Here is a 57,671-nt window from a genome sequence, read left to right on the forward strand (position 1 = left end):
AGTCCGTAAACGAGGCAGTCCAGGAAAAGAAGCAAAACACAGAGGTTGTATATATCCGTAAATATGCCCTTTACATTCTTTTTGATGATATAGCCTGCATTCAGAACTACAAAATAAACTGCGCAGATGGGAAGAAGCAGGAACTTGTGCACATCCTCCACGTGCATCATGCCGTTTACAAAGACATCAGCTATCTGTCCCATGATATCCCCTGCACCGAGATAGGTCTGAACCATGGTATCCCTTATGGTGACTGTATCGGAAAAGAGCATCATCATAAAAAGCCTGTACTCAAACACAAAACTGCCCAGGGATAACAGTATCAGAGAAATAAAAAGCCCTGCCGGGAACTTCCTGTCCCTAATCCAGAAAATGATCACTGCCACAAAGAGATAGCCGATGATAAAAAAGCCTATATAGGAAAAATACGAAACGAAGGGATATAAAAACACCAAAACATACCATATAAGGCTTGGTGTATAATACACTTTTCTCAAAAGATATATGATCAACGGAATGGCGGCAAAAGGAATTCCAAAGGCCGGGAAGAGATTGAGGACGCCGTATAAGAGGCCTGTCAGTGTAGCCAGATTCTCAGTATGCTCGTTCTTTTCTTTGACCATATCAAGAAAAAGAAGTCTGCAGGAAATGATGGCGATAACCACCTTCAGCACATATCCCGTGATATAAGCGGCAAAGCTCGGAAGAACCGCATAGAGCAGGCTGTAAAGTGACAGCTCGCTGGGAAGCACATCCCTGGATACCCCCTTAAGGAAAGGGGCTGCCACGTTGTGACTGAAGAATGTACCTGTGTTCTTCAGCATGGCGAACTGGGCCACAAACAGGTCCATATTATCCTGCACGGCAATATAGCTGTTCTCACCTATTACTGCGTAAAAGATGATAACAGCCAGTACAAACAAAACCGCAAATGCAATTCCAAGATGCCTACCGCAACGCTTCATCACTTAATCTTATCATCCTCGTTGTTCTGATTGCCGATCTTCATACGCTCGTGACCGCCCAGTCTGTTGGCAGCCTCCTGATCTCCGCGAAGAATGGCATTTACAATCTGCATACGGAAGCCTGCATCAATGAAATCACAGTGCTTGCAGAACGGATAATTCTGTCTTCCCTCTGCGATGGCGCGTCTTACATTCTGGAACTTCTCGCTGCCCCAGGCCTCCTTAAGACTTACCTTGGTCAGGTCGCCGAAGTCTGTGGTCTCGAAGTTATCGCAGCAGCAAAGTCCCATTTTGCCGTTGGGCATGATCCACATATCTGTGAAAGGAAGAAGACAGGTCTCCTTGATAACCTTCTCTGTGGCCTTCTTGTTGGGAGCACTTCCCGCTCTGTTGGTAAGAACCTCCTGAAGGTATCTCATCTGGATCTGGATATCAAGATCCTTGAACTCATCGGGATGAGCCTTGACATAATCATAGACTTCCTGAATATTCTTGTGAAGTTTCATCTCCATGGAGTAGTTGTTGATAATGAGCTGATCGATATAAGGTGCCACCTCTTTTACCTTGTCAATTGTAAGGATAAGGCCGTTGGTGGACATAAAGATAAAGCTGTCGGGCAGCTTTTCTCTGGCGTATTTGTGCCTCTCCACGATCTTGGTATCAAGAAGAGGCTCGTTGTTGCCGTAAAGAGTAAGATGTCCCTTGTAGCCCCAGTCTGCCAGCTGATCGATGATATTTTTGTAAAGATCGTCGTCGATCTTGGCAAGAGGTCTGCACTCAGCGTGAACATTGGCTGTGCAGAAGGCGCAGGTGGAGTTACATCTGTTGATGGTCTCGATATTTACAACGTTTGGCATGGGAACTTCCTTGGAATTCAGGAAGTAGTCGCAATAAGCCTTCTGTGACTTGCTTCTGGTAAAAAACTGAAGCTTAAGATATGCGTTGCTGGCAAGCATAGGAAAATGCTTTCTCGCAAACCATCCGAATTTTCCCATAAAACTGTTAACTCTTATTGGCATTTCTATTCTCCTAACGATTAATCTTTTTTAGTATACTGTTCATTCCATAGGCGGCATAGGGCAGCCAGTATATGTAGTATCTCATGACATATCTGGAGGAGCCTTCCCAGAATTCATGGAAAACCATGCCTCCAAGTATCAGTATCAGTAAAAGCATCTCCGGAAGCCGTCCGTTCCTCTGCACCAGTCTCATAACAAGAAAGACTGCCACGCACAGATAGCACACCGTCATAAATACGTTCATGACCTGGGAAAGAAATACCATTCCGTCCCCGAAGACAATGAACTGTGCCATGGCGGGCTGGTCCTCCACATGTCTGCTGACCAGGTCCAGGTTGTGAGTGGAGATACATACAGGGTCCGCCCACTGGGAAATAAATTTCCTTCCGAAAAACTTCACTGCATACTTGGGATTTGACACAAATCTCTGCAGTGACTCTTTAATATTTTCTACTGATTCTGCTTTGGCAGCTTCGGAGTCATATCCGTTACTTCCAAAAACCTTATAATTATATCCGTTATACCACCCATCTTCAAGTTCACTTTCCTGAAGACCCATGGCAATATGCGAAGCTGCAGGGCTTCCCGCAGGTATTTCCTGAAGTCCCGTAAGTTTGAGGTAGTAATTGTTTACCCCGTATTTCGCCCCAAAGACCATGGCGATCATGGCGGCGGACAATAAAAGCACTCTCAGGACGCCCTTTTTGTCGTTAATATCGAGGCACATTACCATAATGAGGGCTATAAGCGCTATCTCACAGTTGGTCTTGATGACCACCGCACAGGCTATAGCCGCTCCGCTTCCCAGTGCATAGATGCTCCTTTTTCTCTTAAGGTAAAGAATCATCAGGTAAAGAGCAATCGTCTGGGGCGCCATGCTAAGGATGTCCCCGTAAATATAAGTCACATAGTTGTAAAAGAAAAGTATTCCAAAGGACAGGATCGCCATAATTCCGCAGACCTCTCTGTCCTCGAAAAGCTCATAGGTGATGCAGTACAAAAGAAATACCGTGATAAGTATCGATGCCAGCTGCACCAGATCCCAGGCCAGGTAATTGGAGGGCCCGAAGAGCCTGTACATGATCTGTCCAAAGAGTACGTATCCCAGCTGAAAAGGCCATATATAAAGGTATCCGTCCTTTTCCGTAAGGGAGGAATAATCCCCGGTCATAAATTCGTTAATGGCATTGTCCAGAAGGAGGGAGTCATTGACTGCCCTGGGCTTGATCAGAAATATAAGCATCAGGCAGTAAAACAGCGAAAACAACAGTGCCGCCATAAGGAGCCGCCTCTTGGTATCAAGAAGGTATCCCATCCTCCGCAGCACGAAAAATACGATAAATACCGCCACCGTCAGAAGTAAAAGAAGCGGTATGTTCTCCTTGCCGAATACAGGCCTGTCCACATCACTTCCCATGTCGTAGTAGACGGTGGTTGCCACACTGGCTACAAGTACAGTCACAGCCCCTATCAAAAGGAAAAAGATCACTATGCTGTTAAAGGCTCTTTTTAGCTTCAAATCCTGTGTCTCCTCCCACAAGAAGTCTGACTATATCAACCGTAGTCATAAGATAAGCGATGGTATAGGCCACCGAAATCACAGGCATCCCAATCTCCCCGGCCTTGAAAAGCACAATGGCGTAAACCGCCAGGGAACAAAGATTGGCTATCAGCATGGGCCACACTATCCTTTTGCGAACCAGAAGTGCAAAGGGAGTCAGCATGATCAGCATCGCGTAATCATAGCGCTCATGCATTCCGGGAAGAAGCATAAGGCAGGTCCAGCCGGTCCAGATATAAAGATAGATAAAAGTGCTGTCATCAATGTTATCTTTATATTTCACGCAAAGACAAAGTATGGCAACCAGCACCGCGAAAACAAGAAGCAACGCAGCACCTGTCAGCACCTTGTCATAATTGTCGAAACCAAGATTGTAGAGGTTTGGGAAAAATGATACCATCCCATAGCCCTCTGAGGATATCTCCCCTGTCTGATTAAAGTAGGCCAGATATGTGGCCCTGAGGCCGTGTCCCGCCAGGACCTCCGGCAAACCGGCCAGCAGATAAACCGCCGGTATCCATAAAAATTCAAGGATGCTGAATTCCTTTTTCTCAGAGCCCTTAAAGCCTCCGATGAAATAGAGGATAACAAAAAGCGGCAGGAATATCACAGCCTGTAGCTTGAAGGCAAAGGAAACACTGTACCAGATAAGAGAGACTCTGTATTTCCCCCTTATAAGCTCATGCAGGGATATCACCAGAAAACAGGTATAAACCGAATCTACCTGCTTCCAAAGACTTCCATTGAAGACCACAAAGGGAAGGAACAGGGTCAGAAGCCCTGCCACCGCCGAGAAAAACCTGACCTTGGTGAGATGATAAAAGATTCTGTAGATGAAAAACGCAGTGATCATCTCACATATGGTTGGAATGATGCTAAGCATCACCCAGGGTTCAAAGGGAACATAGGAGCAGAGGGCATACAGCACATTAAAGGGTACGTAATAGTCCCCCGGAGCTGATTCAAGGCCCTTAAGGCCCCCTGCGGACCTGTAAAAATCTACCCAGGCCTTATAGTAGGTATTGTAATCCGGTGACAGCTCGGTGTTGGGAGCAAGGCTCGCTCTTATAAGAACCGCCGCAAGAAGCACCACAAACAGACCTATCACATACAGGTATTTATTTATCAGCGTTTTGATTATTCTGTCTATTGCCGGTTCTTCTTTCATCCCCCACCTCTGATCACTTAAAGCTGTTAACGACTTCTATTACTCTCTCCTGCTCTTCCTTGTACATTCCGGTGTAGATAGGAAGAGATATAACTTCACCAGCAAACTGCTCGGTGATAGGGAAGCTTCCCTCTTTAAATCCAAGATATTCATAAGCCTGTGCAAGATGAGGAGGAATAGGATAGTGAATGATGGTTCCTACACCGTTGTCCTCAAGATACTGCTTAAATTCGTCACGTCTTCCGGGAACTCTGAGAACATACTGATGCCATACACAGGTTGAGCCCTCAGCCACTTCAGGCTTGATAACAAGAGGATTATTGATGCCCTCTGTGTAGCGAGCTGCCAGATCTTCTCTTTCCTTAGTGATCTCATCCATGTGGGTGAGCTTAACCCTAAGGAGCCCTGCCTGGAGCTCATCAAGTCTTGAGTTGGCACCTACAACCATGTTGTAGTAACGCTTCTCACTGCCGTAGTTTCTGTAGATCTTCATAAGACGGGCAAGCTCAGGATCATTGGTGGTCATGGCACCTGCATCTCCGAAGGCACCCATGTTCTTTGAAGGATAGAAGGAGAAGCATCCGATATCTCCGAAGCTTCCTGTCATCTGTCCCTTGTGATATGCTCCGTGGGACTGGGCACAGTCCTCCACGAGACGAAGGTTATGTCTCTTGCAGATGTCGCAGATCTTGGTCATGTTGGCAGCCTGTCCGTACAGGTGAACAACAAGAACAGCCTTGGTCTTGTCTGTGATCTTTTCCTCGATCTTGTCAGCATCTATCTGATAATATTTGTCAGGCTCAACAATAACGGGTGTAGCGCCGTTGATGGTGATTCCCATTACGCTGGCGATATAGGTGTTGCCCTGAACAATGACCTCATCGCCCTCTCCGATTCCCAGAACCTTGAAAGCAAGAATAAGAGCATCCAGTCCGTTGGCTACGCCTACGGCATACTTGGTTCCGATGTACTCTGCGTACTCCTTCTCGAAGGCCTCATCCTCTTTTCCAAGGATGTACCATCCGCTTCTAAGGACCTCAAGAGCCTTCTCCTCGTACTCCTTCTGATATCTCTCAAAGCCTCTGTCCATACGACCCTGCATTATTTTATCCATATCGTTATCACTCCTTATCCGAATCTGTCTGATTATCGTCCTGTCTCTTAACCTCATCAATTATAAAAGGCGGCCTGTTTCTGGCTTCCTCAAGAGCTCTCCAAATGTACTCACCAAGAATAGAGAGCATGATAAAGATTATTCCAAAGCCAAAGAGCACTACGCTCATGATTGAAGCATAACCAAGGATAGGTGTGCCTTCCATGAGCTTCTCTCTGATTACCATAACTATTCCAACCAGGGATAAAAGAGAAAAGATAAATCCCATGGTTGCCATGAATCTGATGGGGAAATAGGTAAAGCTCATCATGGAATCCACCACCAGCTTGACCTTCTTACCCAGAGTCCATCTGGATTTGCCCACCTCTCTGTCCTTTCTGTGGAAATAGATCTTCTCTGTCTTAAAGCCTACCCACATAACCTGAAGGGTCAGTGAAGAGTTCTTTTCATCCATCATCTGAAGGACCTTGATAACCTGTCTGTCCACCAGGTAGCAGTCACAGCCGCCCTGGGGCATGTCCTTGTTGATGGTCTTGCGAACCAGCCAGTAATAGCAGCCTGCAAAAAACTTCTTGACCGCACTCTCGTCTCTGGACTCTCTGATGGCAAGAACCACCTTGTTTCCACGCTTCCAGCTCTCGTACATATCAAGGATCAGTGTGGAATCCTCCTGGAGGTCCGCCTGCTTGGTCACGGCGCAGTCACCGGTACATACGGAAAGTCCCGCAAGAAGAGCCGCATGCTCACCGAAGTTTCTGGAAAGCTTGGTGCATACAACATTTTTGTCCATGGCTGCGATCTTCTGGATTATCTCCCAGGAATTGTCCCCGGAGCCGTCATCCACGAAGACGATCTCATAATCTCCGATCTTTCCAAGGATCTTTTCCTTCATGTCCGCATACAGCATCTCCAGTGTATCGGAGTTGTAGTAAACGGGAATTACTATTGAAAGCTTACTCATTGTTCTTTTATCTCCTTAATGAAGGCATCATAATCACGGATGTACTCGCTGTCGATGTAGTGCTCGCTGGCGAGAACCAAAAGCACGGAGTCGGGAGAAAAATCATACATCTCCTTCCACACCATGGGGCCAAGGTAAAGACCCATTCTGGGCTTATCCAGTACTATGATCTCCTTCTTCTCACCATCGTCAACCAGCACCTTGCTGCTGCCGCTGACATTGATAAGAACAAATTTGGTATATCTGTTGGCATGATTTCCCCTGATGATGTCGGGGTCTGAACCGTACATATAGAAAACTCTTCTGATGTCAAAGGGAATGTCAAAGCCTGAGCCCTCAGCAACCACAAGATTGCCTCTCTCATCGCCGAATTCCTTGAACTCAATGACGCTGTATTTACAGTTATCAAAATTCTTCATAAAACTCCCACCTCTATTTAACAAGCCTTACGCTTGATTTCTCGTAATAATCCGCCACTGCCTTATTTACCCAGTCCTCGGTATCCTCAGTTACGTCGGAAAAGTAAAGAAGGGAGGGCTTGACGCTGTACTCCTTGAGCTCTGCATCCGAAACGCTGTCATCCTTAAGGATCTGCAGCCTGTCTCTGTTTTCTTTTGCATAAATTCCGGCATTTCCCGCTGCAAGATCTGAGATCGCAGATGCAGAGGTGATATAGCCAGGATCAACATAAAGAGAAAGCAGAAGTCCCGCCGCAAGAAGCCCCAGCATTGAAAGAAAGCCGCTGCCTGCAGCGCTTCCCAAAAGCTCACCGCTTTCAGTCACATTTTTATCATTAAGCAGCTGTGAAAGCCACATACTGTCGTACATAACAAGAAGGACCAGCATAAGTACAAACTGCATCCATATTATAGCAACCATTCTGCCTGCCTCAAAATTGCCCATGGCATAAAGGGGCGGAACGATGTTCACAGCCACCATAAGAAAGCAGAATGTTGAAAACAAAACCGGGTGGCGAAGCCTGATGGAAAGGCTGCGACCTGCCTTAAAGCAGATGATTGCCACCAGTGCCAGCATCACCGGCACTTCCCAGGTAAGCCATTCATTGATGCACATGTCAAAGACATGATAAATGGATCTGAATACGGCCACCACAGGGTTCATATAGTTAAGGGCCTCGCCTCTTACACTGTTGCCGGGGGCTGTCATGGAAATGATAAGCCCGATGATGTTGCACAGCGCCGGTATAAATATAAGAGTTTTTTTGCGCCCATAGATATCAAAGATCACAAAGGCTGCGGACATAACAGCCAGGGACAGTGCCGTCATATAGTTGGCTCCTCCCAGCAAAAAGCCGAGAACGGAGGTGGCTGCAATAAGGGCTGTGCTCTTTTTCTCAGAGAGCCGTATCATAAGTCCCAGCCAAAAAAGTCCCAGTCCGAACATAAAACAGTAATTGATACTGCCGCTGTACCAGTAAAAAGCCTCATTTCTTGCCCCTTCCCGCGGCATGCTCTGGATCATGGGAAGAAGTGCCAAAACAGAAATGATCCTTGCATAATACTTGGAAATACCAAGCTTTTTGACCACTACTGCGTCAAAGAAAAAGAAGACGCCCAGTGTCAGGCTTCCCAGCATAATAATTGTGGTAAGGGGGTATAGCCCCTCCGAAAAAACCCCGGGACACAGAGCTGTCAGGGCCGCTGAGAAGAAATAGCCCGTCCAGTTCATGTAGTACCAGTAGCCCATGTAAAGGCCATAGCCAAGGCTCGAAAGCACACTGCCGGTCTCCCTGAAATGTCTGTGGGTTTCCAGGGCCATGGAAAAATCATCCGCTGATGGGAAATTGTAAAATCCCAGGATGATCATGGGTATTATGCTCAGAACATAAAATACTATAAGCGCTGTACTTAAGTGCTTTACATTTAGCTTAACCATAATACTCCTTGTACCAGCGGGCGAATCGGCCAAGTCCGGTTCTAAGGTCAGTTGCGGGTTTAAATCCGAAGTCCTGTTCAAGAGCTGTCACATCAGCATAGGTCACCTCAACGTCACCGGGCTGCATGGGAACCAGCTCCTTGTGAGCCTCAAAATCGTAATCTGAAGGAAGCACTCCCGCAGCAATGAGTTCCTGCTGAAGGATGTCCACGAAATCCAGAAGGTTCACAGGACTGTTGTTACCGATATTGTAAACGTTATATCTGACGCCGTTTTCATTTTTGTCAGGAGACTTCTGCATCACATTGATAATGCCCTCTACGATGTCGTCAACGTAGGTAAAGTCTCTTTTGCAGTTGCCAAAGTTAAAGATCTTGATCTTGTCTCCTCTGACAAGCTTGTCTGTAAATCCGAAATATGCCATGTCCGGTCTTCCTGCGGGGCCGTATACGGTAAAGAACCTGAGGCCCGTGGAAGGAATATCATAGAGCTTGGAGTAGGCGTGGGCAAAAAGCTCATTGGATTTCTTGGTGGCAGCGTAAAGAGAAACAGGATTGTCCACCTTGTCCTCTACGCTGTAAGGAATCTTTTTGTTGCTGCCGTACACACTGGAGCTGGATGCATATACCAGATGAAGGACGCCCATATAGCCGTCCTTTCTGTGCTTTTCATCATAGGAATGTCTGCAGGCCTCCAAAATATTGTAAAAGCCCAGCATATTGGATTCGATGTAGGCATCGGGATTATCGATGGAATAACGAACTCCCGCCTGAGCTGCCAGATTCACCACAACCTCGGGTCTGAAGCTGTCAAAAACCCTGTCGATCACATCGCGGTCTGCGATGCTGCCCCTGATAAGCTCGAACCTGCCCCGGGATACCTCATCAATTCTCTTAAGTCTGTCTTCCTTGATACCGACATCATAATAGTCGCTCATGTTGTCGATACCGATGATGTTTATGCTCTTGTAGCTCCTAAGGAGCTCTGTTACCAGATTGGAACCGATAAAGCCCGCAGCTCCGGTAACAAGAACTCTCTTATTTTCCAAATCAATATTCTTAGTCAGCATGGTTTTACCCGGTTATTTTGCACCCTTTCCGAAAAGTACAACGCCCACAGTCTGAAGAAGGATCTTGAAATCCTCTGTGAGGCTCCAGTTGTCTATATATTTAAGGTCAAGTTTTACTACTTCGTCAAAGTCCTCGATGTCGCTTCGGCCGCTGATCTGCCAAAGTCCTGTAAGACCGGGGGTCATTGAAAGTCTTCTTCTGTAATGCTCATTGTACTGCTGGAACTCTGCCTCTGTCGGGGGTCTTGTTCCAACAAGGCTCATGTCGCCCTTAAGAACATTGAGGAACTGAGGGAACTCATCCAGTGATGTCTTTCTGATGAAGTTACCCACCTTGGTTACACGGGGGTCATTCTCCATCTTGAACATAAGGCCCTTCATCTCGTTCTGAGCCTCAAGCTCCTTCTTGCGCTCCTCAGCATCTGTGTACATGGATCTGAACTTGTAGATCTTGAATCTTCTACCGTTCTTACCGATTCTCACCTGTGAGAAGAAAATAGGTCCGGGGGAATCAAGCTTGATGGCAGGTCCCAGGAACAGAGTGATGATTCCTGTAAGAATAAGGCCGACAAGTCCTCCCAGAATATCAATGGCTCTCTTGATAAAGAGTCTCTTATAGCTGCTTCTGAACATAGAGTAGCTGATAACGGTGTAATCAAGGAAGTCTCCTACCTGAGTGACAGCCTTGCTTACATCGGGAAGTTCAATGTTGTAATGAGTTGTGATACCCATCTCCTCAAATCCGATGATGATGTCCTGGATCTGGCTCTGAGGAATGCTTGGGGTATTGATAAATACCTCGTCAAAAGGATCTGTGATAAGTCTTCCTGTGAGGTTCTCGATTCCCTTGTGGATGTGAACGCCCTCTACATACCAGTCCTTATCTGCCTCTTCGGAGTCATTGTCATCAACGTAATAAGCTCTTACCACCTTGTATCCAAGGCCCTTGCACTTGGCAACAAGATCCTTGATGGTGCTCTCCATAAGGTTCTTCTCAGCAACAACCACTACCCTTGTAACTCTGGAATCCTTGGAAATGTGGTTACGAAGGAAGATTTTGAAAAGAATCCTTGCCACATAGTTAAGAACAATGTTCATCCAGATAAAGTGGATCATAACAAATCTGGAAAGAATACTGATCCAGTTAAGGAAGTATACCGCTGCCATACAAACAAAGATCATAATGGCCATAAATCTGACAACGGAAATGAATTCCAGTATATAGCCTCTGGTGATGAAATCCCTGTTCCAGTCCGCAAGGAATGTATACACTACGCAAAACAGGAGGAATACGAGACATACCATATAATGAAGTGTCTTATTTCCCCAGTCATTGTTGTTATTGTATCTGAGCCATGTTGCAAAACAATAAGTAATGACTATGCAGGCCATATCTATAATCCAAAGCCCGTAAGTCTGCAACACTTTGTTCTTTTGGTTCATTTGTTACTCCTTCTACAAAATTTTTCCCAAATAGTATAGCACATACCATATAATGCCGCTACTAAGACCCCAATCCATACTGCGGCACTTAAGTTTCGCTTACTATACTCCATCCTGGCGATATCTGAGCTGTATTTATACATTGGAGTTTCGCCGTTTACATACCCTACTATGATCTCCCCCTGAGATCTGAGCTCTGTGACTTCGTCCGAGGTCAGGTACACCTCCTCCATATCGAAGGTCTTACCGGTCTCATCCTGCTGCCTGTCCCCGTAAAGGGCCTTGGGCGCAGAAGTCAGTAGCATTACTCCAAAGAAAATCGCAATCCCCGCAGTGATTCCCACTGCCACAGACTTAAGCGCGGTGCGGATAAAAAGCACGGTTCTTACGTCTGCCTCATCCTCTTTGGCCTCATCCTCTTTGGCCTCATCCTCTACCTTATCCCCCAGAAGCTCGTATAAAAGGGCTCCCATAAATACATAGGTAAAATTCTTGAAGCCGAGGTTATATAAAAGAGGTTCCCAGATTCCGAGACACAGCATTCCCATCAGTACTGCAAGTTCCTGCATGCGTCCCTTCTTCAGGCTCTCGTGAATAAAGAAAAGAGTGATAGCACTCATTACCAAAAAGGCCAGCAGCCCCAGCTGTAAAAACAGATAAAGCTGTGCCATATCTATACCGTAAGTCTGATATCTGGGATTCGGGTTATTGAGCCTTATTCCCAGAAGGGAGATATGGTTGTTCTCCCAGAAGTATCTGGCTATGGAAAATCTGGTGGTAAAGACCTTGCGGTCAATGGTGTCAAAAACACTCTCCGGCAGGATAAAAGGTCCCGCAATAGCTATAAAGCACACCCCAGGGTATGAAATATAGCAAATTGCCTTTTCCAAAATTCGTGGAAAATTTTTCATGCCGAACAACAAATTTACCACAAGATATACCAAACATGCAAGTACTCCTGTACGACTTCCCGAATAATTGAAGACGTAAAAATTGAAACCCAGTACCAGAGCGGAAAAGACCAGCAAAATTTTTATATTTTTTTTGGCAACATATTTGGAGATAAAAAACATCACCAGCATGCTGAGCATCAAAACGTTCATGTGAAGGGTATTGGGATGGGCGTAACCCAGAGCGTGCCTGAACATCAGGCCCACACCTTCCCTCTCCTGGGGATAGTAGATCTCAGGAGCGATGCCGGTAACTCCAAGGAGAATCTTGCCCAGAATAAAAAATCCTGACACTATGATTCCCACGGAGATAACCTTTTTCACCGAAACCTTCTTCATTCCAAGGAGCATGGAAAAGCAGACGATAAGTCCCTTCTCCCCGGTGGACATATAGACAAGTCCCGAAACAAGCATAAGTCCCGCTGCGATCAGGTACTCCTTAAGGCTTCCCGCTGTGACAACGAACTTGCAGGCAAAGAGCATAAGCCCCAGCACCAGCGATATGTTGTACAAAGTCATGCCCTCATAGAGCCCCGCAGCTCTGGCACCTATCATAACAGCAAAATAGAGAAGGTATAAGCCTTCTCCAATCGCTTCTCTTTTTTCTTGGTACTCCTGTGAAAAAAACTTCATAATGCTCCCCGGATCATCCCCTGCCAAAAAGCCTGTCTAAAAATACATACCAGATAAACTTTATATTAGTAACAAAATATCTGCCGATAAGTCTTCTGGGATCCTGGAACAATCTGTAAAGCCATTCCAGTCCCACCTTCTGTACAAACACCGGCGCCCTCTTAATGGTGCCTGCATGGAAGTCAAAGCCTGCTCCCACTCCCATCATAACGCCCTTGATCCTGCCGGAATGGGCTCTCATCCACTTCTCCTGCTTGGGAGCCCCAAGGCCGATCCATACAATGTCTGCACCGGCGTCATTGATCATCTTTACATCCGCCTCATCCTCCTCGGGAGTCAGGGGCTTAAAGGGCGGTGAATAAAGCCCTTTTATCACGATTCCGGGATATCTCTGCCTGAGGTTCTTCTCAAGCTTCTCTATGGTCTCCGGAGTTGAACCGTAGAAGTAATGGCTCACGCTGCCGTCCATGGTATCCTTGAACATGTGCTCCATAAAGTCGGGGCCTGCCACACGCTCGGCGCCCACATAGCCCTTCTTTTGCTGGAGTCTGGCCACGGGAGCTCCGTCCGGAAATACGAAGGCCGCATCATTGAGAACTTCTCTGTACTCCTTGTCATCCCTTCCCATTACAGAGGTATGAACATTGGAAAAACAGATATATCTGCCGGAGAGGTCTTTTACATGTCTGATGACATGGAGCACCGCCTCCTCACATCTGGCGATGGAATAATTAATGCCGAAAAGGGGAAATCTCTCGCTTCTTACACCTACCGGAACAGCGGTATAGTCATCGATATCGGTGGCTATGCCGGGCCTTACGCTGTAGCCCAGGGTCTTCATATTCACATAGGTCCTGATGCTGGCCTCCTCAGCGGCGTTCAAAAGAGTACTGATCTCTTCGTCTGCCTCTGAGAGCGCATCATGGATCAGAAGCTCATCGTAGGTATCCCCTGAAAAAATCTTTTTAAGCTCCTCTGCAGAGGGGTACGGTCTGTACACATGATATGTTCTGCAGCTGTCAAAGCTTTTGATCTTGGAAAAATAATTCTTCTTCAGGATGCTGCGAAGGAAGCAGTCATAGATAATATCAATGACCGGAATGGCCGCCACCACAAATCTTGAAGAGTCCGTTCCTCTCTGAATGGAATAGAGGTACAAAAGCCCAAGGGCGATCAAAAGGATCCTGCCCTTTACCACCGTGAAGAAGTTCTCCACCGGGTCCATGAGATACATGGGCTTTCTCCTGTTGTCATACAAAAGGAAAATGATTATCTGCAACAGGAAGAGCACCACCAGAAACGAAACATAAAGTCCGTCGTAGTACTGCTTCCAGTTGTGGACATCATCCCTGTACCTGATAATAAGTGCAGAGAAGAAAGCCAGTACCAGAGCCAGCTCATCTATTATAAAAACTCTTTTCTTGGGAAAAACTATCTTACTGCCTTTATTCATGTCCCATCTGTTCCGATCACTTTTTTAATCCGTCATTGGCAACTGCGCACATATCGCAGGTGCTGCATTTATCAAGCTCTTCCTTGGTCACCTTGCCGTCACGAAGGTCCCTGACCGCCTTGATCTCATACATGGAGTAAGGCTTCTTCATAAACAGGGACTTGAATTTGTGGCGGATAACCCACCAGGCAGGAACCCAGATATACTTGTGCATTGCGGGAGAAACAGAACCGATCATCCAGCAGTTTCTGTCGCAGTGTCTTACTTTCTTTCTCACTACCTCAGCCTGGTCGGAATTCCACAGCTCATCCCAGGACTGCTCGTTGAGGTTACCCATAACCTCCTTATCCTTGGTTCCGTTGCAGGGCATTACGTCCCCGTAAGGATCGATAAAGAAGGTGTCAAAACTCATATCACAGGGAAGAAGTCTCTTCTGTCCGTAGATATAGTTGATAAGTCCATGGTTAAAATACGCTCTGAACCACTTTTTAGGGCTGTTGGACTTGATAAGCTTATTTACCAGCTCTTCGAAGTGCTCAGCCACCATAGGCCTGTCATGAATGATATTCTTGGCCTCTACGAAGTAAAAGCTGTTATGAAGGGAGGCTGTGGCAAATTCCATGCCCAGCTCATCAGACAGCTTGTAGAGCTCGCAGAGATCCGGAGCATTTCTGTCCTGAACCGTCATTCCAAAGCCCACATCCTTCATTCCCATCTCACGGAGCTTCTTAAGAGTTGTATATCCTCTGTTGAAGCCGTCGGGAAGGCCTCTGATCTCGTTGTTGGTCTGCTCAAGGCCCTCGATGGAGATTCTGATTCCGATATCCGGGAATTCCTTGCACAGCTCAATGATCTTGTCTGTGAAAAAGCCGTTGGTGGAAATAACTATACGATCACTCTTTTTCCTAAGTTCTCTTACTATGTCCCTGATGTCATCACGGATAAAGGGCTCACCGCCGGTGATGTTGGTAAAGTACATGGGCGGAAGCTTCTTAATAGTCTCCAGTGAAATCTCATCCTTGGGATCTGAAGGTGCCTTGTATCTGTTGCACATTGTGCAGCGGGCATTACACCTGTATGTTACGATAACTGTTCCGTTTAATTTCTTAGGCATTGTATCTCTCCTGAAAATTCTTAACTGTCAGATGACCATTCTCTGACAATTTAACATTATACCCCACAGGGCCTGGACTGACAATCAAAAAGACCTATGTCCCCGAAGGAACATAGGTCCTGAAGTCTGATATCAATATTAGAAGATACGTCTTACTGCAAGGATTGATCTGTAGCTTGCATCTGAAACCTTGATACCTGTCTTGGCTGTGGATGCGTGTACGATCTGGCCGTTACCGATGTAGATAGCAACGTGACCTGAGTAGCAGACGATATCACCGGGCTGTGCATTGGCAAGTCCGTCTACCGCTGCTCCCACGCTTCTGTCAGCACCTGATGAGTGAGGAAGGCTTACACCGAAGTTGTTGTATACACTCATAACAAATCCTGAACAGTCAGCACCGTTGGTAAGACTGGTTCCGCCGTAAACATAAGGATTACCTACAAACTGAAGCGCAAACTGAGCAACTGCAGATCCGATGGAGCTGGACTGTGTTGTGTAGGTCTGAGCTGAATTGTAACTGGAGCTGGAGGATGACTTGGAGGTTCCGGCCTTGGCAGCCTTCTGAGCAGCCTCTCTTGCAGCTCTCTCCTTGGCAAGTCTTGCTTCCTCTTCTTCCTTGGACTCAGCCTCTACAAACTCTGTGGAAAGTGTAACGTAATCAGTTGAAACATATCCGTCACCTTCCTCGATGTTAACCTTAACCCAACCGTCAAGCTCTTCTACAACTACCAGTTCGTCCTCGATGGGTACGAGACCGAGAACAGTCTCATCAAGGCCGGGGCCGCTTCTAACCTTAAGGGTTGTGGTTGTAACTGTTGCGATTCTGGTTCCCACTTCCTTGGCAAGTTCAACGGCGTCGTCACCTGTTACACAGTACTCGCCCTTGACATAACCCTCTACGGAACCTGACTTGATCTTGTACCAGCCGTCTGTCTCCTCGATAAAGGTTCCCACAGACTTATCGTAAAGCTTACCAATGATCTGTCCGTCCTGCTCGCTGGGAAGATCTCTTACGTTAACATAATCATGAACCTTGGCAATAACCAAAGATCTGAAACGCTCTTCCTCTGACTCTGAAGCCTCCCCGGAAGCTGCCTCTGCGTTCTTGGCAGTGTTCTTGATGATGGCTCCTGTTGCGTTCTGGATATCTGATAAAACATTATCTGTAACAGATGAAGCGTTGGGTGTTACATCCTTAATAGCATCCGAAGAATTGATAGCATCGGATGAAGACTTGTTAGCGCCTGTGTCTGTATTATTCTCATTGTCACCGTCTACTGACTGCTGAAGGTTGGAAACAGATACCTGATTGTTACCCATTGCATAAGTGATACCTGCCTGAGGCATAACACTTGTGACCTTCTTATTTGATGCAGCAATAGCGTCTACACTGTAGCCTGAAAAAGTTACCGCAGCTGTAATTGCCATAGCGATCAGCTGCATTCTCGCTTTTCTCAAAACATACCTCCTAAAATTGTTACGTTTTTTGTTACATCTTAAAAAAATATAAACTACTAATAAAATTTTGTCAACCCTGTAAAAAATTGAGAAGTGACGAAATCACGTTGTTTTCATCACTTCTCTAATAATTTTTGAACACTATTCAGTTACTTTTTCTAAGACACTGAAACTTTATTTCTCTTTTCCAACCAGGAAGTCCTGCACCGAAGTTACTGCATTTGCGCCATCTGCCACAGCTGTGACGATCTGTCTTAATCTCTTTTTTCTGGAATCTCCTGAAACAAAAATTCCGGGAGTTGAAGTTGCTCCATCTTCATTCGCAATTACGTATCCATTTTCATCACATTTTACGATGTCTGCAAAAAGATCTGTAGAAGGATGGATTCCGATGGCAACAAAGATTCCGTCTACGTTCAGATCGGATTCTTCCTTGGACTTAACATTCTCTATCTTAAGGGTTGTAACCTTATCCTCACCCTGTATTTCCTTGACAACGCTGTCCCAGATAACCTCGATGTTCTCTATGCCGAAGAGCTCATCCTGAAGGATCTTCGTGGCGCGAAGCTCATCTCTTCTGTGAATGAGATAAACCTTGCTGCAGAATCTTGAAAGGAAAATAGCATCCTCAACAGCCACATCTCCGCCGCCGTTGACAGCTGTAACCTTGCCTCTGTAGAAAGCTCCGTCACAGGTAGCGCAGTAGGAAACGCCCTTGCCGATGTACTCTTCCTCTCCGGGGATACCAAGCTTTGAATGGTGAGCGCCGGTGGCAAGAATAACCGTGTGGGTCTCATAATCGCCGTTGTCTGTCTTAACCTTGTAAATAGGAGCCTGAGTATCTGTAGCCTCTCTTACGCACTCAATGCCTGATACTGTGGCATCCACGAACTCTGTTCCCAGCTTGTCAGCGTGCTCTCTGAACTTCATGGCAAGGTCGAAGCCGTTGACACCGGGGATTCCCAGATAGTTGTCCACCTCGTAGGTGTCGATGATCTGACCTCCGCTGACGGGATTCTTCTCTATGATTATCATATTAAGTCCGGCTCTCTTGGCATATACAGCAGCTGAAAGACCGGCAGGGCCTGAGCCGATTATTATAAGATCGTACATAATTACCTCCTTGTGAAAAAGTGTTTTAGATTGTACACAATTTAATTATATTCATTATTTATATTTTGTAAAGTCCTTTTAATTTTCCATGACTTTGAATCCCTATATCATCAAATCCAACCACCATCTATGGTGATGATCTGGCCTGTCATGTAGGTCGGAGCCTCTGCCACCTTAAGGACCAGATCCGCAACCTCCTCCGGCTCTCCCAGTCTGTCTGCGGGAATCTCTCCCTTCAGGTCCTGAAGATCCCCCTCTGTCAGGTGTTTCCTGTTCATGTCCGTGTCTATAACGCCGCAGGAAATGGCGTTGACAGCGATACCGCTGGGGGCCAGCTCCTTGGCAAAGGCTCTGGTGAAGGCATTGACGCCGCCCTTGGATGCGGAATAGGCAACCTCACAGGAGGCTCCCACAGCTCCCCATACGGAGGAAATATTGATGATCCTGCCGGATTTCTTTTTTATCATAAGAGGAACTGCGAACTTGGAGGTGTAAAAAAGTGAGTTAAGGTTCGTGTCCATGAGGCGCTTCCACTCCTCCGCAGTCATGTCCGTAAGAAGTCCCAGCCAGGCGATGCCGGCGTTATTCACCACGATATCCAGGTCGTGGATCTCCTCGAACATCCCCGCCACATCATCGAAATCTCCCATATCACAGGAGATGGCATGGCAGGTGATATTGTATTTTTCTTCAAGCTCAGCCTTTAATTCGCAGAGCATTTCTATGTTGCTTTTACAGGTTAAAAAAAGTTCGTCCCCGGCAGCTGCGAAGGCCTCGGCGATGGCTCTTCCGATTCCTCTGGATGCTCCCGTTATCAGTACCTTTCTGTTCATAACTAATTCCCCCGGGATAATAATATTGATAACATCTCTATTATAATAGAAACAGCCGGCCTTCTGACAAATAAATCAGAAAACCGGCCGAATTTTTTCTTCCGAGATCAGCAGTGCTTCAGTGCTTCCAGCACCGTCTCCTCCATAAAGGGCTTGGATACGAACTCCACGGCTCCCAACTTCACCGCCTCCATCATCTTCTCCTTCTGCCCCGCTGCGGTTACCATAACCACCTTGGCGTTGGGGTCGTTCCTTCTGATGAGCTTGAGACAGTCGATGCCGTCCATTACAGGCATTGTGATGTCCAGGGTTACAATGTCGGGTTTGAGCTTTACATACTCATCAAAGCCCTCCTTGCCGTTTACCGCCTCTCCGGCGATCTTGTAACCTGCTTTTTCCAATATATCCTTAAGTATTCTTCTGGAAGTTCTTGAATCGTCAACTATCAGTACGCTTTTCATTATGTCACCTCCACAATCAACTGATTCTCATATTTTCCGAGATCGCAATGAGGTATCTGACCTCTCCCTGACAGATGTAGACCGGCATAACCCAGATCTCATCGCAGTTCGCTTCGCTAAAGGAGACCTTGAACTCCGGAGGCTCCAGCTCTATCTTCCTGTCGTTGTGGCTCTGCGCCGTGGCATAAAGTCCGTTGATACAGTTGATGAGCTCGCAGATGGCATCCAGGGCGTCCTCTCTGGTCTCGATGAACTCCTCCTTGGTATAGGCCACCGCCATCTTCTGAACGTCCTCATATTTTCCGGAAATGGCCACTGTGGCCTTCTGGTCCCCGTGGAATTTCTGATAGCCCATAACCTCGTCCTTAAGGCTTCTTACCTTATAGGCCTTGCCTATATAGACATGGGAATCCACCAGCCTGTACATATTTTTTATGCCCATGGCAAACATATTTCTGTAAATGGGATTATCGCTGTCCACAAAAAGAGGAACTATCCTCTCCACATCCCCGGATTTAAGGGCTGCCATATCCGTCTCCGTAAAGCCGTGGAGCCTCTGATACTCAGCCTCCGCACTGTGGACCTGCTCCAGGGTCAGCACGTTTGTATCCACCAGAGCCTGCACAAAGGCCAGGTACTCATTGCCCTGCAGCTCCAAAAGACGGTTCACCTGGGTCTCCGATAGATAACCCTTCTCGATGGCAATATCTCCGAAGCGCTTATCCATGGAGGCCTGAAGCGCATTGACCTGCTCAGCCTGGGCTATGGTCATCAGCTTCTCTGAAACTGCGATAACTCCAAGCTTGGCCCTGTTGGTTTCCTGTAAATGATAAATCTGGGAAAGCTGTACTTTATTTAGAAGATTCTGCTCCAGCAGATATTTACCGATCAGTCTGTCAAACATACTTTGTTACTCCCGGAAAAAGGAAAACGGATATTAGTCTACATCTTATATTGTAGACTAATATCCGTTAACAAACAAGTTCAATATTGTATTACTCTTCGTCGTTCTTCTTTTCGTTGAGTCTTGTAATGGCCTGATCAAGGGCTCTCTGAACCGCTGCATCCTCTGACTGGTTAACAGCTGAAACAGGCTTTGCACCGCCCTTTTTCCTGTTGACCATATCTGCCTGCTGTCCTGCAACCTCAAGAAGCACCATTCTGTCCTTGGGGATCAGGATCTGCTGTCCGTGAGGATTGATGCGGATTCCGTCCTTGTCCTGAGCGAACTTGATGATATCCTGATAGGAGAATACCGCTGCGTTCCAAACCTGGTCCTGAGGCTTCTTGGCAAACTCGATCATATCTGTGAAGATAGGAAGGAACTGCTTTCCGTCGGGAGTCTTCATAACAAGGAATCTCACCTTGGTGTCCTTGTTGAACTTCATCTTGCCGTCATCCATTACTTCAACGGGGCCCTCATGCTGCATGGGCACGATGAACTGAGCGTTTCTGATAAGAGAGAGCATTCTCATCTCCTTGGCCTTCAGAACCTCAGATCTCTTCTCATAGTTAACCGGCCATCTGAGTTCTCCCAGGAAATCCAGCATCGCAAAGCTAAGTCCCGGATTAACGGGAGCATTGTCATTGTTTGCTGCTGCGTTCCAGTCTCCGGGAGCTGCAACGATCTCATTTCTCTTGAATCTTGCTCTGTAAGCGCCGTTATCAACGAACAGATTCTCTATGCCGATGTAGTAGAGATAATCAAAGAATCCTCTCTTCTGGGATGAGGACTCGGTCTCATTCTCAACCTTGATCTCTCTGACCATAAGTCTTCTGAACTGCTTGGCAAAAAGCTGTGCAGCTCTCTCAGCCAGTTCTTTTTCAAAATAAACATTACCAAAGCCGTGGTCGATGAAAGGATATCCTGTTGCCGCATCATAGAGCACGTACAGGATCTGTGAATCACGGACTCTGCCAAGGAGCTCGTTGTAAACCCTTCTGTGGTTCTTCTCAAACTCAGGAAGAGGTGATGCCTTGTGATAAACCTCCTGGGCTGTGAGAAGGAATAAAAGCTCCTGATTGGATAAAAACTTAAGTGTATCAGGTGAAAGGTCCTCCTCGTAGATCATGGGACCTATCTCGTCCTTGCGCTCTGCGGATACTGTATCCTCAAACTCTGTGGCTCCCGCTTCCTTAACATTTACAGGATTGAGCCTTGGAGCTGTGGGCCATGTCAGCTCGGCATGGGCATCGATGACCTCCTGCCTTGCCTTTTCCTTTTTCTCAAGTTCTGCCTGTTCGTTGGCTGCTTCCTGCTCTGCAGCCTTGTTCTTTCCCCCAAATAAATCAAAAATACCCATGTAACCTTGTTCCTCTTTCTACATTAACTTAATGCCATGGTGGCAGTTGAAAACCTATTATATAGATTCAAACGACTTTTTTCAACTCTCAAAAACAACCTGTGAAACCTTAGCCAGATACTCAGGGTCCTTGCTTCCCGCTGTCTCGTAGGGTGAGTGCATTGCAAGCTGTGCAAGGCCGATATCCACTGTGCTTACGGCCACCTGCTGGGTTGAAATATTGCCCAGTGTGGAGCCGCCGGCCATATCGGACCTGTTGGTGAAGGTCTGGAAAGGAACTCCCGCCTTGTTGCAGAAATTCTTGAATCTGGCTGCAGAAACAGCGTCGGTGGTGTACTTCTGGTTGGCGTTAAATTTGATAACAATACCGCCGTTCATAACAGGACGGTTCACAGGATCTGCCTTCTCCGCGTAGTTGGGATGAACTGCGTGAGCGTTGTCTGCGGAAACCATAAAGCTGTTTGCCACTGCGGTGTGATACTGCTCAAGGTCTCTTCCGAGGCTGTAATTTATTCTCTCAAGAGTGTCCTTGAGGAATGTGGAAGCAGCGCCCTGCTTGGTGGTGCTTCCCACCTCTTCGTTGTCGAATACGCAGTGAACACTGCAGTTATCCTTGGGCTCTGCCGCAAGGAAGCCCTCGAAGGTGGTGTATACGCACTCCTGATCGTCCAGTCTTGCGCTGGCGATGAACTCGCTGTTTGCGCCCCAGACTGTGGGCTTTACTCTGTTGCACAAAAACAGGTCGTGGCCCAGGATGTCCTCTTTTTTAACCCCTGCTGCCTTTGCAACTATTTCAAAAAACTTGTCCTTGGAAGAAGCATCTCCCAGAACGGGAAGCATATCAACCTGTGCATTGTATTTGTAGCCGTCGTTGGCCTCTCTGTTCATATGGATCGCAAGAGCGGGCAGCATCAGAAGGTCTCTGTCTACGTAAACAAGCTTGGTGGCGATGCCGTTTTTCTTGTCGGAAACTATAACTCTTCCGGCCACGGACAGAGGTCTGTCAAACCACTCTGCGCAGAGCATTCCGCCGTATTTCTCAACGTTGAGCTTCACATAAGCGCCTGCTGCGGCCATCTCGGGATTTTCCTTGATCTTGAAGGAAGGAGAATCGCTGTGGCTGGCAATCATGTTAAAGCCGGCGAAATCCTTCTTTGGAATCTTGAAAGAAATAATTGATGAATCGTTTCTTGTAACAAAATATTTTCCTGCTGAAAGCTTCCAGGCCTGGGTTTCCTTAAGCTCCTTAAAGCCTTCCTTTAAAAGTCTCTTCTTAAGATTATCGATAACGTGGAAGCAGCTGGGACTCTCATCGATGAAATCCAACATTCTTCCGGTTACGCCTTCATAAGTATTAGTAGTCTTCTTAGCCATATCTTTCCTCATCTGAATTCATTAAAAAAACGAATGTTTTTCTTCCGAAATTCTACAACATTTGCGGGGCTTTGTCATCCAAATAAAAAACTGTTAAGGATATTACAAAAAACTGTTGGTAAAACCTTTTTGATATGTTATTATGAAAGCACTTACATTTCGATTCTTACAGTATTCTATAGAAATTTTTTGTTAATCCTAAATTATCAGAAAGGTTGTTTTTATGACAAGAGAAGAAACCTACAAAATGCTCAGCGAATATGTGGATTATCTGCTGGCAAACTCCGATGCGGAGCATCCCATGTGGAATATTGAGCACGTGCTCGGTGGCAAACCCAACAAGTGGAACTATATTGACGGTTGCATGATCACCAGCGTACTGTCCCTCTATGACATGACAGGGGACAAGAAATATCTGGATTTTGCTGATAAGTTTGTAGGCTGGTTCGTTCAGGAAGACGGCTCTATCAAAACATACAGCACTGAGGAGTACAATCTCGACAATATCAATCCATCCAAGAATCTTTTCAAGCTTTACGAGCTCACAGGAAAAGAGAAGTACAGAAAGGCCATGGACACAGTAAGGGCACAGCTTGACACCATGCCCCGCACCAAGGCCGGCAACTTCTGGCACAAGAACATCTACCCCTATCAGGTGTGGCTTGACGGCATGTACATGGCTCAGCCCTTCTATATGGAGTATGAGACCCGCTTCAACAAGATGCAGGGCTGCCTTGATTCTTTCAAGCAGTTCAAGAACGTTGAGGCGCTTATGAAGGATCCTAAGACAGGTCTTTACTTCCACGGCTATGATGAGAGCCGCGAGATGTACTGGGCTGACAAGGAGACAGGCCTTAGCCCCAACTTCTGGCTCAGAGCCCTGGGCTGGTTCACCGTAGCCCTGGTTGATACAGCAGAGGCCATGGACGAGTCCATGTACTACGAGTACAGATATCTTCAGACAATGCTTAAGAACCTGGCTGATGCCCTCGTTCCTTTCCAGGATGAGAGCGGCATGTTCTATCAGGTTGTGGATAAAAAAGATGATGAGAGAAACTACCTTGAGACCTCCGGAACAGCCCTTATCGCTTACGGTATTCTTAAGGGCGTGCGCCTGGGATATCTCCCCAAGAGATATGAAGAGATGGCTGTGAAGGCCTTCGACGGCATCACAGAGAAGTATCTTTCAAGAAACGAAGACGGATCACCGAAGCTGGGCGGCATCTGCCTGGTGGCTGGTCTTGGCGGTCCTCAGCACAGAGATGGCTCTTTGGAGTACTATTTCTCAGAGCCTGTGGTTGAGAATGAAGCTAAGGGTGTTGCTCCGCTGATTCTGTTGTATACGGAGATGCTTAGAAGAGGATAAAAATTTAGGTGGGCTAATTAGCCCACCTTTTTTCACGGGTAAAATCTTATCTGCAGATTGTCTGCTTCTTCGCAGGCCTCATCACAGAGGCGCATAAGTGTGTCGTAATATTTCCCCAAAAGCCTCGCAGCTCTTCTCGTATTATAGAAAATCAAATTCCAACCCTCAGCTCCATCTGTCAAAACATCATGCAATGCATCCAGGTTCTTTCCATAATACTCAGGCACCGGAAGCTCTTTAGCCAAAAGCTCCTGCAGCTCTTCTTTTGTGGTAACTTCTGTTAGGTCTAAATAAAAGACTTTTTCTTCCATAGTCAATCCTTTCCAATTCGGATTAATTCACAGAACATTAAGGTTCATATAGAAGTTCAAAGGATTCGTAGTGATCCCCGGTGTAGTAGATATAGCCGTCGTCGGAGTATATTATTCGCTTGGCTCCTCTGCTGCTCTTTCCCAGGGTATCTATGTCACATTCGTGGTAGGATTTGTCCTCCGGAAGAAGCCCCTCGTAGTTGCCGAAGTAGTCTCCGCCGATGGATTTCCCGGGAGCGTAGTCCTCAACATTTCCTCCCGTCCAGCCCAGCTTCTTGGCTTCCTTCTTGGTGATGAAATTGGAAGGAAGCTTTCCATAGGTGTGAATATATAGCGCCACCTCATCCTTGCTGTTGTAGGTGCCATCCTCCGGGATGGACGCCGTCTCAGGTTCCGGTGGCGAGGTGGAATCAACCGATGGAGCAGTTTCTGTGGTCTGCTCCGAGGCTGCGCTCTCCGCGGCCGCTTCGCCTCCGCTGTCCTCCGACACAAGCGCTACCGCGCTGTCGAAGGAAACCAGCTCCGCTGCCGTTTCCGTCGCGCTTGCAGCGGCATTCCCAGGCGGTACCTGGGCCGGCGCCGGCGCCTTGGTCCTCTGGCATCCCACCAGGCATAGCATCAGCACAAGGGCGATCCATAGACCGCCCTTCCTGAAAAATCTCTTAACTGCGGAATTCATCTGCTATTTCCTCCGCCTTCTTATTTATTTCACCGGCCAGTGCCTCATCAATATCCTTAACCCAGGGATTCTTCCCGGAAAGGTCTATCGCATTTCCCTTTTCATCCACAGTTCCGTACTCTCCGTAGAAAGTCAGGGGCTCGTCCTTGTCAACGCCTCCCCAGCCGGAAAAGCGCTTCTTTGAAACAGTCTCATCCATGGTGCAGTTAAGGAACACCGCCTTGGCCTCTTCTCTCCAGGGTCTTCCCAGAAATACCGATTCAGGCTCGCACCCCTCTGCCCCTTTTATAAGGCAGTTCCTGAAGACCATTCCAAGATTATCGCTCCTGGTGCAGGGAGCAGTGATATAGCCGTTTATGGCTTCGTTTCTGTTGTTGCAGATAACTGTGCAGTCATCAAAGACCGCATCCGCGCCACCAAAGATAAAGTCCACATCCCCGGTGATCACGCAGTTTTTGTAATACTGCTTCGTGAGCTTTCTTCCGGTCATGACCCTGGGCCCCATGAAGCCCTTCTTCTGCCTCTCCGTATCCGGAAGGGGCGACATGAACAGCGTATCCTGGGCTCCCTCCAGCCTCACGTTCTCAAAATAGCAGCGGTCCGCATCCGCATACACAGCCAGAGCCTGGCCTGCGGTTCGTCCGTCTCCCGCGGTATTTCTGATGGTCATGTTTTTTACAACGCATTTTTCTCCGGCAAAAAAAGCTGTGTAGGATCTGAAGGTCCCACGCTTGGAGCCGTCGGGCATTTCATCAAAGGCCCCGTCGCCGTATTCAAGGGTTGTCTTGTCAGGGCCTTCACCGATGAAGGTAATATTCTTTTTCTCAGAAAAAATCTTCTCGGTAAAGACGCCCTCACCTATGCGGATAACCGCCTCGGTATCATAAGGCACAGCCTGAACCGCCTCTGTGATAGAAGAAAAATCACCGTCAGATTGAGAAACACATATTTCTAACATAATTATACCTCATATAGATGTCAGGCTCCGGAATGCAGTTTGCCTCCCGGAGCCGTCACTTTTATTTGTAATTAACCTCTGTAAAGCTGGTATTTTCCACGTTCTTAAGCTCCGGCTCCTTGTCAGCGGCACCGGCAATTGTCATGTTCTTGAGCACCAGGTTCTTCACATTCTGAGCATAGATGCTGCGTCCGCTCATCTCATCGAAGTTATCCATCATAACGGGACGCTCCGGAATTCTCTCGCTCTCGGGAAGGAAGGAAACATCCACGTTCTCGAAGGTAAGCTTGCCGATAGGCATCTCAGGAAGGCCCACAGCACACAGTACGCAGGCACTTACCCCCTTACAGTTCATGTTTCTTCCTGTGATGGAGCCGATGCTTGGTGTCATCTCGTCCACAGGAGCGGGAGCCTGATTCTGAACATAGTCGCTGTGTCCGTCGGGATCGCAGAAATAGAACATGTTCACGGTGAAAGGCATATGAACTCCGGACATATCGATATTTTCAAAAAGGATATCATCCAGAACAGATCTCTCTCCGCGGCCTCTTCTTGTCTTGATGCGAAGGCCTCTGTCTGTTCCGTCAAAAATGCACTGTGAAACCCTTACGTTTCTCACACCGCCTGCTGCCTCTGAGCCCACAGTTACGCTGCCGTGGCCCCTCTCGAACTTGCAGTTTCTGATAAAGATGCCGTCGGTCTCCTTGTGGTGCATAAGGCTCATGTAGTACTTGCCGCTCTTGATGGCCATGCAGTCATCTCCAACGGAGATAACGGTTCCAAGAACCAGAACATTGCTGCAGCTCTCGGGATCAAGGCCGTCGGTATTGGGTGAATCCGAAGGATTGTATATAAGAAGGTTAAGGAAGGACAGGTCGTCACTGTAGTAGGGATGCACTGTCCAGCAGGGTGAATTCTGAACTATCAGGTTCTGAACATTCACATTTTTACATCTGCAAAGATAAATGGTGTTGGGTCTCCAGGCACCTCTCTTCACCTTGGCATTGACCCACCAGTCGGAATTGCCGGCGTTGCCGTCGATGGTTCCGGGGCCGATGATATCCAGGTTCTCGGCATCGATGGCTGTGATAAGGGATGCATAGCTGGTAAGAGGGTTGCCCTCCCAGCTGGAGAGGTTGTACTCGCTCTTTTCATCGGTGGAAAGGGTCATTCCAGGCAAAAGAGGATAGTGATTCCTGTCGGTATCTCCCAGAAGTGTTGCCCCCTCGTCGATCCACAGGGTCATATCGCTCTTAAGGAAAAGTGCTGTGGAATAATATGTTCCCGCAGGAAGATAAACAGTACCCTCCTTGGGGCAGGCGCAGATGGCAGCCTGAATAGCGGCTGTATCGGATGTTTCTCCGTCGCCCTTTGCTCCGAACTTGGTAACATCAAGGAGCACTGACTCGTGCTTGGTGGTGAACTTCTGTGAGGATTCCTCCCCTGCCATCACAACCTTGATCTCATATTCTGTATCCGGAAGAAGTCCTGAAACAGTAACGACATTTCTCTCAGATTCAAGCTTCCTGGCTCCGTCTATATATACTTCAAAGGTCTGGTCCTGCTTAAAAATGCTGTCAGACTCAAGCTCTATGGTCACGCTTCTGTTAAAAACTCTTACAACCTTAAAATTCATAAAAACCTCCAATAAAAAATCATGTAGATGTAACCTCTTACATCTACATGATACCAAATAATTCTTATAATTTCTCTAAAAAAAATGAATCAAAAAATGATGATTTTATCATCCAATCCAATTTGAGATAATATCCGCAGTCTGTCTGATCTGCTGGCCGTTGGTGATGGCAGGCTCGCCGTCGCCTTCCTGGATTCCGTAGCTTCCAAAGTAGGAGTGGATACCGCCCTCGATAACATATTCCTCAGAATCTGCGGGCCAACGGGACTTACTTTCATTGTAGCCATCCATATTGAGGACCTTGTCCTGATCACCGTAAATGGAAAGAAGTCTCAAATCAGTTCCCGAGAAATCTGTGGTTGTATAGGATGCGCAGAGAATGATTCCTGCGTAGTTATCCACATTGTCTCCAAGATAAACGGAAGCCGCAACCCCGCCCAGGGAGTGGCCTGCCAGGTACCAGTCCATGTCCTTGGCCATTTCTTTTTCCGCATCCATACCGTCCAGAAGCTTGTCAGCAGCACCTATATTGAGGAATGCCAGATTCTCAGGCATTCTGGGCAGGATACAGATGTAACCTCTTGATGCCAGCTCGCACATAAGGGCGCTGTAGGCAGTATGCTGAACCTTGCCTCCGGGATAGAAAACAATTACCGCCCCGGCTTCCTCTCCGGTGGGGATAAACACGGAGGCGTCCTTATTTGAATAAGTGTGCACAGCTCCGTTGAAATCGGCCTCATAGCCCTCTATAAAGGTAGAGTCCGCCCTGTAGTAATTGCGGGTATAGATCTTAAAACAAACGGCAGCTACCACCAGGATAATGCACGCCCCCAACAGCACCCACCGTAAAATCTTTTTCGCTTTTTTAAATTTTCCCAAAATAAACACCACTTTCTAAAATTTAAATTCTGTGTTCAAATCTCCGTCAATAATTCTGACCAGCTCCATGGCACTCTCGAAGTCTTTTCTCTCGTTTTTCTCCACAAATATCACGTGTCCCTGCCAGGTTGCGTGCTGTCTGAAGGCAACCTGAATGATAAAGGTTCCCATCCGGCCCTTTTTACCCTGGATGTTTCTGGTGCCGTGCTGTTTCTGAACTCTGTCGATGGCCAGCTCGTCGCTGTCATCCTGCTGTTTGGGAAAGCCCTTGTCCCTGTGATCCTCCTGCTCCCCTCTGCCGAACTCTCTTCTCTCAAGACTCCTCTGGGGAAAATCCCACTCGTCGTACAGTTTGTCGGCGCTTATCAGCATGTCATAAATTCCGTTAAAAGATATAGGATCATCGGAATACTGGTGCCACAGTTGGCCCTGATAGTCAGTATTCTGGTTGTCGTCGATGCATACGCAGATCAGATTTCTGGCAAAAAGCATCTGTTTTGCTTCGCTCATGCTAAATCCCCCGGCAATTAATTGTTTTTTCAAAAACTCCTCAAAGTCATATAACATATTATAACGCGTTCTCCCTACTTAATGCATTAAATTTAAAAAGGAAAAGCGGCTGCCCTGTAAGCAGCCGCCCTCCTGTATGTTTAATATCCTATAACCTTAGAGATATTTCTTATGATTCCTCTTCCTCCTCTTTTTTCATCTTTCCCTTGATGATAAGAGCGAGGGCTGCAGCTGCTGCTACTATTATAGCAAATGCTCTTGCAGTATTGTTGGTTTCATCGTCAGTTCTTCCTCTTCTTGCTCCGAGAACTGCTGCGCCTGTGGTCTCTCTTCTTGCTCCGAGAACTCCTGCTGCAGGTGCTGTAGGAACTATAGCTGCCGGTGTGTCTGCCAGAGGTGTAGGTGTGTCATCTATAACTGCGGGTTCCGGTGCAGGTCCGGGGCCGGGAGTAGGAGTAGGTGTAGGATTAGGATTTGGTGCAGGTGAAGGAGGATTTGGTGTAGGTGCAGGTGAAGGAGTTTCAGGCTCCTCAGGATTTTCGGGCTCCTCAGGATTCTCTGTTTCCTCTGCCTCGGTTACTACCAGGTCTCCCTCTACCATTGTTATTGTGTAGTTCTTAAGGATGTCTTCGGAAGCTATTATTTCGAAGGTGTTCTTGCTGCTTCCAACCTCTGTCTGGGTTCCTGTTACGTTGTAGGTTACCACGTCGCCGATGCCCCAGCCGGGTTCTGCTGTAACTTCTTCGTTTGTAAGAGCTTCTCCGTCATATGCCTTTGTGGCTGATCCGGAGGTCAATGTGATCTCGAGAGGAGAGATTACCAGTTTTCCTGTAACCATTGTGATGTCGAACAGGTCGGTTACTATATTTCCTAAGGAATCCTTTACTACCGGCTCTCCTATGATCTCTACATCATATTCGCCTACGTCTCTTGCCTGTGTATCTACTGAAATTCCGCTTACTGTGAAGGTTGCTCCGTTAACTGTAACCTTGTCGCCTTCTGAAGGTGCTGCTGCCAGGAAGCCTGCTCTTGTGTTGACGGGTTCGCCGGCCTTTACTGTGTAGCCGTAGCCGCCGAAGGTTTCACCGGTGTAAACCTGCTCATCGGAGTCGGATGTGATGGTGATCGAATATCCTGATCCGGGGCCTGTGATGGTGAGAACACCGTCTGTTACTGCGAAGGTTACTCTGTAGTTAGGATTGGATACGCTGAACTGATCCTTGTTAAGACCCATCTTGTAGCTTCCTACTGCGCTTCCTGATGCTGATGCGCTGCCGGCGAACTTAACTTCGTTTCTGGTGATGTCTACGCCTGCGGGGATGGTCATGTCGTATCCGTTTACGCTCTGCTCTTTTCCGTTATATTCTACTGTTGCGGAGTTACCGACTATTGTGATGACAACTGCCTTAGGATTGATCTGCTGGTAGCCGTCGGTTACGTTTACTGTTACGGGCTTGAAGTTCTCGCTGCTGTTTTCGAACTGAGCTGCTGTAAGTCCCATGTAGGATGTTCCTGCTTCTTTTCTTGATGCTTCTGCATTTCCTGTGAAGGTCAGGTACTCGCCTGCCAGATACATCGGGTTGCTTGTCTCGATGTCATATCCGCTTACGCTGTGCTCTGCTCCGTCGTAATCTCTTGTATCCCTATGTCCGGTAACTGTTACTGTTACGGGAGTCGAAAGGATTTCCTGGTAACCGTCTGTTACGTTGAAGGTTACGCCGGTGAAGTTGCTGTTGGTATTGCTGAACTGATCTGCTGTAAGACCCATCTGAGTCTTTCCTACGTCGGTCTGAGCTGCTACTGCTGTTCCGGAGAATCCGAAGTCATCTTCTGTGTAAAGAGGATTGCTGATCTCTACGTCGTAGCCGCTTACGCTGTGCTCCTGTCCGTCGTAGTTTCTTGTGTCGTGCTTACCTGTGATGGTTACTATTACATCATCAACACCTGCTATTGTTACGTAGCCGTCTGTTACGTTGAAGGTTACTGTAGCGAAGTTGCCGCTGATGTTGGTGAACTGTGATGCATCCAGTCCCATGTAGTCGGTTCCCACTTCAGTTCTTGCTACAACTGCTGTTCCTGCGAATCCGAAGTCGTCTTCTGTGTAAAGAGTATTTGAGAACTCTGCTTTGTAGCCCTCTGCCTTGTGCTCTTTTTCGTCGTAGGTAGCTGTTGTGAAGTTACCGGTTATTGTAACTGTTACGTCTATGGGCTCGATGGTCTGGAAGCCGTCTGTTACGTTGAAGGTTACCGTGCCGAAGTTGTCGTTGTTATTGGTAAACTGGTCTGATGCAAGGCCCATATTCCGGGTTCCGGCGTCGGTTATTGCAGCTGCGGCTGTTCCTGAGAAGGTGAAATCGCTCTCTTTGTAAAGAGGATTGCTGATCTGTACGTCATATCCGCTTACGCTGTGCTCTTCACCGTCGTAGTTGGTTACGTTTTTATGACCTGTGATGGTTACTGTTACATTGATAGGATCGATGGTTACGAAGCCGTCGGTTACTTCAAAGGTTACGGTTCCAAAGTTGTTATTGGTGTTAGCAAACTGATCTGCTGCCAGGTTCATGTTGGTGGTTCCTACTTCAGTTCTTTCTATATCCTTTGTTCCGCTGAAGGTGAAGTATGCTTCTTTGTAAAGGGTATTGCTGATTGTTACGTCGTAGCCGCTTACTGCGTGTTTTTCTCCGTCGTAGGCTACTTTGGTGTTGTGACCCTTGATGGTTACTGTTACATCGATAGGATTGATGGTCATGTGGCCGTCGGTTACTTCAAAGGTTACGGTTGCGAAGTTGTCATTTTTGTTGGTGAACTTATCTGCTGTAAGTCCCATGTCTGTGGTTCCTACTTCAGTTCCCTTTGCCTCTGCCATTCCGCTAAAGTCGAAGTCAGCTGCTGTGTAAAGGTTGGTGCTGAATGCTGTGTCGTAACCTGTTACTTTGTGCTCCTCTCCGTCGTAGGCTACGCTGTCGCTGTGACCTGTGATGGTTACTGTTACATCGATAGGATTGATGGTCATGTGGCCATCGGTTACTTCGAATACTACTGTGGTGAAGTTAGCACTCTTGTTTTCGAACCTGGATGCTGTAAGTCCCATGTCTGTGGTTCCTACATTGGTTCCCTTTGCAACTGCTTCTCCGGTTAAGGTGTAGTCAGCTGCTGTGTAAAGAGTTGTGCTGTACTCTGCGTCATATCCGGTTACACTGTGTTCGTTTCCGTCGTAGTCTGCGCTGTCGTTGTGACCCGTGATGGTTACCGTTACGATCTCGATAGGAGTGATAACCATGTGTCCGTCGGTTACGTTGAAGGTTACTGTGGCAAAATTGGTATTGTTATTGGCGAACTGTGATGCTTTAAGTCCCATGTCTGTGGTTCCCGCATCGGTTCTTGCTGCCACCTTGGTTCCTGAGAAGGTGAAATCAGTCTCTTTGTAAAGAGGATTGCTGGTCTCTACGTCGTAGCCGCTTACGCTGTGTTCCTGTCCGTCGTAAACCTTTGTATCACTGTGACCTGTGATGGTTACTGTTACGTTTATGGCTTCGATGGTCTGATAACCGTCGGTTACGTTGAAGGTTACTGTAGCGAAATTGCTGCTGGTATTGGTGAAGTTGTCCGCTGTAAGACCCATGAAATCGGTTCCTACGTTGGTCATCTTTGCCAGCTGGTTTCCTGTGAAGGTGAAGTCCGCCTCTGTGTAAAGAGGATTGCTGGTAGTTACGTCGTAGCCGCTTACACTGTGCTCCTGTCCGTCGTAGGCAGCTGTGTTGTGGTGACCGGTGATGGTTACTATTACGGTGCCCACAGGAGTTATGGTCTGGTAGCCGTCGGTTACGTTGAAGGTTACTGTGGCAAAATTGCTATTGTCATTGCTGAAGTTGTCCGCTGTCAGTCCCATGTACTCGGTTCCTTCAGCTGTTCTCTTTGCTATGGCTGTTCCTGTGAAGGTGAAATCGCTCTCTTTGTAAAGAATGTTGCTGGTCTCTACGTCGTAGCCGCTTACTGTGTGCTCGTTTCCGTCATAAACTGCTGAGTTGTTGTGACCTGTGATGGTTACTGTTACATTTATAGGATTGATGGTCTGATAACCGTCGGTTACGTTGAAGGTTACTGTCTTGAAGTTAGGGCTATTGTTTTCGAACTTTGATGCTTCAAGACCCATCTGGGTTGTTCCTGCAGCTGTTCTCTTTGCTATGGCTGTTCCTGTGAAGGTAAAATCTGCTTCTGTATACTTGGAGGTACTGAAGGATACGTCGTAGCCGCTTACACTGTGCTCTTCTCCGTCGTAATCTGTACTGTTGTTGTGACCTGTGATGGTTACTGTTACGCTCTCGATAGGAGTGATGTTCATGTGGCCGTCGGTTACGTTGAAGGTTACTTTTGCGAAGGCTGCGTTGTTGGTGAACTGCTCTGCCTTGAGACCCATGTCGGTGGTTCCTGCGTTGGTTCTCTTTGCCAGTGCTGTTCCTGTGAAGGTGAAATTGCTCTCTTTGTAAAGAGGATTGCTGATAGTTACGTCGTAGCCGCTTACGCTGTGCTCTTCTCCGTCGTATACTACTGTGCTGTTATGACCTTTGATGGTTACTGTTACGTTTATAGGAGTGATGGTCTGATAACCGTCTGTTACGTTGAAGTTTACGCTGGTGAAGTTGGAGCTTAAGTTATGGAACTTGGAAGGTGCCAAGCCCATGTTGGTGGTTCCCACTTCAGTTCTCTTTGCAATCGCTTCGCCGTCAACTGTGAAATCGCTCTCTGTGTAAAGAGGATTGCTGATAGTTACTTCATAGCCGCTTACTGTGTGCTCTGCGGTGTCGTAAACTGCGCTGTTGCTGTGACCTACGATGGTTACTGTAACTGCGCCGGCCCTGCTAATGGTGATCTTACCGTCTGTTACGAAGAACTGTACATCGCTGTATCCTGTTCCAACTGCTGTGAAGCTGGCGGATGAAAGACCCATCTGGGTTGTTCCTGCTTCTGTTCTCTTTGCTATGGCATTTACGCCGCTCTTAAGTGCTACGTTTGCTGCTGTGAAGTCGCTTACGGGATCGTCGTTCTCATCAAGGATACTTACTACTTCATATCCGCTGACTGTATGCTCTGTTCCGTTATAGGTAAATGTTCCTGTGTTGCCCTGAATGGTTACCTTAAGGCTGATTCTTGGATAAACTACGTTGATGATGTTAGGTCCTGCTTCGGTTACTATGAAGGGCTTGCTTCCCTGCTGCTCACCGTCTCTGTAGCCTGCGGGCTTCTTTGCGTTGAGGTCAGCTTCTGAAAGTGTTATCTTAGCTTCTTCTGAACCAAGCTCTACGGGATCCTTTACTACGGAATCTATAAGGTTCTCTGCTGCCAGTGTGCCTCTGTAATAATTTATGGTGTAGCTTATCTTGTTTACCTGCCATACTGCGTAGAGTACGTTAGGAAGAGGCTCGTGGTTGTTTGCTGCGATCACTGCTCCAAGAGCTATCTCAGGAGTTGTGGCGTCTGATTTTCTGCTCCATCCAAGGAGTACGCAATTTTCCTTTGTGTATCCGCATCCCTCTGCTGTAAGGGCTGTGATGCTCTGGTTTATCTTAAGATCTACAACTTCGATGTCGGCTCCGTCGCCGCCGTTTGGCTTATAGGTGATCTTTGTTACGGTGTCTGTTCCGGCCTTTTCGAAGATCGCTTCAAGTCTTACGTTCTTGATCTCCTCAGGTCCTGTGGCTCCCTCTACATATTCGGGAACGATCTCGAAACAGTTATTGGGATAATAGATTCTTCCGCTGGTATCGAGTTTTATTCTCCATCCCAGGAATGTGTAGCCTTCCTTAGGAGTTACTGCACCTTTAACTACTACGCAGGAGCTGGGTGAGTACAGATAGGAATCTGTGGGTGCAGGGCCCTGTCCGTTAGGTCCTACTTCATATATGATCCTTACCTGGCCCTTGGTTCTCCACTTTGCTATGAGCCGGATATTCTTGGTGGGCTGTCCGAAGGAGTAAGGTTCGTTAGTTCCGTCGTTCCAGAACCATCCAACCAGATCGTAGCCGTCTCTGTGGGCATTGGTATAAAGGGTTTCTCTGCTGACTTCCTCAAATTTGCCTGTCTCTTTTATGTATTTCAGTGTAAAGTGTGTACCTGCGTCATATTCGCCTCCGTTGGGATCCAGGTCAACGGTAAATTCGATTGGCTTGTAGTAGGCATGTGCCACCAGGTTGTTGGCGGGCATTGTCTGATCCCAGTTAAAGGCCTTCTGTCCGTTGGTATCCACGTACCAGCCTATGAACTTAAAGCCTGTTATCTTAGGCATTTCAGCTTCTGTAGGAGCCTGAGCCTCATAGCCTGAAAGAGGCATCTCATAAGGAATACCTGTTATAAGCTTCACTTCTTCGGTGTCGTTCATGAAGGAGATGTTGTATCTCTTTCTTGTGTAATAGAAGTTGATGGTATTTCCGTCATTGTTTCCGTTAAGTGCTTTTCCGTTTACGAATTTCGGATCTGTGTGGTGCTTGCTAAAGCCCTCAAGATCGATGTAGTCTTCTTTTTCAGTGATGAAATTGTAATTGGCAGAAACGGTTTTTCTTACTTCATATCCGTCCTCGTACAGTTTTTCAACGTTGAAGATCATGTACTTAAGGCCGGCATCTGAATTATCTCTTGTAAAAGTGATATCCTGTGCAGGCATCAGGTTGATGACCACCAGAACCTCTGAGTAAAGGTTTGTGTTATGGGGTTTCCAACGTGAACCTGTGCTGTCGATAGGGAACTGGTCTGTAATAACATGTCCGTAAAGAGCTGTGATCGTTTTTACGTTGCTCTGTGAATATGTATGTTCCTTGAACTTTAATGTAAAGGTTTTTCTGTCGTAGTATACATTTACTACTGTGTCGCCCTTATCGCGGATCACTGTGGTGGTTTCGCCGGTGTTTCCTTTTACTATCTCGTATCTTGCATCCTTGAAGCCGTCGCCTCTTGAGCCAAGATAGGAATTTATCATCTGTTTTGTTATGGTTGCATTGGTGGGGCCTGATAACTGGTGACTCTCTACAAAATCGTAGGTCTTGGGAGAAGCATCAACTTCATCGGATGCTCTCTGTTCCCAGATAACTACTGTATAGGGGTTATTTGCGTTAACTGTCCACTTTGCGTAAAGAGTAATGTCTGTCTCCAGGTACTGATTCCAGTTAAATCTGCTTGCGTTTCCGCAGCCGGGATCTGTGTACCATCCGCCGAAGATATATCCCTTACGGGTAGGATCTTCTTGGGGTTTTTTATCACTTGCTTTTTCATCCTGAAGGACATATACGGGAGCGGTATAGGTTGCACCGCCGCCTGCTCCGCCGTCATTTCCGTCGAAGGTGATCCAGTGTGCTGTGTTGAATACTGCGTAAACTTCGCTGACTTCTCTTGCATCAAAGGATGTTGCTATTTCTCTTTTATCAGCTACTGTGAGATCTGTTCTTTCATCTACATACTTTGTCCATCCTATGAAGGCCTGTCTTTCAAGAACGGGGTTGGCGGTAACGCCTGCTGTTGAGATCATGGCAGGTTCATCGCCTATAACAACCTTGCTCTTGGTCTGGATCGTTTCGCCGCCGGGACCTACGAACTTAAGGTAAAAAGTTGTCTCGATGCGGGCGTCTACATTTATGACATCATTTGCTACAACGCTTTCGATAACTCCGTAAGGAGGCTTCTGATCTGTGGTGGTGCCGCGGATAAACCATCCGTGGAATACCTGGTGATCTGAAAGTGTAGGCATCTCGGGCTCTATAAGGGTGTCGCCCTTTTTAACTACCTGGCTGTCTACCAGTGTTTCGCCGTTGTAGAAATTGTAGGTTGCTGTTGCATATATCTGTTCTTCTGCGTTGTCATCGGAGGAAGTTCCCTCACCTGCAACGATATATATTGAAAATGAACCGGTTTCGAAGGATGCACCGTCTGCACAGGCATCTGCGATCTTTTCAACTGATCCGTCGTCATCCTTGTGGACTACGCTGAAGCTGTCGCCGTCAAGGGATGATGAAAGGGAGATGTTTACGTGAACCGCTGCTGCATTGGCGGGTTCAATCTCCTGCTCTTCATATCTGAAGGAGATGTCAACACCGATGGCCTCTGTTACGTTTTCGCCAAGGGCTTCCACTGCTGCGTCAAGAGCTTCGCCTGCGGAGATGGCTGATACTACCATCTCTGTGCCTTCGGGGAATGCTCCCTCGTCAGCGTGGGCACTGACGTTCATTCCGCCTGCGCTTCCGAAGAAGTCTGCTTCCGGCATGTTGATCTTTTCTTCTTTTTCTTCCTCTTCTTTATCCTTATCCGGAGCTGAGCTGGAGGCTGATGCTGCTGCATCCTCGTCCTCTACGGATGCTTCTGAGCTGGCCTCTGCTGCGCCTTCTGTATTCTCTTCATCGGTTGAAGAAGCTGTTCCTGCCTCGTCTTCTGTTTCTTCGGAAGGAGGTGCTGCCTCTTCTCCTGAGCCTTCGCCGCTTTCATCTGAAGGGGCTTCCGGAGTCTCTGCAGGAGCTTCGGGAGTTTCGGGATTCTCTGCGGGGGCTTCGGGATTTTCAGGATTCTCTGCGGGAGCTTCGGGCTCCTGGGGCTGCTCTTCCTGAGGTGCTTCAGGCTGTTCTTCCTGAGGCTCTTCCGGCTGATATTCAGGCTCTTCGTTCTGGCCTTCATCATAGCTTTCTTCGCCGCCCTGGTCGCCGCTTTCGTAGCTCTCTTCGGGAGCGCTGTCCTTTGATTCTTCAGCACTTTCCTGTGGAGCTTCCGCTTCCCGGGATTCTTCACGGTTTTCTGTTTCCTGTTCAAATTCTTCATCAGCTGCTATAGACGTGAAACTAGTGAAATCATGTCCGAAGGTTGACATCACAAGCGCGAATGAAAGAAGATATGCAAGTGTTCTGTTGATTTTTCTTAACATAAGCATTTCCTCCTCACAAGGTTTGCTATTGTTGACAGTTACAGATTCTTTAACCGGTTATGTTTGTTTTTGTTAAGCTGTTACCTCGTTGTCGTCCCCCTGTTCCTCCGCTATTAAGTTTTCTTTGTTGATCGCATCATCCATAAGTGCTATAAGTTCAAGGCCACTTCGAAATCGCTGTATCTCGTTGGTCTCCGCCCATATGATTTTCCCCTGCCAGGTGCCTTTCCGGTCTTCCCTGAGCTTTATTATGAAGGTGCCTTTCTTATTGGTTCCAAATGGAGTATTGCTTTTTTTCAATCCTCTTCCCATAGGCAATTTCCTTTCATGTGTTTATGATATAAAAAATACAATCATGAAAAACATCATAAAATACAAAAATAACGTCCCATTATGATTAAACAAACATGAACTTCCTAACCAATATATAAAGCAAACGTTTTCGTTGATTTCCATTTGTTGGATATAGGACGAATTTGAGGCAGGCAGATGGGGCGGATTCCGGATGGTGCCTGCCACCGTAAAAAGAAAGGCCGCCGATGCAGTTCCTTGCACCGGCGGCCGTGAAGCGTCAATTACATTATTTACATATACTTCTTGGCTTCTTCAGGCTTCAGATCAAACTGCCTGCAAATTGCAGCAGCAATCTCCTCATCAGATTGACCGAGCCCACGCAGAATATTAACAGCACCTTCTATACCTTCTTTTAATGCCTCTTTTCTACCTTCTTTTCTTCCTTCTTTTCTACCTTCTTTTCTTCCTTCTTCAATCATCATCTCAATACCTTTGCACATAATGATCTTGTCTCCTTCCTTATCATCTAACGAGATTTTGGCTCCGGTAAAAGTATTAATCACATTTACCGACTCAGGTGCAAGGCCCCAGTTTGGACCTTTCTTATCCAGCATCGCCTGAAGGTCTTTATCCGAATTCTGTCTTCGAATGAATTCAAATACATCTCCCAGCTCTGTAGTAAACTTATCGAAATCCTCAATTGTATGTGGGTCTACAAGGTTAATCCGGTAATCATTCACAAATGGCGCCAAATCCGGATCTAGGTCATCCATCATCTCTAAAAGACTGACCGGACCATCCCATTTCTTATCGCCCCAGTTAATTACCAGTGTAATTACCGGTATTAACTTATCTTTCTCGGTAAAGCCTGACAGGAACTCCGCTGAATTCTTAGCTTTTTTCGCCTTCCTATTCTGCCTGGCTATTTCTGTAACCTGCGCTGCATAATCCAATGCATCATACAGACTATTTCTTACGGGCATAGCATAATGGATATCTGACTGGTTCTCGATTCCCAGAATCGCATAGACTCTGCGTCCATCGCTTTTTATGGTCACACCTTTAAGTATATCCCTATACTTTTGGGCAGTAACAATTGTTTTGAACTTTTTCATGACAGCTTCTTCGACAGGATCTTTATCAACCAGGTCCTCGGGCTTAATAACCTGTCTTCCGCCATGGATGTAATAATTCCAAATGTCAGCAAAGTTCTTTTTGTCTGACATGTAATCATGTGAAACGGTGTTTTTATCGCTCAATATATTTCTCCTTTATTATATTTAGTAATTTTTCTCCTAGCAAGTTAGCATTCTAGAGTTCTTCTTTATCCTTTATTCACACAAACAACAATATAGGAAATAACCGTCTGAGAATCAGACAGCTTTCACAAGATTAAAATTAGACAAAAACGCTGTCGCTATTGTACTACAGGTGGAGGGGTTCTTCAAGAAGGTTCTTTGAAACGCACAGGGCAAAACTGCCGAAAGGGCAGGGGCTTGCAGTAAGAAAAATTTCGGTGCCATAAATCCCCGATGGGTTATGACGAAATTTTTCTTGCTGCAAGCCCCTCACCCTTTCGGCAGTTTTGCCCGTCCGGGAGGACTCAAATATACATGTTTTCGGCCAGCTCCTCACGGGGGAGGAAGGGCGCCAGGTCCTCCAGAGGAGGGCTGGTGAGGGAGCCGTCCGGTTCCCGGCGGGCTGAACTCTTGGGTGCCCAGACCTGGGTGGTGTCTGTGAAGACTTCGCAGAATACCGGGGCGGCGGTCCTGAGTGCTTCCGCAAGCTTGCCCTCCAGGTCGTCTCCCGTATGTATTGCGATGTAAGGATATCCAAAGGCCTCCGCAATCTTCCTGAAGGTCGGGAAGGCCAGATCCTCGCTCTCGGGGCCGATTCCCACTTTGGAGAACTCACTGAAAAGATTGTTCTGAGTTAGCCTTATGGAATGATATCCGTCATTGTTTATAAGGAAGATCTTCACAGGAAGCTTGTTGGTTATGATGGTCTGAAGCTCCTGAAGATTCATCATTATACTGCCATCTCCCTCAAGGCAAATGGTCTCTTTATCTCCCGCAGCTTTGCAAAGACCGATGGCCGCCGGAAGTCCGTAGCCCATGCTGGCCACCGCATTGTTTATGATAAATCTGCTGCCCTCTTTCACGCACCAGCTCTGGTGCCCTGCCACACAGCAGGCTCCGTTACTTACAGCGCAAAGGCTCTCCCCAGGGAGCTTCTCCGACAGCTCTCTGATAAAGCCGTATACATTAACCGGCTCCTTCCCTGTAAAGCGCTGTTCATCGGAAACCACCGGATATTTTTCCTTCCACCTGATGCACTGATTTCTCCAGTCATCTCCGGCAAATACATACTTCTCCCCGGTCTCCGAGATCTCATCCTCGCAGAGAATCTCCATCTTTTCCAAAAACTCTTTCACATCCGCACAGATCTTCTTATCCACATGCAGCGTATGCTTGTCCATCTCCGCAGGGTCGATATCCACCATAATTACCTTGGCAGCTCTGGCCCAGGTATTCCAGTTGTAGCCCACCTGCCTGATGGAGAGCCTGCTTCCCAGAACCAGCAAAAGATCCGAATTCTGAACCGCAAAGTTCCCGGCTCTGTCACCCATATTGCCGCCTCGGCCGCAGTACAGGGGATGCTCATCCTCAATCAGATCAATGGAATTCCAATAGGTACACACCGGAACTCCCAGCTTATCCACAACTTTCCTGAAAGTCTCAAATCCCCCTGAGATCCTGACTCCGCCGCCCGCGTAGATAACAGGCCTCTCAGCCTTTTTTATCTCCTCAAAAACCTCAAGAGCCGCAGCCCCGAGATTCAGGGTCACCTCATGACCTTCCTCAGGCACAAACCCTCTAAGGCTCTCAGGCTCCACCTCCGCAGCCTGGAAATTCACAGGAACATCGATCCAGACAGGCCCCGGCCTTCCCGTATTCATCAGATGCCAGGCCTTCTCCATATGGTATCTGATATCCGCAGGGTCCTCCAGCATCACCGCATATTTGCAGATGTTGCCGGTCATCTTGGTTATGTCATATTCCTGATCTCCCAGAGATCTCAAGGTATGCTCGGTGCTTCCCGTAATTTTTTCCCAATATCGCACCGTGGTGTCGTACCTCACCTGGCCGCTCACCACAAACATAGGCAGGGAATCAAGCCAGCCTCCAAGGACTCCCGTTATGGCATTGGTGCCGCCCGGGCCGGAAGTCACGTTAAGAACAGCCACTTTTCCCTCAAAACGAGAGTAGCTCTCCGCCGCAATGGCAGCCCCCTGCTCGTGATGGAAGTGGGTGCACTTAAGCCCCTCCTTGTGTCCGAAGGAATTATTCAAATACATAGCGCCACCGCCTACTACCATGAAGCAGTCGGTGACGCCTTTTTTTACCAAAAAATCTGCAATATAATCAGAAACTCTCATAATCTCTTACCATTTAATCCAGGGTGCGCGCCCCGTGTCTATCAGCTCCGAGAGCTCATCCCGCTCTCTTGCGGTATCCATGCACTTCCAGAAACCGTCGTATTTGTAGGCCGCCATCTGACCGTCACGAACCAGGTCGTGCATAGGCTCTTTTTCAAAAAAGGTTCCGTCTCCCTCGATGTAATCAAAGACTCCCGGCTCAAGAACCATGTAGCCGCCGTTAATTCTGGCTCCGTCAATGCTGGCCTTTTCCCTGAAGTCCCGAACCACGGAATCGTCTTCCTTATCTATGTCAAAAACGCCGAATCTCTGGCCCGCAAGAATCGCGGTCACGGTAGCGATCTTGCCATGGGACTTGTGGAACTTAAGAAGCTCGTTCATGTCCAGGTCGCAGACCCCGTCGCCGTATGTCATAAAGAAGGTCTCGTTTCCAACGTGCTCTTTTATCCTCTTGATACGTCCGCCGGTCATGGTGCTGTAGCCGGTGTCCACCACAGTGACCTTCCAGGGCTCCGCCTTCTGGGAGTGGTACTCGATCCTGCCGCTGTCGGTGAAATCAAAGGTGACATCGCAGTTATGAAGATAATAGTTGGCGAAATACTCCTTGATGATCTCCTGCTTGTAGCCTGCGCAGATGATGAACTCATTGAAACCGCAGTAGGAGTACTCCTTCATGATATGCCAAAGTATGGGTTTTCCGCCGATCTCGATCATTGGCTTGGGGCGAAGATGGCTCTCCTCGCTGATCCTGGTGCCAAAGCCGCCGGCTAAGATTACAACTTTCATTTTGTTTTCCTTCTATATAAAAAATTATTATTTCCTATTAATTATACTTAAAGCGCAGGCTCATCGCAAATAATGCAGGATAATCACCCTGCATTTATCATTATCTTAATGTAGTCCTCGGACTTGCGCTTCATGATGTCAAGGCCCGTGGGGATTTCCGAGAGGGACAGTCTGTGGGTTATGAGGTCCTCCGGGGAAAAACCGTTCTCGGAAGAACCATCTTTCCAGGCCCTGAGGCGCTCAAGAACATATTTCCAGTCGTCGGTGCAGGATGTGCCCTCATCTCCCAGATAGGAGGAGTTCCAGGTGCCGGTGATGTCTATCTGATTCCGAAGGATCTTCCAGTAGGTGTCCTTGGAAAGATTCATGTCTGCAGCGGGATTGCCCACCAATACTACTTTCCCCATGGGGGCTGCGCATCTGATGGCCTGCTCGTAGTTTTCAGGTCTGCCAACCGCTTCGAAGTATACGTCCGCTCCCTTTCCACCGGTTTTATCCATGATAAATCTATATGGATCCCCGTATCTCACATCGCAGATATGATTCTCGGGAAAGCCCATATTTATGAGCTTACTCATCTGAACATCCTTATTGGCAACAAACCAGAGCCTGTCATAGCCCGCATCGCTGATGAACATGGCCAGGAACAGCCCGATGGTGCCAAGACCGCAGATGACGATATCGTCTTTTTTGTCCAGATAAAAACGTCTCATGGCATGAACCGCCACGGACATGGGCTCCAGCATTGCCGCCTCTTCAAAGGATATCTCCTCCGGAAGCTCCACAAGATTCCACACCGGAACACTGACATACTCCGCAAAGCCGCCGTCACGGCGAGATCCCAGGTAGTCGTAGCTCTGACACATCTCATAGTGCTTCTCTTTGCACTGAGGACAGGACTTGCAGGGAATCAGCGGGAAAACACCCACTCTTTTGCCCTCCAGAGAAGGCTTATCAGGGCATCTCTCCACCACCCCGGAGAACTCATGTCCCGGAATCAGTGGCATGTTATGGGCCCCGGTCTTGTATATCCTCGAAACATCGGAACCGCAGATGCCGCTGGCCGCAACCTTAACAAGCGCCTCCCCCGGACGGGGCGACGGCGCTTCCATTTCTACATATTTCAGGTTCCCTATGCCATAGAGTATCTGTGCTCTCATATTGTTGAGGATGCTCCCTTTTATGAGGAAAAATAATAAACGTATTTAAGTATATTTTACTTCGAAACGCCCAATTTTTCACCTCTATTCAGTGAGGTTTTACCCGGATGGTGGGTTGGCGTGCCATGTGGAAATGTAAATTGCGAGACATTCGGGCACATCGGATGATTCAGGAGCACTTCAGATGGACGGAGGGCCGATTGTTCTGAGCAACGAGAAATGAGGCCCTCCGGACAGATGAAGTGCCCTGAATCACCGGTGGGAACGATGCGAGTATATTTGCATTTTCACATGGTGCGACAACCCACCATCCGGGGAAAGCCGGACTAGGACGAAGCGAATAATTTTCATTCTCTCATGGCGCGATAAAGCCCGCCGGGTAGCCCGGACTGAACTCCCGCCAACACCTTGCATCCCCCGGGCTGCATCAAGCCCCTGGGAGGGGACCCGCAAATTTACTTCCAGCGGGCCCGGTATTCCAGGGGACTTATCCCTTCAATCTGTTTAAAGATCCTCGAAAAATAATACAGCGGCACAATCCCGCACCTCACCCCAATCTCCTCCACCGTCTCATCAGTAAACCTCAAAAACTGCTTCGCATGCGTAATCCGTGTAATAAGAAGATAGTTGATTATCGACGTCCCGAACTGCTCTTTAAACTCCCTGGAAAGCGTGTACTTATTTATAAGAAACATCTCCGCCATCTGATCCAGCGTGATCTTTTCCTGATAATGGGTATCAAGATAATCCTTCAGCGCAAAAACCCTGCTGCCCCCGGCATCCCCGCTCCTGACCTTCTCCGGCTGCCAGCTGAAGGACATAAGAAACGTCAAAAGCCCCGACAAAGACTCATTTATCCTGATATCCCTGATGTAGTCCGAGGAATAGGCCACCTCCCGGAGTCTCTCGAAGAGCTCCCGGGCCTCCCCAAGACTCCCCGGGTGAAACACCGGCTGCCCGCCCCTTTCCACATACTTAAGGTAGATCGGCAAAATATTTTCCCCGTAAAAATGCACCCAGTCCAGGGCCCAGAGATCCTCCGAAGTCCTGTGGGAATACGGATTCTTGCAATTTATAAAAACGCAGTCCCCCGCCGCCACCTGGTGTTCCTTCCCGTTGTAGTCCAGGACCCCGCTGCCCTCTTTTACATAGAAAAAAAGAAAGGATTCCAGATTCTGTCTCTTGCTGGTGTGGGTGCTCCTGGCCTTAAGGGAACCAATTTCCTGCAAATATATAAGGTTGGACTTGGCAAACTCCGAGGGAGTGTAAAGCAGCCTGTCCGAAGATACGTCTTTTCCCTGAAACAAATGCTCGCTCATCTTATTTCTCCTTTGATAAAAAAGTATAATCTCCCGGTCAAGATAATGCAAATCAAAATCAAGAAAGTGAATTCCAATAAGGAAAATATATATTATAATAATCTAAGTAAGATTTAAATTTATGTTAAACAGTACTTATTTATTCGAAAGGATACTAATATGGCAAAGAAAGCACTTATTACCGGAATTACAGGCCAGGACGGCTCCTACCTCGCAGAGTTCCTGCTGGAGAAGGGTTACGACGTTCACGGCATCATTCGTAGATCATCAGTAGATTACAGAGAAAGAATCGCTCACCTTGAGGGACATCCTCATTTCCACCTTCACTACGGTGACCTGGGCGATTCCATGAGCATCCTGGGCGTTGTGGGAAAGGTTCGTCCTGACGAGATCTACAACCTGGCTGCCCAGTCTCACGTTCAGGTTTCCTTTGATTCACCGGAGTTCACAGCGGACGTTGACGCCACCGGCGTTCTTCGTGTCCTTGAGGCCGTTCGCCAGTGCGGTCTTGCCGATACCTGCCGCATCTACCAGGCTTCTACATCTGAGCTTTACGGCAAGGTTGAGGAGGTTCCTCAGAACGAGAAGACTCCTTTCCACCCCTACAGCCCCTACGCTGTAGCCAAGCTCTACGGTTTCTGGATTGTAAAAGAGTACAGAGAAGCCTACAACATGTTCTGCTGCTCAGGAATTCTTTTCAACCACGAGTCAGAGCGCCGCGGCGAGACCTTTGTTACCCGTAAGATCACCCTGGCTGCTTCACGTATCGCTCAGGGCAAGCAGGACAAGCTCTACCTCGGTAACCTCTCATCCCTTCGTGACTGGGGCTACGCCAAGGACTATGTTGAGTGCATGTGGCTCATCCTTCAGAACGACAAGCCTGAGGACTTCGTTATCGCCACCGGCGTTCAGCACTCCGTAAGAGAGTTCGCTCAGCTGGCCTTCCACTATGCAGGCATCGAGCTGGAGTTCAGAGGCGAAGGCGCCGACGAGAAGGGCTACGACAAGGAGACAGGTAAGGTCCTCATCGAGGTTTCCCCTGATTTCTACAGACCTACAGACGTTGTCAACCTCTGGGGCGATCCTTCCAAGGCAAAAGAGAAGCTTCACTGGAATCCACAGTCCACATCCTTCGAGGATCTTGTCCGCATCATGGTTGAGCACGACATGAAAAAAGTTGCAGTGGAAAGAGCCAACGAACACGTAAAATTCAACCTGGCTGAATTCCTTGAGAAAGGTATTGATAAATAAGGTAAAAAATTATGATGGAAAAAAACGCGAAAATATATGTAGCAGGCCACCGCGGAATGGTTGGTTCAGCTATCGTAAGAGAACTTCAGAAGCAGGGCTATAAGAACATCATCACCAGAACCCACAAGGAACTGGACCTCACAAGACAGGATCAGGTCGAGGCCTTCTTTGCAGATGAGAAGCCCGAGTACGTTTTCCTTGCTGCTGCCAAGGTTGGCGGTATCATGGGTAACTCAGAGGCCCTTGCAGACTTTATGTATGAAAATATGATCCTTGAGATGAACGTTATCAACTCAGCCTGGAGAAACGGCTGTAAGAAGCTTGAATTCCTTGGTTCATCCTGCATCTACCCCAGAATGGCACCTCAGCCCATGAAGGAGAGCTGCCTTCTTACCTCTGAGCTCGAGAAGACCAACGAGGCCTATGCTCTTGCCAAGATCTCAGGCCTTAAGTACTGCGAGTACCTCAACAAGCAGTACGGCACAGACTACATCTCCGTAATGCCCACCAACCTTTACGGACCTAACGACAACTATCATCCCACCCACTCACACGTACTTCCCGCTCTTATCCGTCGTTTCCACGAGGCAAAAGAGCAGAACCTTCCTTACGTAACCTGTTGGGGAGATGGAAGCCCTCTTCGTGAGTTCCTTTATGTGGATGATCTGGCCAACCTCTGTGTATTCCTTATGAATAACTACAGTGGCAACGAGACAGTTAACGCAGGAACCGGAAAAGAGCTTACTATTAAAGAACTTACTGAAAAAGTTGCCAAGATCATTGGCTATGAAGGAGAGATCCGCTGGGATCCCACCAAGCCCAATGGCACACCTCGTAAGCTTCTTGACGTATCAAAGGCCAAGAACCTTGGCTGGACCTATACCACAGAGCTTGATGACGGAATCCGTCTTGCATATGAGGATTTCCTTAACAATCCCATGCGTGCAGAGAGATAATTTACTCTATAATGAAATCCAGGCTGACCGCGCCTTTGAAGTTACCTTTTCCGGTTACTTTAAGGGTTGCGGTCCCTTTTTTCTTATTTTTCTTGTAGCTGACAGTGTAGTCTTTTCCCTTGGTAAGAGTCTCTGTCTTGCCGCCCACCTTGAAGGTCACAACAGGCTGAGGCTTAACTCCCCCTTTCACCAGAGGATAGCTCTTATTCTGTAACTTGGCTGTCACACCACTGTTTTCACCGCTTATATCCAGCGCCTTTATGGAAAAAGTCTTGGTGATCTTGCCCTTGTAGCCTGAAACGCCGCAGAGAACCAGCTTCGCTTTTCCCTTGTTAACATTTTTGGAATAGCTGTAGGTATAATCGTAGCCTCTCTTCTGCTTATCCGAGAGCTTCTCATAGCTTTCAGCGTCGATTCCCTTGAGAACTTTTCCCGTTTTATCCGTAAGGGTAAAAGACTTGGTCACAGGACTTCCGGTGTAAATCCCGGGACTGAGCTTTTTGCTTCCGGTCTCTTTTTCAGCAAAAGAGAACTTGGTAATGCTTACCTGCTTGATGGGGCCATCGATTTTAAAGCTGTACTCCTTACTTTTTTCCCTGAAATATGCCCCCTTGAAGGTGACTGTTATCAGGGCCTCACCGGCCTTTACATTATCGCTGTACTTAAGGGAATAGTCCTCACCCTCGGTAAGAAGCCATCTTCTGTCAAATATCATGAGTCCGTCAAGGGTCTTGGGCTTGCCGTCAGCATAAAAGGTCTCGCCGTCATACTGATCGGAGCCCACCATCCAGATGCCCTTTGGTATGTCTTTTCCTGAGGAAAATTTCATGTAGGATCTGATATTCGCGGGAACATCTCCCCAATCCCCGGCATCATCGGATTCATCCTGATCCCAGGTAAGCCACAGGGCTACCGTGATGTCCTCTGTGATGATCTCCTTTTCAAAATCAAGATCGAAGCTCCAGGAGTCCTTACCATCTTTTGTATACTGATATCTCCAGACGGGAATATCGGATTTTCTGAGTTTAATCCCCGAAGCATCGGGCTTGGTGGCATGGCCGCCGCACTTGACGGTCTGGGTGGGAAAATCGTATTTAACTCCGTCAACGGCCACAGCAAATTTGACCTTACACTCCTTATCCGGGTAGTAGGGCTTAAATACAGGAACCGCATCCCTCATGCCAAGCATATGGCCGGTGAGCCCCCGCTTCCAGGATCTCCTGGAACCGTCGTAGTTAACCACAATGCCGCTCTTAACTCCCCCAAAGCTCTCGGTAGACCTCTGTGTTATCACACCGGGCATTTCCCCGGAGAAAGTCAGCTCTTTTATAGAGGTGCAGTTTCTGAAGGCCCCGGTTGCTATATCTCTAACCTTCTCATGAAATGTAACCTTGGTGATGGAGGTTCCGTCAAAGATGTGACGTCCTATGCTGGTAACAGCCTTGGGGATAACAATCTCACCGGTAACTCCCGAACAATTTAAAAAGGCCTGTGCTCCGAGATATTCAAGGCTGTTTGGAAGGGCCAGATCGCAGGTAAGACCTGAATTACAAAAAGCCATATCTCCCAGGTATTTAAAGGTCTCGGGAAAATGGAGCTTTTTTCCGGTATTCTTCACAGAAACAGCGCCTTTTCTCAGGTAAAAAGCGGCCTCGCCGATATGCTCAATTTTATTAAAGCCCTTGAGATAAAAACCATTCTCGGTTGTAAGCAGCCAGAAAGCTCTTTCTCCGATATATTCCACGTCAGCCGGGATGGTGATGTCAGTTCCCAGTTTATCAACAAGGCAAAAAGCGAAGTCGCCGATATAGGTTGTCTTATCAGACAAAGTACAATTGTCGATTGCCTTCACGTTATAGAAGCAATATTCCCCGAAACGTGTTACTGACTTAGGAATCGCTGTGACAGTAGCAAGGCTCTCAAGTCGAAAAGCGTAGGCTCCGATGGAAGTGACGCCTTCCTCAATAATTATCTTGTCAATTCGTCTGCCACCCCAGGGTGCGGGTTTGAAATCGGAGTAGTCGTCCATGGGACCGGTACCCTTGATGGTAAGAACCATGTGATACAACTCCCAGGTGAGGTTTTTGCCGCAGGTTCCGGAAGTGGCAGAGTTTTCAGCGAGAGCAGCCGCCTCTTTAGGCTGAGCCTCGATGTCTTCGATATTTTCTGTTTCTTCGGAAAAATCTTCAGTAATCGTCTCTTCAACGAGATCCTCATCTATAAGAGATTCCTCGTCTGCAAAAGAGTCCTCCTCTTCGATATCTTCCTCAGTGAATACTTCCTCAGGGAGTTCTTCCCCGGTGAACTCTTCCTCGGCAAAGATCTCCTCCTCTCCAAAATCCTCCGCAGCGTATGCTGTAACAGGCATGCCCCCCAAGCTGCCTGCGATCATTGCCGCGCTTAATAATCCAATCAAACTTCTTTTAATCATTGTCACTCCTCCTAGGCATAGTACGAAAATTATACTACTACATTTTCCTGATTTACAGGGCGTTTTCTGACAAATGGCATCTGAAATGGGATAAATGGTAAGAAAACCCGATAAATAGCTTGAAAAATTAAGAATGTGAAATTATTATATATCAAGCAAATTATGAAAAGAAAAAGGTTATGCTATTAATATGACAAAAGGATCAATCACTAAAAACTTAATATCGTTTGCAATCCCCCTGTTTTTCGGACAACTTCTTCAGCAGCTCTACAATGTTGTTGACTCTGTTGTTGTGGGAAACGTTCTGGGAAAAGAGGCCCTGGCTGCGGTAAGCACCACCGGAAGCCTTATTTTTCTCATGGTGGGCTTTATCGGCGGACTGTTCATGGGTAACAGCGTCATCATCGGCAAGAGCTACGGCGCCAAGAACTATGACAGAGTTTCCGCGGCAGCTCACACCGGTATCACCTTTGCCATCATCATGGGAATCGTCATGACCGTCTGGGGATACTTTTTTACCCCGGTGCTTCTTGGCTGGATGGGCACCCCCGCCGATGTTATGAATAATTCCGTCACCTACTTCAAGATCTACTTCCTGGGAGGCCTCGGCAACATCATGTACAACGCCTGCTGCGGCATATTCCAGGCCATGGGCGACTCCAAGAGGCCCCTTTACTACCTGATGGTCAGCACCATATTGAACACCATTCTGGATATCACCTTCGTGAAATTCCTGGGCTTTGGTATCGGAGGCGCGGCTCTTGCCACTGTTATCGCACAGTTTGTCAGCGCAGGCCTTGCCTTCTACAGACTCACCCGGGTAGATGGTCCCCACAGGATCTATTTAAGCAAGCTCCACATTGATAAGCCCATTCTGGCAAAAGAGCTGTCCATCGGTTTTCCCACCGGTATTCAGAACAGCGTTATCGCCATCGGCAATGTTGTGGTTCAGTCCAACATCAACGCCTTTGGCTCTGTGGCCATGGCGGGCTGCGGCAGTTACTTCAAGCTTGAAGGCTTTGTCTTTTTACCCATCACCTGCATGAGCATGGCTCTTACCACCTTCGTGAGCCAGAATCTTGGCGCAGGCGAAGTTAATCGCGTTAAAAAAGGCTCCAAGATCGGAAGCCTTATAAGTATAACCTGCGCAGAGATCATAGGCGTGCTGGTATTCACTTTATCTCCTTACCTTCTGAGAATCTTTTCGGGAGACCCGGAGGTTCTGGCCATCGGCGCAACCCAGGCCCGCACCGAGAGCTTATTCTACTTCCTCCTGGCCCTTAGCCACTGCCTTGCGGGAACCTACCGCGGTGCCGGCAAGACCACCGTTCCCATGATCGTTATGCTGTCCAGCTGGTGCCTTCTTCGAATCACCTACATCACCATCATCGTGCACTTTATCCCGGTGGTTAACGTGATCTTCTGGGCCTACCCTCTTACCTGGTCAGTAAGCAGTATCATCTTCATCATCTACTACTTCAAGGGCAAATGGATCAAGATAGGAATAAACTAACAAAAAGCAGGATAAAACTGCGACAAACATGCAATCTTATCCTGCTTCTATATTCATTCTATTTTCTTTTATAATTCCCGAAATTCTTAAATGTTGAATTTCGTCAAACTATCCTGACGTTCCCTCTTCTTAGGATTGGCTTTTGCTTCCTGCAAAACCTTCTCCGCAGCCTGTTCAAGCTCTTCTACGCTCATTTTCAACATATATTCGGGAATAATATTTCTATCGTCTTCTGTATATGTTCCTACTTCAAACTCCTTATTCATCAGCTAGTACCTCCTTTACCACAACGTCAAACCGATCACAACAATCCTGTAAAGTTTTTTCTCTAGCTTCATATTCATTATATCCTCTAAGCCTATATGAAGCAACTTTGTACCCAAAATAAACCACCGGAACAAACTCATTGCTATAGTATAAAAACACTCTCCCTGTATGGCCTATAACAATACCCACCCCATAGTCATTGGTATAGTTTGAATTCAAATCCTCGACACTTGGCGGAAATCCCATCGGATGCGAATGAATAGTCAGTAAACCCGAATGTGATTTGATAACCATTTTAGTCTTTTCAGAATATTGGATTTCCTGGTTGAAATTCTGTTCAATCTCAGTTGCCATAATCTCACAAGATGTTATATCTATCCAGTACATATCCTCATAGCATGTACCCGATCTGTGATACAACATTTTCTTAGCAAGCCTGTATAATAGCCTGTTAAGTGCCTTGTTATCGGATATCTTATCGAATTTTCTCCTAAAACTTCCACTTTCGATATAGCTTGAATTAATTGTAGTTGCTTTATTTCTCCCCGCTCGTTGCTCTTCTTGCTCTTTCTGCATACACATATGCTCCTTTCCTAATCATTCAAACCCATAATTTCTTGAAAATAAGCGTATGCAGAACGCATAGCCTTTCCGGATTGGAATTGAAACTGCAACAGATTGTCACAGCTGTTTAAATTTATCACAACAAAAATGAAATTGCAAGAATACCGATTACCCCCGCCCACCACTTAAGAGCGGAAGGAGGAATCGGGGGATGCCTTTTCCCATCTGTTGCCACAGACAGAATGGTCCCGGAGGGAGGATGGGAAAAAATAAATTGCGAGACATTCAGGCACAACGGATGATTCATGAGCGCTTCAGATGGACGGAGGGCCGATTGTTCTGAGCAACGTGAAATGAGGCCCTCCGGACAGATGAAGTGCCATGAATCACCGTTGGGAATGATGCGAGCAATTTATATTTTTCCATCCCCACTCCCGGGCCATTCGTCCTGTCCGCCAGCGCATAGGAAAAGGCACCCCCGAGGGGGTGCCCTTCCTTAACCTATTTGAGTTGATGGTGTGTTCTGTGGAAATTCAAATAGGGTGGAACCATATTAGCTCAAATTACTCAGCCTTAGCAAAGATAGGCTTAGGAGCAATCTTGATCTTAACGGTTGTTGATCCACTGTAATCTCCAATACCTGAAAGAGTAACCTTCATAGTTCCCTTCTTAACGTTATTGGAATATCCGGTGATCTCGAAGTCCTTACCAAGCTCAAGAACAGTATCCTTACCGATCTTAACTACTACATTCTTAGCGAATGCTTCAAGCTCTTCCTCAGATTCGAATACGATAGGCTCGCCGGTGTAATATCTGCAATATCCATTAGCTGCTTTTCCTTTAGCCTTTGCGAAGTTAGCACCAACGGTTACTTCCTTCTCAAGTACATTCTCGGCACCGATCATAGCTACTGCTGAAGAAATCTTAATTGTGTAGGTCTCCTTAGCTGTAAGTGTATCAACAGCATTGCCATCAGAATCAAGAACCTCGAGCTTGTAGCTCTTCTTATTGATTGTATTTCCGGCTGCGTCAAGGATATTTGCTGTTACCTTCTTAGCCTTCATACCACCAACTGCGTTGGTTCCTGCGAAGGTTACGTTCTCACCTGCAAGATCAAGTGCTACTACTTCGAAGGATGCTGCTGAATCAACTTTACCCTTGAAGTTGCCCTTACCTGTGATCTTAACAGTTGCTGCACCGAACTTCTTCTTATTGTCAGCATATGTAACCTTAGCGGTGTAATCTTGCTTCTCAATAAGCTCTCTGCCGTTCCATGTTACTGTAAGCTTAGGAGCTGCGCCCTTAACCTGCCATTCGATGGTCTCATCTGCATAAGCTGCCTCAAGGCCTTCTCCGTCCTTACCTGCTACAAGAGCAACTTTATTGATCTTGTAGGAAGCTGCCTTAGAAGTTGTCTTACCGGTTACGGCTACCTTAGCTGTTCCCTGATTGATGTTGTTAGAGAATGTAACAACTGCAGGAATCTCAGCATCGCCGGCTACATATCTGATCTCGCCACTCTCATCATCAAGAGTATAAGTTGTGAAGCCTGAATCGCCTACGAACTTAACTGCGATTGACTTAGGATAAATAGGCTCTCCGGTGTAATCATACTTCTTAGGATCAAGAACCTTAACAGACTTGATTTCCTTAAGCTCTGCAATCTCCTCTGTTGAAAGATCATCAAGAGGATTTACAATCTGGAATGTTGTTGCAATTGCCTTACCTGAGTAATTGCCCTTACCTGTTACAGTAATTGTAGCGGTACCAACATTCTTGTTATCTTTAATCTTAACGGTGTAATCTGTGCCCTTTGCAAGTGCTACTGCTTCGTTAGCTGTGTCATAAACAGTGATTGCAGGAACGATATTAGCGCCTGTGTAGTAATACTTATCCTCAAGACCTGCGATAGCGATCTGGCTGTCATCATTGATGATGATAACTTCTTCACTCTCTTCAGAGCCACTTGTGAACAAGTATACAGGTGAGTAGAATACTTCTGCCTCTGCCGCTGTCTTTCCTTCAGCATCTGCACTGAAGTCTCTAAGGTCAGCAACTGCCATGAACTGAACCTTCTTAGTAGAAGCATCGATTGTTGCAGGATCGCTTTCTACTGTTGCAACACCGCTTATTGTCTCTTCTGTTCCGGCCTTAGCCCACTTAAATGTTACATCGTAGGTCATTGTAGGAATAGGATCGCTCTTCTTCCAGTTCTCAGGCCATTTTGTAGTCCACTTAACTACAGGAGCATAAGCGATATCAGGAATATAAGGATCTCCGTTTGCATCGAGGTAAACTTCCTTACTAAGGTCTTCAACTGTTGTGCCGAAGCTTGTGAAGGATGCATATGCCTGATATCCGGTATAAGCTTCTGCGCCTTCGCCGTAAGTTGTGATTGTCATGTACTTATCAGCTGTTGTATCGATCTCAGATGCGCTGACTGTTAATTCCTTAGTCTTTCCATCCTTAGATGTAAATACTACAGTTGCTGATGCATAAGACTTGCCGTCTTCTGACTTGTTCCATGTCCACTCTGCGCTTGCCAGCTCGAAAGGAACAGGCTTATCAACTTCGTTACCCTCTGCATCGAGGTACTTAACTGCTGTAGCACTGATTGTTTCGCCCTTGCTTACGAAAGATGCTGTTGCTTCATAAGTAGTAACGCCTTCCTCAGTTGTTACTGTCATAGCAGATACAGGAACTTCTACAATCTTTTCTCTGCCATCTGTTGCTGTGAACTTAGCCACTGCCTTAGCAAATGTCTTCTCATCTGCAGACTTGGTCCATGCCCACTCAGCGTCTCCAGCTACTACGAAGATAGAATCTTCATAAGTTACTGTTACAGTAGTCTCATCGATAAGAGTTGCAACATATGAGAATGAGCCGTCTTCGTTCTCAGTAAATGTTACTTCCTGAGGACCAAATACGATATGCTCTTCTGCATCACAATTCTCATTCTTACACTTAAGTGTAAGTGTAGCTGTGTGTGTTTCAGCGTTGAAGTTCTCAATGATTGCATTTTCAAGGTCTACTTCATGTCCTGTTGCAGGAACGATGAACTTTTCATCATAGTCAACAGTTACTTCTTCCTTTTCTGCACCCTTCTCATCAATATCCATGTATGTGATGGACTTGATATCATATCCGGACTTAGTACATGTAGGAGCAACAGACTTCTCTTCGTTGCGCTCAACTTTGACTACCTTAAGCTCTACAACATGTGTAGAATCTACTGTACATACTCTTGTGATCTTGATCTCGTCGGCTGTAATGATCTTATCTTCATTTGCATCGGTCCAAACAATTGTAGGATCCTTTGTAAGATCAAACTTGTGTCCAAGAGGCTCACCCTCTTCATCAATCTCTGGATCTTCAAACTTATATGTCTTACCAGTTGATGCTACAGTTATCTCAACAGAGTACTTGTATCCTGCAGCCTTTTCGCAAGTAGCCGGAATTTCTACTCTATCCTGATAACTAAGAGTTCCGATTGTTGAATCACTGCCATCAACAATGATTTCACTTCCCTCATAATCAGGGCAATCAGGATCGTCACAGTGGAGGTGAAGAACAGCTGATCTGTTGCCTTCCTCATCCTTTGTCCATACGCACTTTACATACTTCTCATCTTTCTCAGTTATAGGTGCATAAGTATGCTCATGCCACTGAGGAATTAGATTTGAACTGTCTTTGTAATCCTTAGCAATTACAGTATTTGCATTAACAACTGAGCTTGTATAAGCATCCATCCAGTTAAGCATTACCTTACCATCAAGTACTGCTGTAGGAACAGCCTTGCTGTTAAATACTGAACCAAGTGTGCTTCTGTAAGGCACGATAGCTGTTATTTTGTCAACTGCATATCCGTCAGAGTTTGAATCATCAACTACTACATCCTTGTTATCTCTAGAAAGATCTGCAGTCTTTTCTGCAAACTCACCTGCAACAAATTCTACTATTGCATAGAAATTGAAGTTTACAGTTGTAAAGTACTTAGCAAGTACTTCATCAGTGGTTGTTGTCTTTGCTTTCCACCCAAGACCCTTTGCAGCAAGTTTAGCCTGATCTGCAGTAGGCGCTACGATAACTGATGGATATTTAACTGAATTGTCATCAAAAATAGTTGCCTTAAACTTAGTTGCCTTATTAGCTGAAGCTAAATCTGCATTGTCAAGAGTGAAATCAAGACAGACATCACTCTTACCATCTTTGTCCGCATCAACATATACAAAATAATGACTATCGGCAAATCCAGAGTCTTCCCATGGATCTTCAGCCTCAAATGATTCAGCAATATTATTTACAGCACCAGCAACGATTGTATTATAAAGTGCAGTAGCAAATCTAGCATCATTTACAGTTACACCAGCTGATGTAGCTTTAACTGTATATGCTGTGGATTCTGATACTGTTACTTCAATAGTTCTCTTAGCCTTTGTCTTAATATTTGTGCTGCCATCACCGAATACTACATCAGTTGTGTACTTGCCAGCAGACTTTCCGGATTTAAGTCTGATTGTGAATTCTGCACTCTCACCAGGCTTAATATCTACTGCTGTATTATCTACAACTTCAAAATCTTCATCGAAGGAAGCAAGTTTCATCTTGCTGATTACATCTGTGTCATTACTGCTTGTATTAGCAATTGTAAATGTAACTGCTACTTCTGTCTTGTCATATCCTTCATCTACTGCAATTGTGGTCTTTTCGGCCGGTGTTACAGAGAATTCAGATACATCATTTGAATATACTGTATAAGTTACAGGGATGATAATATCCTTCTTCTCAGCGGTTACTGCTGTACCCTCTGTGAAGTGGATATTGATGTATGAATTATACTTACCTGCAACTGTCTTCTTAGGAGTTACTGTAAATCCTGTAGGCTCGCTGTTAGGTGTAAGGCTGGTTCCGGGCGAAGTAAATGTGAGCATTGTATCCGCACCGTCATCATATTTATTACCTTCTGCGTCTACTTCATATACAGAAATTCTGCTAAGTGTTGTATTACCGGTATTCTCAATTGTAAGGTCTTTACCTGTTGCTGTCTTGCCAGCTACAAAGCTTGCAAGTTCAATTACCTTATCTCCTACTACGTTATCATCAACATAAACAATGTTCTTTGTTGAATCATCAGGATCAGGCTCGTAAACAGAAGCAAGATAAGTTGCATCCTCAACGGTGAACTTAACTGCAAATGTTAATGATTCGAAATCATCACCTGAAATTGTAAGAGTATCAGTGTATTCACCCTTGTCAAGATTAGCTGCTGGTCTGAATGTAATATCCTGTGTTCCATTAACAGCAATTGCAGTTGCTGAACCACCGGATGCAATCTCAAAATTCTTTGTTGAGAATTCAGCCTTCATCTTGCCAAGTGCTATACCTGACTTATTCTCGATAGTAACCTTTGCTGTATAAATATTATTGTCGTAAGAAGCTACAGGATAATATGTATATCCAGTTCTTGTTACCATCAAATTACCATTTCTAAGGCCTTCTACTTTTCCGCGTGTAGCCTCAGTATCTGCAGCAGTATCTGCCACCTTAGTAATAACAACATTCTCT

General features: G+C 46.8%; 41 protein-coding genes (2 of these 41 cut by a window edge). 4 read left to right on the forward strand and 37 right to left on the reverse strand.

What is annotated here, in order from left to right:
* The 20 genes from T359_RS0108375 to T359_RS0108470 all read right to left on the reverse strand — a co-directional run.
* On the reverse strand, positions 1–965 hold the 5' portion of the coding sequence (locus tag T359_RS0108375) for a DUF6044 family protein (RefSeq protein ID WP_026517083.1). It extends 772 nt beyond the left edge of the window; 965 of the gene's 1,737 nt are visible here — the first part of the coding sequence; it begins with the start codon at positions 963–965; its stop codon lies beyond the left edge, outside the window.
* The gene (locus T359_RS0108380) at positions 965–1,984 is read right to left on the reverse strand and encodes a radical SAM/SPASM domain-containing protein (protein WP_026517084.1); all 1,020 of its coding nucleotides are present in this window, start codon (positions 1,982–1,984) and stop codon (positions 965–967) included. The genes T359_RS0108375 and T359_RS0108380 overlap by 1 nt, the downstream gene beginning before the upstream one ends.
* Positions 1,985–1,994: 10 nt before the next feature.
* A complete protein-coding gene (locus T359_RS0108385) occupies positions 1,995–3,503 on the reverse strand; it encodes a glycosyltransferase family 39 protein (RefSeq protein ID WP_026517085.1) in 1,509 nt (502 codons plus the stop codon).
* Complete coding sequence (locus T359_RS0108390) at positions 3,481–4,713, reverse strand: hypothetical protein (RefSeq protein ID WP_026517086.1); 1,233 nt, start codon at positions 4,711–4,713, stop codon at positions 3,481–3,483. The genes T359_RS0108385 and T359_RS0108390 overlap by 23 nt, the downstream gene beginning before the upstream one ends.
* A gap of 13 nt (positions 4,714–4,726) precedes the next feature.
* Positions 4,727–5,827: a DegT/DnrJ/EryC1/StrS family aminotransferase gene (locus T359_RS0108395; RefSeq protein ID WP_026517087.1), complete on the reverse strand. Its 1,101-nt coding sequence runs from the start codon at positions 5,825–5,827 to the stop codon at positions 4,727–4,729.
* 7 nt (positions 5,828–5,834) lie between these two features.
* Positions 5,835–6,788, reverse strand: coding sequence for a glycosyltransferase family 2 protein (locus tag T359_RS0108400; RefSeq protein WP_026517088.1), 954 nt, complete (start codon positions 6,786–6,788; stop codon positions 5,835–5,837).
* Entirely contained in the window at positions 6,785–7,207 is a 423-nt protein-coding gene (locus T359_RS0108405) for a sugar 3,4-ketoisomerase (protein ID WP_026517089.1), read from the reverse strand. The genes T359_RS0108400 and T359_RS0108405 overlap by 4 nt, the downstream gene beginning before the upstream one ends.
* A 13-nt stretch (positions 7,208–7,220) precedes the next feature.
* Positions 7,221–8,684, reverse strand: coding sequence for a DUF6056 family protein (locus T359_RS0108410; protein WP_026517090.1), 1,464 nt, complete (start codon positions 8,682–8,684; stop codon positions 7,221–7,223).
* Positions 8,677–9,753, reverse strand: a complete 1,077-nt coding sequence (locus T359_RS0108415) for an NAD-dependent epimerase/dehydratase family protein (RefSeq protein WP_026517091.1) — start codon at positions 9,751–9,753, stop codon at positions 8,677–8,679. The genes T359_RS0108410 and T359_RS0108415 overlap by 8 nt, the downstream gene beginning before the upstream one ends.
* 12 nt (positions 9,754–9,765) lie before the next feature.
* Entirely contained in the window at positions 9,766–11,196 is a 1,431-nt protein-coding gene (locus T359_RS0108420) for a sugar transferase (protein ID WP_026517092.1), read from the reverse strand.
* Positions 11,193–12,779 carry a hypothetical protein gene (locus tag T359_RS0108425; protein WP_026517093.1) on the reverse strand — a complete coding sequence of 529 codons (1,587 nt, stop codon included), beginning with the start codon at positions 12,777–12,779 and terminating at the stop codon, positions 11,193–11,195. Before T359_RS0108425 ends, T359_RS0108420 begins: the two co-directional genes overlap by 4 nt.
* 13 nt (positions 12,780–12,792) lie before the next feature.
* A complete protein-coding gene (locus tag T359_RS23000) occupies positions 12,793–14,232 on the reverse strand; it encodes a WecB/TagA/CpsF family glycosyltransferase (protein WP_242839067.1) in 1,440 nt (479 codons plus the stop codon).
* 16 nt (positions 14,233–14,248) lie between these two features.
* Positions 14,249–15,346, reverse strand: coding sequence for a radical SAM protein (locus T359_RS0108435; protein WP_026517095.1), 1,098 nt, complete (start codon positions 15,344–15,346; stop codon positions 14,249–14,251).
* A 138-nt stretch (positions 15,347–15,484) separates the two neighbouring features.
* Positions 15,485–16,807 (reverse strand): C40 family peptidase, encoded by a 1,323-nt coding sequence (locus tag T359_RS0108440; protein ID WP_026517096.1) that lies wholly within the window; start codon positions 16,805–16,807, stop codon positions 15,485–15,487.
* A gap of 174 nt (positions 16,808–16,981) precedes the next feature.
* Positions 16,982–17,920, reverse strand: a complete 939-nt coding sequence (gene trxB / locus T359_RS0108445) for a thioredoxin-disulfide reductase (protein ID WP_026517097.1) — start codon at positions 17,918–17,920, stop codon at positions 16,982–16,984.
* Positions 17,921–18,030: 110 nt separating this feature from the next.
* The gene (gene ymfI, locus T359_RS0108450; RefSeq protein WP_026517098.1) at positions 18,031–18,753 is read right to left on the reverse strand and encodes an elongation factor P 5-aminopentanone reductase; all 723 of its coding nucleotides are present in this window, start codon (positions 18,751–18,753) and stop codon (positions 18,031–18,033) included.
* 107 nt (positions 18,754–18,860) lie between these two features.
* Positions 18,861–19,214, reverse strand: a complete 354-nt coding sequence (locus tag T359_RS0108455; RefSeq protein ID WP_155840055.1) for a response regulator — start codon at positions 19,212–19,214, stop codon at positions 18,861–18,863.
* 16 nt (positions 19,215–19,230) lie between these two features.
* Complete coding sequence (locus T359_RS0108460) at positions 19,231–20,118, reverse strand: chemotaxis protein CheX (protein ID WP_026517100.1); 888 nt, start codon at positions 20,116–20,118, stop codon at positions 19,231–19,233.
* Positions 20,119–20,209: 91 nt separating this feature from the next.
* Positions 20,210–21,517 carry an SseB family protein gene (locus tag T359_RS0108465; RefSeq protein WP_026517101.1) on the reverse strand — a complete coding sequence of 436 codons (1,308 nt, stop codon included), beginning with the start codon at positions 21,515–21,517 and terminating at the stop codon, positions 20,210–20,212.
* A gap of 81 nt (positions 21,518–21,598) precedes the next feature.
* A complete protein-coding gene (locus tag T359_RS0108470) occupies positions 21,599–22,891 on the reverse strand; it encodes a M18 family aminopeptidase (RefSeq protein ID WP_051545148.1) in 1,293 nt (430 codons plus the stop codon).
* 223 nt (positions 22,892–23,114) lie between these two features.
* Here T359_RS0108470 and T359_RS0108475 point away from each other — a divergent pair, with 223 nt between their 5' ends.
* The gene (locus T359_RS0108475; RefSeq protein ID WP_026517103.1) at positions 23,115–24,257 is read left to right on the forward strand and encodes a glycoside hydrolase family 88/105 protein; all 1,143 of its coding nucleotides are present in this window, start codon (positions 23,115–23,117) and stop codon (positions 24,255–24,257) included.
* Positions 24,258–24,289: 32 nt separating this feature from the next.
* Here the strand turns inward: T359_RS0108475 and T359_RS19800 are convergent, their stop codons facing one another.
* The 13 genes from T359_RS19800 to T359_RS0108540 form a co-directional block, all read right to left on the reverse strand.
* Complete coding sequence (locus T359_RS19800) at positions 24,290–24,568, reverse strand: barstar family protein (RefSeq protein ID WP_035784071.1); 279 nt, start codon at positions 24,566–24,568, stop codon at positions 24,290–24,292.
* 37 nt (positions 24,569–24,605) lie between these two features.
* Positions 24,606–25,247, reverse strand: coding sequence for a ribonuclease domain-containing protein (locus T359_RS22145; RefSeq protein ID WP_242839068.1), 642 nt, complete (start codon positions 25,245–25,247; stop codon positions 24,606–24,608).
* Complete coding sequence (locus T359_RS0108490; protein ID WP_026517104.1) at positions 25,231–26,205, reverse strand: pectinesterase family protein; 975 nt, start codon at positions 26,203–26,205, stop codon at positions 25,231–25,233. The genes T359_RS22145 and T359_RS0108490 overlap by 17 nt, the downstream gene beginning before the upstream one ends.
* 61 nt (positions 26,206–26,266) lie before the next feature.
* The gene (locus T359_RS0108495) at positions 26,267–27,841 is read right to left on the reverse strand and encodes a glycoside hydrolase family 28 protein (protein WP_026517105.1); all 1,575 of its coding nucleotides are present in this window, start codon (positions 27,839–27,841) and stop codon (positions 26,267–26,269) included.
* Between the two features lie 108 nt (positions 27,842–27,949).
* A complete protein-coding gene (locus T359_RS0108500) occupies positions 27,950–28,675 on the reverse strand; it encodes an alpha/beta hydrolase (RefSeq protein WP_197027075.1) in 726 nt (241 codons plus the stop codon).
* A 60-nt stretch (positions 28,676–28,735) separates the two neighbouring features.
* Positions 28,736–29,230, reverse strand: a complete 495-nt coding sequence (locus T359_RS19810) for a hypothetical protein (protein WP_035784073.1) — start codon at positions 29,228–29,230, stop codon at positions 28,736–28,738.
* A gap of 169 nt (positions 29,231–29,399) precedes the next feature.
* Entirely contained in the window at positions 29,400–38,126 is an 8,727-nt protein-coding gene (locus tag T359_RS0108510) for an InlB B-repeat-containing protein (RefSeq protein ID WP_026517107.1), read from the reverse strand.
* Between the two features lie 72 nt (positions 38,127–38,198).
* On the reverse strand, positions 38,199–38,438 hold the full coding sequence (locus T359_RS0108515) for a hypothetical protein (protein ID WP_051545151.1): 240 nt from the start codon (positions 38,436–38,438) through the stop codon (positions 38,199–38,201).
* 272 nt (positions 38,439–38,710) lie between these two features.
* A complete protein-coding gene (locus T359_RS19815) occupies positions 38,711–39,679 on the reverse strand; it encodes an Rpn family recombination-promoting nuclease/putative transposase (RefSeq protein WP_051545153.1) in 969 nt (322 codons plus the stop codon).
* Between the two features lie 344 nt (positions 39,680–40,023).
* Positions 40,024–41,859 carry a thiamine pyrophosphate-binding protein gene (locus tag T359_RS0108525; RefSeq protein ID WP_026517109.1) on the reverse strand — a complete coding sequence of 612 codons (1,836 nt, stop codon included), beginning with the start codon at positions 41,857–41,859 and terminating at the stop codon, positions 40,024–40,026.
* A gap of 6 nt (positions 41,860–41,865) precedes the next feature.
* Positions 41,866–42,645 carry a glucose-1-phosphate cytidylyltransferase gene (rfbF, locus tag T359_RS0108530; protein WP_026517110.1) on the reverse strand — a complete coding sequence of 260 codons (780 nt, stop codon included), beginning with the start codon at positions 42,643–42,645 and terminating at the stop codon, positions 41,866–41,868.
* A gap of 83 nt (positions 42,646–42,728) precedes the next feature.
* Positions 42,729–43,805 (reverse strand): galactitol-1-phosphate 5-dehydrogenase, encoded by a 1,077-nt coding sequence (locus tag T359_RS0108535; protein ID WP_026517111.1) that lies wholly within the window; start codon positions 43,803–43,805, stop codon positions 42,729–42,731.
* A gap of 455 nt (positions 43,806–44,260) precedes the next feature.
* Positions 44,261–45,124, reverse strand: a complete 864-nt coding sequence (locus T359_RS0108540; RefSeq protein WP_026517112.1) for an AraC family transcriptional regulator — start codon at positions 45,122–45,124, stop codon at positions 44,261–44,263.
* A gap of 159 nt (positions 45,125–45,283) precedes the next feature.
* Here T359_RS0108540 and gmd point away from each other — a divergent pair, with 159 nt between their 5' ends.
* Together gmd and T359_RS0108550 are read left to right on the forward strand one after the other, a co-directional pair.
* Positions 45,284–46,375: a GDP-mannose 4,6-dehydratase gene (gene gmd / locus T359_RS19820; RefSeq protein ID WP_051545155.1), complete on the forward strand. Its 1,092-nt coding sequence runs from the start codon at positions 45,284–45,286 to the stop codon at positions 46,373–46,375.
* A gap of 14 nt (positions 46,376–46,389) precedes the next feature.
* Positions 46,390–47,331: a GDP-L-fucose synthase family protein gene (locus T359_RS0108550; protein WP_334291613.1), complete on the forward strand. Its 942-nt coding sequence runs from the start codon at positions 46,390–46,392 to the stop codon at positions 47,329–47,331.
* Position 47,332: 1 nt separating this feature from the next.
* Here T359_RS0108550 and T359_RS21500 read toward each other — a convergent pair whose 3' ends face one another.
* Positions 47,333–49,762: a leucine-rich repeat domain-containing protein gene (locus T359_RS21500; protein ID WP_051545158.1), complete on the reverse strand. Its 2,430-nt coding sequence runs from the start codon at positions 49,760–49,762 to the stop codon at positions 47,333–47,335.
* A gap of 190 nt (positions 49,763–49,952) precedes the next feature.
* On the opposite strand from T359_RS21500, the gene T359_RS0108560 reads away from it, so the two are divergent.
* Positions 49,953–51,275, forward strand: coding sequence for an MATE family efflux transporter (locus T359_RS0108560; RefSeq protein ID WP_026517114.1), 1,323 nt, complete (start codon positions 49,953–49,955; stop codon positions 51,273–51,275).
* An 86-nt stretch (positions 51,276–51,361) separates the two neighbouring features.
* Here T359_RS0108560 and T359_RS0108565 read toward each other — a convergent pair whose 3' ends face one another.
* The 3 genes from T359_RS0108565 to T359_RS0108580 form a co-directional block, all read right to left on the reverse strand.
* A complete protein-coding gene (locus T359_RS0108565) occupies positions 51,362–51,541 on the reverse strand; it encodes a hypothetical protein (RefSeq protein ID WP_026517115.1) in 180 nt (59 codons plus the stop codon).
* Entirely contained in the window at positions 51,534–52,118 is a 585-nt protein-coding gene (locus T359_RS0108570; protein WP_026517116.1) for a hypothetical protein, read from the reverse strand. The genes T359_RS0108565 and T359_RS0108570 overlap by 8 nt, the downstream gene beginning before the upstream one ends.
* Positions 52,119–52,669: 551 nt before the next feature.
* Positions 52,670–57,671, reverse strand: partial view of a putative Ig domain-containing protein gene (locus T359_RS0108580; protein ID WP_081795510.1) — the 3' portion only. It continues 4,775 nt past the right edge of the window; the window shows 5,002 of its 9,777 coding nt (coding positions 4,776–9,777); its start codon lies off the right edge, out of view — the gene reads right to left on this strand; its stop codon occupies positions 52,670–52,672.

This window comes from Butyrivibrio sp. MC2021 (assembly GCF_000621605.1).
Taxonomy (GTDB): Bacteria; Bacillota; Clostridia; order Lachnospirales; family Lachnospiraceae; genus Butyrivibrio.

What these genes read in the sequence shown, in the direction of transcription:
- T359_RS0108380 (WP_026517084.1), bottom strand. Translation starts at nt 1,984, where the DNA reads ATGCCAATAAGAGTTAACAGTTTTATGGGAAAATTCGGATGGTTTGCG.
- T359_RS0108390 (WP_026517086.1), bottom strand. Translation starts at nt 4,713, where the DNA reads ATGAAAGAAGAACCGGCAATAGACAGAATAATCAAAACGCTGATAAAT.
- T359_RS0108395 (WP_026517087.1), bottom strand. Translation starts at nt 5,827, where the DNA reads ATGGATAAAATAATGCAGGGTCGTATGGACAGAGGCTTTGAGAGATAT.
- T359_RS0108400 (WP_026517088.1), bottom strand. Translation starts at nt 6,788, where the DNA reads ATGAGTAAGCTTTCAATAGTAATTCCCGTTTACTACAACTCCGATACA.
- T359_RS0108405 (WP_026517089.1), bottom strand. Translation starts at nt 7,207, where the DNA reads ATGAAGAATTTTGATAACTGTAAATACAGCGTCATTGAGTTCAAGGAA.
- T359_RS0108410 (WP_026517090.1), bottom strand. Translation starts at nt 8,684, where the DNA reads ATGGTTAAGCTAAATGTAAAGCACTTAAGTACAGCGCTTATAGTATTT.
- T359_RS0108415 (WP_026517091.1), bottom strand. Translation starts at nt 9,753, where the DNA reads ATGCTGACTAAGAATATTGATTTGGAAAATAAGAGAGTTCTTGTTACC.
- T359_RS0108420 (WP_026517092.1), bottom strand. Translation starts at nt 11,196, where the DNA reads ATGAACCAAAAGAACAAAGTGTTGCAGACTTACGGGCTTTGGATTATA.
- T359_RS0108425 (WP_026517093.1), bottom strand. Translation starts at nt 12,779, where the DNA reads ATGAAGTTTTTTTCACAGGAGTACCAAGAAAAAAGAGAAGCGATTGGA.
- T359_RS23000 (WP_242839067.1), bottom strand. Translation starts at nt 14,232, where the DNA reads ATGAATAAAGGCAGTAAGATAGTTTTTCCCAAGAAAAGAGTTTTTATA.
- T359_RS0108435 (WP_026517095.1), bottom strand. Translation starts at nt 15,346, where the DNA reads ATGCCTAAGAAATTAAACGGAACAGTTATCGTAACATACAGGTGTAAT.
- trxB (WP_026517097.1), bottom strand. Translation starts at nt 17,920, where the DNA reads ATGTACGATCTTATAATAATCGGCTCAGGCCCTGCCGGTCTTTCAGCT.
- ymfI (WP_026517098.1), bottom strand. Translation starts at nt 18,753, where the DNA reads ATGAACAGAAAGGTACTGATAACGGGAGCATCCAGAGGAATCGGAAGA.
- T359_RS0108455 (WP_155840055.1), bottom strand. Translation starts at nt 19,214, where the DNA reads ATGAAAAGCGTACTGATAGTTGACGATTCAAGAACTTCCAGAAGAATA.
- T359_RS0108460 (WP_026517100.1), bottom strand. Translation starts at nt 20,118, where the DNA reads ATGTTTGACAGACTGATCGGTAAATATCTGCTGGAGCAGAATCTTCTA.
- T359_RS0108465 (WP_026517101.1), bottom strand. Translation starts at nt 21,517, where the DNA reads ATGGGTATTTTTGATTTATTTGGGGGAAAGAACAAGGCTGCAGAGCAG.
- T359_RS0108470 (WP_051545148.1), bottom strand. Translation starts at nt 22,891, where the DNA reads ATGGCTAAGAAGACTACTAATACTTATGAAGGCGTAACCGGAAGAATG.
- T359_RS0108475 (WP_026517103.1), top strand. Translation starts at nt 23,115, where the DNA reads ATGACAAGAGAAGAAACCTACAAAATGCTCAGCGAATATGTGGATTAT.
- T359_RS19800 (WP_035784071.1), bottom strand. Translation starts at nt 24,568, where the DNA reads ATGGAAGAAAAAGTCTTTTATTTAGACCTAACAGAAGTTACCACAAAA.
- T359_RS22145 (WP_242839068.1), bottom strand. Translation starts at nt 25,247, where the DNA reads ATGAATTCCGCAGTTAAGAGATTTTTCAGGAAGGGCGGTCTATGGATC.
- T359_RS0108490 (WP_026517104.1), bottom strand. Translation starts at nt 26,205, where the DNA reads ATGTTAGAAATATGTGTTTCTCAATCTGACGGTGATTTTTCTTCTATC.
- T359_RS0108495 (WP_026517105.1), bottom strand. Translation starts at nt 27,841, where the DNA reads ATGAATTTTAAGGTTGTAAGAGTTTTTAACAGAAGCGTGACCATAGAG.
- T359_RS19810 (WP_035784073.1), bottom strand. Translation starts at nt 29,230, where the DNA reads ATGAGCGAAGCAAAACAGATGCTTTTTGCCAGAAATCTGATCTGCGTA.
- T359_RS0108510 (WP_026517107.1), bottom strand. Translation starts at nt 38,126, where the DNA reads ATGTTAAGAAAAATCAACAGAACACTTGCATATCTTCTTTCATTCGCG.
- T359_RS0108515 (WP_051545151.1), bottom strand. Translation starts at nt 38,438, where the DNA reads ATGGGAAGAGGATTGAAAAAAAGCAATACTCCATTTGGAACCAATAAG.
- T359_RS0108525 (WP_026517109.1), bottom strand. Translation starts at nt 41,859, where the DNA reads ATGAGAGTTTCTGATTATATTGCAGATTTTTTGGTAAAAAAAGGCGTC.
- rfbF (WP_026517110.1), bottom strand. Translation starts at nt 42,645, where the DNA reads ATGAAAGTTGTAATCTTAGCCGGCGGCTTTGGCACCAGGATCAGCGAG.
- T359_RS0108535 (WP_026517111.1), bottom strand. Translation starts at nt 43,805, where the DNA reads ATGAGAGCACAGATACTCTATGGCATAGGGAACCTGAAATATGTAGAA.
- T359_RS0108540 (WP_026517112.1), bottom strand. Translation starts at nt 45,124, where the DNA reads ATGAGCGAGCATTTGTTTCAGGGAAAAGACGTATCTTCGGACAGGCTG.
- gmd (WP_051545155.1), top strand. Translation starts at nt 45,284, where the DNA reads ATGGCAAAGAAAGCACTTATTACCGGAATTACAGGCCAGGACGGCTCC.
- T359_RS0108550 (WP_334291613.1), top strand. Translation starts at nt 46,390, where the DNA reads ATGGAAAAAAACGCGAAAATATATGTAGCAGGCCACCGCGGAATGGTT.
- T359_RS21500 (WP_051545158.1), bottom strand. Translation starts at nt 49,762, where the DNA reads ATGATTAAAAGAAGTTTGATTGGATTATTAAGCGCGGCAATGATCGCA.
- T359_RS0108560 (WP_026517114.1), top strand. Translation starts at nt 49,953, where the DNA reads ATGACAAAAGGATCAATCACTAAAAACTTAATATCGTTTGCAATCCCC.
- T359_RS0108565 (WP_026517115.1), bottom strand. Translation starts at nt 51,541, where the DNA reads ATGAATAAGGAGTTTGAAGTAGGAACATATACAGAAGACGATAGAAAT.
- T359_RS0108570 (WP_026517116.1), bottom strand. Translation starts at nt 52,118, where the DNA reads ATGCAGAAAGAGCAAGAAGAGCAACGAGCGGGGAGAAATAAAGCAACT.